Genomic DNA, 57,671 nt, shown 5'->3' on the forward strand with positions numbered 1-57,671 from the left:
CAGATTGCGATTTTTGCGTTTGTCGGGGTGGAACTGGTCGGTACAACCGCTGCGGAAACTAAAGATCCTGAAAAGAATTTGCCTAAGGCAGTCAACTCAATTCCAGTCCGTATCATTATCTTCTATGTATTGGCACTGCTGATCGTGATGTCTGTTACGCCATGGAATAAAATTGATCCAAATATCAGTCCCTTTGTAAATCTGTTCAGTCAGGCAGGTATTGCAGCAGCAGCAATCATCATGAATCTGGTGGTGCTGTCTTCGGTGATGTCATCCATGAACAGTGGTGTATTCTCTACCAGCCGTATGCTGTTTGGTCTGTCCCGTGAAGAACAGGCACCAAAATCTTTTGGTCATCTGAACCGTCGTGCAGTACCGGCAAATGCACTGTATTTCTCAGCGGTCTGTCTGCTGTTAGGTGCTGCATTACAGTATTTTGTACCCGATACAGTAAAGGCATTTACGCTGGCAACCACATTATCCACGATTCTGTTTATTCTGGTCTGGATTATTATTCTGTGGAGTTACCTGGTCTACTATAAAACCCGTCCAGAACTGCATGCAAAATCAACATTTAAGCTGCCTGGTGGACCATTGACCTGTTATGTTGTGATTACATTCTTTATTGGTGTGATTTATGTGCTGTCACTTCAGGAAGACACAATGCAGGCATTAATGGTGAGTCCATTATGGTTACTGATACTGGCGATAGGTTATGTCTGCTTTTATAAGAAAAAATAATCATAAGCATCAGTATTAATTCCAATATAAAACGCCAGCTGTAGTCTGGCGTTTTTTGTATTCCCACGATAAGCTAATACTGCGTTTAGCACTTTGGTCAGACGACCGATCAGGTTATACTTCCTGAAAATTAACTAATAGGTGGTCAGATGCGTTCAGTTATTGGCTGTATGAGTCTTATTACTGTGATTTCAGCCCTGGCAGGTTGTGGTCAGACAGGTGCATTACAACTGCCTTCAGATCCTGATTATGATAAGCGGGCAAAATACCTGCTGCATTCAGACTCAGCAGAAAAGGCTCCTCAAAACAGTGAGTCTGCCGGTCAGGCTGACGTTGTTGCTGCATCTGAAGCAGTGACTGAATAATTCGCTTTAAATTTTTATTGAAAGGATACATTCATGAGTTTCTCCCGCATTAATGGGGTATTGCATGCAGAGCAGTGTTCACTGGATCAGCTCGCACAGCAATTTGGTACACCGCTATACGTTTATTCGAAAGCTAAATTTGAACAGCATTATTCAGATATGGATAAGGCATTTGAATTTATTGATCATCAGATCTGTTTTGCGGTGAAATCCAACTCCAATATTGCGGTACTGAATGTTCTTGCAAAAATGGGCTCTGGTTTTGATATTGTGACCGGAGGTGAGCTTGCACGTGTGTTGGCTGCCGGTGGTGATGCGTCGAAAATTGTATTTTCAGGTCTTGGGAAAACAGAAGCAGATATTCAGAAAGCACTGGAAGTTGGTATTGCCTGTTTTAACGTTGAGTCCTATGCAGAGCTTGACCGGATTCAGAAAGTTGCTGCGCAGATGAATAAAAAAGCGCCAGTTTCTCTGCGTGTCAATCCAGACGTCGATGCAAAAACACATCCGTATATTTCAACAGGTCTGAAAGAAAACAAATTTGGTATCCCTTCCGATGCTGTATTTGAGACTTATCAGTATGCGGCATCACTGGCAAATCTGGATGTAGTCGGTATTGACTGCCACATAGGATCTCAGCTGACTGAAACTCAGCCTTTTGTGGATGCACTTGACCGTGTGATCAGCATGATTGACCGTCTCAAAGAGATGGGTATTCAGCTGAAACATATTGATATCGGTGGTGGTTTAGGTGTGACCTATAAAGATGAAACTCCACCGAGTGTCGTTGAATATGCAAATGCCATGCGTCCTGCACTGGAAAAACTGGGTTTAAAAGTTTATATGGAACCTGGTCGCAGCATTTCTGCAAACGCAGGTGTACTGGTCACTAAAGTGGATTTACTGAAACCGACCAGTCACCGTAACTTTGCCATTATTGATGCTGCAATGAATGACCTGATCCGCCCATCTTTATATCAGGCATGGATGGATATCCAGGTTGTTGCACCAAAAGCAGATGTACAGACTGAAACCTGGGATATTGTGGGCGCGATCTGTGAAACAGGTGACTTCCTGGGTAAAGAGCGCGAGCTTGCACTTCAGGTCAATGATCACCTTGCTGTACTAGGTGCAGGTGCTTACGGATTTGTTATGAGTTCAAACTACAACAGCCGTGGTCGTGCTGCTGAAGTTATGGTGGATGGTGAAAAGGCACATCTGATCCGTCAGCGTGAGACGATTGAATCACTGTGGGAAAAAGAAAGTTTATTGCCTGAGGAGTAATACAGATGCTGCTTGAATTTACCAAAATGCATGGTCTGGGCAATGACTTTATGGTTGTCGATCTGATCAGCCAGCGGGCTTACTTTGATGCAATGACTATCCGTCGGCTGGCGGACCGTCATTTTGGAATCGGGTTTGATCAGTTGCTGATTGTTGAACCACCTGATTTTCCAAATGTGGACTTTAAATACCGTATTTTTAATGCAGATGGTTCTGAAGTTCAGCAGTGTGGGAATGGTGTCCGCTGTTTCGCACGTTTTGTTTATGAACATCAGCTGACAACCAAAACAAAACTGCGGGTTCAGACCTGTTCAGGCATTGTTGAACCAGAACTGGGTGCAAATGGCTGGGTGCGTGTAAATATGGGCTACCCGAAATTTCTGCCCGAAGAAATTCCATTTACAGCCGATGAACCTGAGTCTCTGTATGACATTGATCTTCAGGACAATGAAAAACTGACGATTGATGTTGTTAACATGGGTAATCCTCATGCAGTGACTATCGTATCAGATGTACTGACAGCGGATGTCGCAAAAATTGGTCCTCAGGTTGAATCGCATGTCCGGTTTCCAGAACGTGTAAACGCTGGTTTTATGCAGATTGTGGATGACAAACATGCCCGACTTCGTGTGTTCGAGCGTGGCGTCGGTGAAACAATGGCGTGTGGTACTGGTGCATGTGCTGCAGCTGTTTCAGGTATGCGCCGTGGCTTGCTGGCTTCCAGTGTTGAGATTGAGCTGGCAGGTGGCAAACTTCAGATTGAATGGAAAGAGGGTGATGTGGTCTGGATGACTGGACCAACAGCAACCGTTTACGAAGGTCGTCTTGATCTGCGTTATTTCCAGAGCTGATTTTTAATGTGCTCTAAAAGCCCTGACTGTTCAGGGCTTTTTTAATTTTGATGACAGTGAATAAGTGGATAATGAAAAATAATCAGCTGATACAGAACAGATAAAATGCCAGTTTCAGGCATGCATATCTGTATTCGTGATTTGATCAGTACTGCGTTATGATAAAGACAGAAATATCTTTTTAAATACCAGAATATGCAGATCAATCCATCTGAACTTTTAACAATGTGGCTGAAAGAGCGGGAGGTACAGAACCAGTCGCCTCATACTCGGCACGCCTATACCCGTGATGTCTCAGATTTTCTGAAATTCTGCGATGAGCGGAAACTTCAGCTTGCTGATGTTGAAAGTACGGATTTACGTGAGTATCTTGCGCACAAAGTAGAGTATCAGCAACTCAGTCCAGGCAGTCTGCAAAGACTGTTGTCTGCCATCCGTCAGTTTATGAAATGGGCTGAAGAAGGTGGGTATCTGGCATTTAATCCGGCGGATGATTTCAAACTGAAAAGGCAGTCCCGTCCATTACCCGGCATGATTGATATTGAAACGGTGAATCAGATACTGGATCAGGCTGAGCCTGAAGCCGATATCCCGAAACAGATGTGGTATCGCGATAAAGCGATTCTGGAGCTGTTGTACTCTAGTGGTTTACGTCTGGCAGAAGTGCAGGGGCTTAAAATTGGTGATATTGACTTTAACCGACAGTTGCTGCGTATCACAGGTAAAGGAAACAAGACCCGTATTGTTCCGTTTGGCAGCAAGGCCAAAGATGCAGTGATGCACTGGCTGAAAGTCTATCCATTATGGAATGGTGATTTTGTTAAAACGGCACATGTTTTCATCACACAAAAAGGAAATCCACTGGGTGCGAGGCAGATTGAAAACCGTGTGAAATATCAGGCACTCAGAGCCGGTGTCAATGTAGACCTGCATCCACACCTTTTAAGGCACTGTTTTGCCAGTCATATGCTGTCGGGCAGTCGTGATCTGCGGGCTGTTCAGGAAATGCTGGGACACAGTAACCTGAGTACGACACAAATCTATACTCATGTCGATTTTGACCATCTTGCACAGGTCTATGATCAGGCACATCCTCGAGCACAGCTGCACAAAAAAACATAACAAATATCCGTCAGCAAAAATTGCTTGTTTTAGAATTTTTGTGTAAAAAGGACATAATTCAAGCAATTTTTTGTTTAAATGACTTGGAAAATGATTAAATCAGATGGCTTTTTGAACTATTGTAGAATAAGACAAACAGCATTTTTAGGGTATAAACAATAAACATAAACAGGGTGTGATGAGTTCAGAACGGAGTATCAGTCACGACGTTCAACCCGTCAGCCCCGCTGTAATAGAATGAAGATTGCGCAGGCAGAAAATGATTTCAGATATTCAGGAAAAATACGATCAGCTTACTCAGGCACAAAAAGACATTTTTGCCGGTTATGGTCTCAGACAGATTAAACACTTCGTTGAAATCAGTTTGCCGAAGGTTAAATCGGTATTGCCTGAACATACTCAGGTACAGGGTGTAAATGCTGAAGGAAAACTTCAGGCTGTCAATGCAGGTACACAACAGAACTACATCTGGATTTCGGACTTACAGTGGCAGTTGCGTAAGGTTGCTGTCATGCATATTGATACCAAAGAAGATTTTCAGAAAGTCTGGGAAATTTTTAACCTTGCACAATACGAACTGATTGATTTAAGCCATATTCACCGTGATTTTCTTGAAACGCTTCACGTGTAATTTTATACAGTAAGTGTTTTCTTAATGGATGATCCTGCTGTAATGCAGGATGATCAAAATCCTGAACATAATCCATTCCTAAACGGTGCATGACAGCCAGAGAAGGCTTATTCTGGCTGGCGGTAAAAGCCACCATTTCTGTTTTTTTCAGAATTTCAAATGCAAAATGCAAAGACGCTATTGCAGCTTCTGTTGCAAAACCTTGTCCCCAGCAGTCTGCACTTAAGCGCCAGCCTGTTTCCGTACATGGAGAAAATGAAAACTGTTCAGGCTGATCATACAAACCGGTAAACCCAATAAACTGTCGACTGGCTTTTAACTCGATTGCCCAGAACCCCCAGCCCTGTGTATCTATGATGGTTCTGAATTTATCCGCCAGCGCTTTGCTTTGCTCATTGCTCAATAAGCCTGGGAAATATTTCATCACATCTGTGCACTGTCCCATTCTGTAAAAATGAGCATAATCGCACTCCTTCCACTGACGTAAAATAAGTCGTGGGGTTTCAATACTGTAATTCATGGTGTCTTTTACCGTTATCAATTGCGTAATAATGCCCTGAAAAGGGATAGAAATTAAGATATAAATGACTGGATCATGATAAGAAATAAAGTCGGTGGTGAGTAACTGATAAGTGCTTCATGTGCTTAAAAAAGTAATTTGTTACAGAATCGAGGAATGAATAGTTATTTTTTGTGAGTAAAACATCCTGAAAAGGGTAAAGAGCTATCTCAAATGACAGTTCGTAAATACCATGTTGACACATACTGGTCTTAGGAAAGAGTGTATTTACTTATTGGAAACAAATCTTAAAAACAGCCTTTTTTTGTTTTAAATCTGAATGAAAAACAATATAAATCAATGTTTAATAATTTAATGAATCATGCTTTAATTCTTATCAGTACAACACGAATTAAAAAGTGTGAACGCATCGTTCAGGGAAAATTACGCATTTTTACAGCGTATTCGATAATTGTGACTTGACCGAAATGCCATACACATTGCAAGATAGGACACCTAAAAAATTTTAAGTGAAGAGTTATTATAACTTTTCTCAACATTTACATTTGCTAAAACAGCCGAGGATTACATGAAGGCTCTTGTTGCTGTAAAACGTGTGGTTGATGCCAACGTTAAAGTTCGCGTTAAACCGGACAATAGTGGGGTAGACCTTACTAACGTTAAGATGTCAATTAACCCATTCGATGAAATCGCAGTGGAAGAAGCGGTTCGCTTAAAAGAAAAAGGAACTGTTTCAGAAATCGTTGTTGTTTCTATTGGTCCTAAAGAAGCGCAGGAACAGATCCGTTCTGCTATGGCGCTTGGTGCTGACAGCGGTATTCTGGTTGAAGCTGATGACAGCCAGCTGGGTGCGCTTGAAATTGCTAAAATCCTGAAAGGAATCGTTGAAGCTGAACAGCCTCAGCTGGTTCTTCTGGGTAAACAGGCAATTGATGACGACTCAAACCAGGTTGGTCAGATGCTTGGTGCTTTACTTGGCGCAGGTCAGGGTACATTCGCTTCAGTTGTGACTGTAAATGGCGATAAAGTACAGGTTACACGTGAAGTTGACGGTGGTTTACAGACTGTAGAGCTGAACACTCCTGCGATCATCACGACTGACTTACGTTTGAACGAGCCACGTTATGCGGCACTTCCAAACATTATGAAAGCGCGTAAAAAACCGCTTGATACTAAAACACCTGCAGATTACGGCGTGACTGCAACTTCTAAACTGAAAACAGTTAAAGTTGAACCACCTGCTGAGCGTAAAGCGGGCGTACAGGTGAAGTCTGTAGACGAGCTTGTTGAAAAACTTAAAAATGAAGCGAAAGTGATCTAATACAGAAGGATAAAATCATGAGTATTTTAGTTATCGCTGAGCACGACAATAAAGCACTGAACGGTGCAACATTAAACGTTGTAGCGGCTGCTCAGAAAATCGGTGGTGATATCACTGTATTGGTTGCAGGTTCTGGTGCTCAGGCAGTTGCTGATGCTGCTGCTAAAGTTGCTGGTGTAAGAAAAGTGTTACTTGCTGATGATGCTGCTTATGCAAATCAGCTGGCTGAAAACGTTGCAAAATTAGTTGCTTCTATCGGTGCGGGTTATTCTCACATCCTTGCTGCTTCTACAACGACAGGTAAAAACATTTTACCTCGTGCTGCTGCACTTTTAGACGTAAGCATGATCACTGACATCATCGCTGTTGACGGTCCTAAGACTTTCAAACGTCCAATCTATGCAGGTAACGCGATTGCAACTGTAGAATCTGGCGAATCAGTTGTTGTTGCAACTGTTCGTGGTACTGCATTTGATGCGGTTGCTGCTGAAGGTGGTTCTGCTGCGGTTGAAGCTGCGGCTTCTACAGGTGATACTGGTATTTCCAAGTTCATTTCTGAAGAAATCGTGAAATCTGAACGTCCAGAATTAACTGCTGCGCGTATCGTTGTATCTGGTGGTCGTGGTGTGGCTTCTGGTGAAAACTACCACAAAGTACTTGATCCACTTGCTGATAAGCTTGGTGCTGCTCAAGGTGCTTCACGTGCTGCGGTAGATGCTGGCTTCGTTCCAAACGATATGCAGGTTGGTCAGACTGGTAAAATCGTTGCACCTGACCTATACATCGCTGTAGGTATCTCTGGTGCGATTCAGCATCTGGCGGGTATGAAAGATTCTAAAGTGATTGTTGCGATCAACAAAGATGAAGAAGCACCAATCAATGCTGTTGCTGACTACTGGTTAGTTGGCGATCTGAATACTGTTGTTCCAGAACTGGTTTCTAAACTGTAATTCTGTAATAACGTTTCAAAAAAACGTCTCAGAGATTGATCTGAGGCGTTTTTTTGTTGGAAAATTTAAGGGAATGGTCTGTACAGTGATAAATATGAAACGGAGTGTTTCATTGTTGAGATGATTCTTTAAATATCTGAAAAATGCATGAAATATGCATCAAAATACTTATTTAAAATGAAAATATTCAGTTAAAAAACTGTTACTCATCATGGGTTAAGTTGAGATTTTATTAATAAAAGTCTGATAAAAAACAAGAAAAGTGATGAGATTGTCAATTATTATTAACAAAAATGCTAATCTTATGCATTTGATTTATTTGTGATATTATCCGCGAAGTTTTTTTGGCTTTACTCATCAGGCATGCCCTGTTCTACGGGTAAGGAGTTCGCTGTGCTGGTTGATACCCGACTGTCCTGGCCTGTAGTGGTCATTATTGTCTTTTGCTTTATATTTCCATTTCTTGCTGATTGGCATATTCCATTATTTGATGGCATGCTTGTACGTTCTGTGGAAGATATACAGGCAATCCTGCTGTTGTTTTTTGCAGGATTCAGTTTTTTTTATATGAAGCCATTTGCTTTAGCCGAAGGTAAAAAACAGTTCTGGCTTTGGGCAGTGCTGTGGTGGGTTTTACTTTTTGGCCGCAGTACAAGCTGGGGGCGTGATTATTTCCCAGAAGTGCCGCGGATTTATTTCCATATACTTTCGGTTCTGTTTATTGCACCTGTTGTGTTTATGCTCTTTTCAAGCGCATTACGCTCAGAAATAGCCATCAAATTCAGAACATCGGCTGTTCCAGTGTGGGCATTTATGCTGGCAGTTGCGGGATTGATCATTTCTGATGGTGTGGAGCATGGCAGATTCTTTCATTCTGTTTTTCTGCATGATCTGAGTTATAAAGATCTGATTGAGGAACTCTATGAGTTTCCTCTCATCCTTGGGTTATTCATGGTGACCTTTCAGCTGATGAAAAATGAGGTGCAGGTTGCTCATTCTGTTGTGAATGAACAGCAGCAGGAAATAAAACCTGCGGGCGAAGCTTAAAAAATTATTCTGTGCAGCAACGTAAAATTCAGTTTTTCTTTAACCTCTCAACAGAGAGGTTTTTTATGTGTCCAATCTATTGTTCTGGTCGAAATAAACACAAAAATCATGGTTATAGTTGGGACTTCTTCTCACAAAAAACCGCTGTTCCATGCTATACTGTGCGACTGTATTTTTGATTTTGGCTCTCAGATTTAAGAGCTGAATTTTCACTGAATTTACGATATAAAATGCGGGCAGAATTCTGCTTGTATAACAAGGAGTATGCATGAGCGTATCGGAAATTAGACCGATTGCCATTGAGGATGAACTCAAGCACTCGTATCTGGATTATGCAATGAGCGTGATCGTATCACGTGCATTGCCAGATGTTCGGGACGGTCTAAAACCTGTTCATCGTCGTGTGCTTTTCGCAATGCACGAACTGGGCAATGACTACAACAAAGCGTACAAAAAGTCTGCCCGTGTTGTCGGTGATGTCATCGGTAAATATCACCCTCATGGTGATTTTGCTGTTTACGAAACCATCGTCCGTATGGCGCAGGACTTCAGCTTGCGTTACCAGCTGGTGGATGGTCAGGGGAACTTCGGTTCTGTCGATGGCGACAGTGCAGCAGCAATGCGTTATACCGAAGTCCGGATGCGCAAACTGACGCATGAAATGCTTGCAGATCTTGAAAAAGATACCGTTGAGTGGGAAGACAACTATGACGGTTCAGAGCGCATTCCTCAGGTTATGCCGACCCGTATTCCCAACCTGCTGGTCAATGGTGTAACAGGTATTGCAGTGGGTATGGCGACCAATATGGCGCCGCACAACATGACTGAAGTCATTCATGCCTGCCTTGCATATGCTGAAAACCCAAATATTGCCATCGAAGGTCTGATGGAACATATTTCGGGTCCGGATTTCCCGACTGGCGGTATTATTTACGGTAAATCGGGTATTGTCGATGCATACCGTACCGGTAAAGGTCGTCTGCATATCCGTGGTAAATACCATATTGAAGAAGATCAGAAGTCTGGTCGCAGCACGATTGTCTTTACTGAAATTCCTTATCAGGTCAACAAAGCTAAAACCATTGAGCGTATCGCTGAACTGGTGAAAGAAAAGAAACTTGAAGGTATCTCTGAGCTTCGTGATGAATCTGATAAAGAAGGAATGCGTATTGCGATTGATCTGAAGCGTGGTGAAAACGCTGAAGTCATTGTCAATAATCTGTTCCTGAATACTCAGCTTGAAAACTCATTCAGCATTAACATGGTCTGCCTGGATAATGGTCAGCCTAAATTAATGAATCTGAAGGATATTATTGCTGCATTTATCCGTCACCGTCAGGAAGTTGTGACCCGTCGTACCATGTTTGAGCTGCGTAAAGCACGTGAGCGTGGACATATTTTAGAAGGTCTGACGGTTGCTTTAGCAAATATTGATGCAATTATTGAAACCATTAAAACTTCTGCAAACCCTCAGGAAGCGCGTGAACGCTTACAGGCGGGTGAATGGGCAGGCGGTGGAGTGGTTGCTTTGCTTGCTGCGGCAGGTTCTGTTTCAGTTCGTCCTGATGAAATTGAGGGTGAAGATCCGTCTAAACCATTTGGTCTGGATGGCGATATTTACCGTTTGTCTCCAGCACAGGTTGGTGCAATTTTAGAATTGCGTTTACACCGTTTAACAGGTCTGGAACAGGATAAATTACACGCAGAATATACTGAAATCTTAGGTCAGATTGCGGAACTGACAGCAATCCTGAATGATTTCAATTTATTGATGGGTGTGATTAAAGAAGAACTTTCACTGATTCTGCAACAGTATGGCGATGCCCGTAAAACTGAAATTGTTGAATCGCGTATTGATTTCTCTCGTGAAGATTTAATTCCAGAAGAGCAGATGGTACTGACCGTATCTAAAACCGGTTATGCTAAAACTCAGCCATTGTCTGACTATGCCGCACAGCGTCGTGGTGGTCGTGGTAAATCTGCAACTTCAATGAAAGAAGATGATTACATTCAGCATCTGATCGTAACTTCAAGCCATGCAACCGTACTTTGCTTTACCAATGTCGGTAAAGTCTACCGTTTACGTGTCTTTGAAGTACCTCAGGCTTCCCGCGGTGCTAAAGGCCGTCCGATGGTGAATCTGTTGCCACTGGATGCAGAAGAAACCATCACTGCGATTCTGCCGATGATTGAAGCGCCGAAGAAATTCACTGAGCGCCTGGTTGAATTCCGTAGTTTCGTCCGTACCAACGTTGAAAAACTGCGTGAAAATGCCATCATTGATGGACATTATGAAGCACTGAAATCTGCATTTGCAGAACTGGGTGAAAATCCGGATGATCTTTCTCCAGCTTTACGTACCCAGCTGAAAGAACTCAGTGCTGAACTGACAGCTTCTGACAGTGATGACAGTCTGGTTGCTGAGTTTGCAGAACGTGCTGAAAATGTCCGTAAAAACTTCTATGTCTTTATGGCAACTGAATTCGGTACGATTAAGCGTGTTGAACTGGAACAGTTCAGTAATGTCCGCTCAAACGGTTTACGTGCAATTGAGCTGAACGAAGGCGATACCTTGATTGGTGTAGCGATCACAGACGGTGAACAGCAGATCATGCTGTTCTCAAATGAAGGCAAAGCAATCCGCTTTGCTGAAACTGATGTCCGTGCGATGGGTCGTTCTGCAAAAGGTGTCCGTGGTATGCGGGTAACGGTGGGTGCAGCTCAGGTCGAAGAGGCTGACGACACTGAATCAGATGATGAAGATACTTCTGATTCTGCATTTATCAGTCGTATTGTTTCCCTGGTTGTTGTTCCAGAAACAGGTGAAGTACTGTGTGCTTCTGAAAATGGTTACGGTAAACGTACTCCTGTAGACAACTTCCCAACCAAGAAACGTGGCGGTAAAGGCGTTATTGCAATTAAAACATCAGAACGTAACGGTGCGCTTGTTGGTGCTGTTGCAATTGATGCAAGCAAAGAGCTGATGCTGATTTCTGACGGTGGAACACTGGTTCGTACACGTGCTTCAGAAGTCGCTGAAACGGGGCGTAATGCACAGGGTGTCCGTCTGATCCGTCTAGGTCAGGACGAAATACTGGTTGGCGTGGAAGCAATTGAAGCGGTGGAAGAAGAAGATATTATTGTAGATGAAAATACAGAAGTATCTGAACATATCGTGGATGATGAGACCATTGTCGATACAACAGAAAATGAGTCAGATCTGAGAGAGTCAGAAGAAGACTGATTTTCAGAGATATAAAAAAAGAGCGCTTCGGTGCTCTTTTTTTATGCAGATGGTTTTGAAATACCTGTTCGGATCTCAGACCATGATTATTTATGTCGCAATCTATAGTTTGCCCACATCAGACAAAAGGCTGTAAAGCACAGTAAATAAATCAGTTTGGGAATCACGGTGCTGGTGGACACACCCATCTGATTTAGCTGGATAAACATCTGTATGCCCTGTGTGGATGGCAGAATATTGCCCAACCATTGCATCCACTGGGGCATGGCAGCATGGGGCCACGCGGTGCCTGACAGTAAAAACAGTGGAATGGAGCTGAAGACAATGACATGACCTGCACGTTCGGGCATATCCAGAAAAGAAGCTATGAGCAGGGTCAGGGCTATAATACAACTGATAAAGACAGGCACAGCAAGCAGCATACCCCAGAAGTTTCCACCATGCGGATAATCATAAAACCAGAATGTAAATCCAAATAAATAGAAGCATCCCAGACAGCCGATGGTGAGTATTGCTGTAAAAATACCTATAAGTTCAGTGTGTGACGGTCGCCATTTTTTTTCACGGTAACCTGCGATCAGCATGCTTAAGCCAAGCACAATCGTCTGATGGATAATCAGAGGAGCAATTGCAGGAAAAATATAGCTGCCATAGCCTGAAAGCACATTGAATAATGGAATCTGATGGATGGACAGAGCGGGTGAAAAGTGGGAAATATTTCCAAATTTTGCAGCCTGTTCTGCAACTGCATTTTCAATTGAACCTGCCAGTCCGAGACCAATCTGCTTGGTTTTTAAAAAATAGGCGGCACTCAGATAAAGTCCTATTCCTCCGGTTTCTCCACGATAAATACTGTTGGACAGGTTATGTGGCAGCAGCAGTATGCCATCGGCTTTCTGCTCACGGATCAGCTGCTCAGCAGCAGCAAAGTTTCCTGTAATGGACTGAATACGGACATTGGGACTTTTTGAGACTTCCTGAATAATCGTGGAGGTCATCAGGCTTTGTTCTTCATCAACAATCACGATCGGCAGTGATTCTGCATGTTCTGCTTTATAGGCGGTGGGATAAAAAAAACTGTAGAAAAAAACTGAAAGAATAAGAGTCGTCAGAATGGAACTGTTGGCGGCTATGTCTTTAAATGTTCTGATATAAAAGTGTAAGAAAGAGGTTGTTTTTTTCATTGCTTACACCTCAGTTTTCTTTTTCAGAACCAAGCTTGCGACTGCAAAATAAAACAGGCAGTAAAACAGTAAAACAGTAAAAGGAATGACAGAGATATTCAGCGGACTGCCAATCACCCATTGTTCAGTCTGCAGTTTTGCATAAGGGGTATAAGGAATAATATTCGCCCAGAATTTTGTGAATAAGGGTGCATTATTTAAGGGAAGGGTAACACCTGCAAAACTGAGGGAAGAACCACCATAAACCGCAATAAAGCCGAAAGTTTTGGCTAAATTTCCTGTTACCAGTACAACAGTCGCACTGATAAAGGCGTAAGCACTGTAAAACAGAATCTGAGCCAGCATGATCAGCCATAAGCTACCTGCGGTGAACCACCCACGAAACTCAATCAGCCAGAGCATCCATAACCAGGTCCATAGTGTAAAGATCACCACATAGGTCATACATTTGGAAAATAAAGCCCCCCAGTGGGGTTGACCTGCTGTCCACTGATGCTGAGTGGAAAATTTGAATTCCTGTCCTACAGCAAAAGCAACACAGCAGCAGAGCAACAGATGTAAGATGGCTGGAATCATAAAAGGTTCAAGATAAAACTCATAACTTAAACCTGGGTTATACAGTGCTGAAATTTTGACATGCGGGGTAGGGGCTTCAATAAAAGGAATTTTCTGTTCAAGAAAACTGCTTCCCATAAAATCTGATGTTGCCTGTAATGTACTGACCAGCATGGCAGATGAAATAGTGTTGCCCACACTGAAATAACTCTGATTGAATGCAATTGCAATCTCAGCATCTTTTGCCTGAACAAGACGCTGTTCCGCACCAGGTGGAATCAGGACATAGCCCCAGATTCGGGTCTGATTCAGTAACTGTTCAGCTTCTTTTAAATTATCAGTCTGTATATAGATACTCAGTGTGTTGTTATGACTGATATATTTCTGAACAGTCTGACTTAAGGCACTGTGATCCTGATCAATCAGTGCAATGGGCAAGTGATCAGGTTTTCCCTGATAAAACATACAGCTGAATAAAACAATAATGAATGCAGGTACAACTGTGACCAGGCTGAGATCCCATTTATGACTGCGCAAATATTTTAATTCACGCAGAATTCCTGACCACAGTGCAGCAAACACTAGCGGGACTCCTGCACTTTGAAGAGTACACTCATGCCGACTTTCAGATCTGGAACAGCTTGGACAGGTTCAAGATGGATTTTAAAACTGCGGATATCGTAACCCCCAGTCTGTCTGGTGGTTTTGATGGTGGCAAATTCACCTTCAGCTTCGATATGCTTAATTTTAAAACTGACGTTTTTCTTCAGGGCAGGAATATAACCTTCCATTGTCTTTGTTTTATACACCTGAGCATACTGATCTTCACGGACATTCAGACTGACCCATAAATCATCGTCAAGCAGAATACTGACCACAGGTACGGCAGTAGCGACCAGTTCAGATACTTTGCCATACGTTTTGGATACAGTTCCATTCACAGGTGAAAGTAACCGTGTTTCTGCTTCCAGAGCATTTGCTTCTGCAACGGCTGCATTGGCTATGGCAACCTGAGCATCTGCTCCTGACTGCTGTTCAGGAGTGCTTCCACGTTTAGCGCGGGCATACTGCTGATAGGATGCTTCGGTCAACTGAGCTGCAGACTGAGCAGCTGCCTGCATTTCATCTTTACGTTGCCGTGAAATGACACCTTCCTTAAACAGTTTTTCTCCACGCTGGAAGGTTGTGACAGCCAGATGTTCCTGCGCTTTCATGCTTTGCCAGTTGGCATACAGTGTATCTATATTTTCCTGTTGTGAGCCACGTTCTGCGGTGGATTGAAGGGCGAGCGCAGACTGAAGCGCAGCAAGTGCCTGTTGTTTTTTTGCATCAACTTCAGGACTGAACAGACGTACAAGAGGCTGGTTCTTAGTCACTTTCTGACCGTCATGTACATAAAGTTCTTCAATACGGCTGGGTATTTTTGTGCTGACATGAACTGTTTCAGCTTCCACCCGACCCTGTAATTCTACGGTTTTAGGCTGATAGCTTTTCCACAGTCCAAAGGCAATCAGTCCCAGCAAGGCAATAATGATGATTGCAATGACAACTTTTTTCAGCGGGAACCCTGGATTGTCTTCGGTTGTTTCTGAAACTGCCTGTTCATTTTCTGTTGAAGGTGGTTCATTCACAGTTTCAGTATTTTCAGTTTCTGAATTTTCATTCGGTTGATCTGAAGTGGAGGAAGTGTTGTCCAGATCAGATGATGCTGAGTCATTTGTCATGATGTTTCTTCTCCAGGTCAGCGAATATAAATCGTATTGGTCTGATTCACATAGCTCTGAAACTGATCTATGGAACCATGGCTCTGTAAAAGCGCAGCGAGCGAAAGAATGTATTTATAGGCATTTAAAGCCTGTTCAGACTGAAGAACTGTCAGTGAATTCTGCGCATCAACCACCTGTGTTGCTGTTCCCATATCTTCTTTAAATGACAGCTCCTGAATTTTTAAATTTTCCTGAGCCGCTTTTATATTTTGTTGAATCAAAAGGTTACTTTGCTGTGCTGTAGTGATTTCAGTATAGGATTTAAAAATAATGTTTTCGGTTTCCTGTCGGGTGCGTGCTGTCAGTAACTGAGAGGCATAGCGTTGCAGCTCGGCAGCCTGAATATTTTTGTTTTTATCAACACCCGAGAACAGGTTATAACGTGCAACAACGCCTACAATCCAGTTCTGTTTTTCATCGAGGCTGTATTCACCAAATGCGAACAGATTCGGTTTTTTGGCTGCACTCTGGGCTTTGACATTGGCACTGGCAAGTTCAGTATCCAGCTGCATTTTACGGATCAGTGAAGATTGATCCTGATAGGTTTTCAGTAAAGTGCTTAAAGACTGATTCTGAGTTGAATTAATGAATAAAGGGGTGTTCAGATCGGTGATCTGACTGCTTTGCATTAAGTTATTCAGCTGAAACAGGCTGGCTTTCAGATCAGCCTGGGTATTTTGTAGATTTCGTTCTGCATTGTTTTTTGCAACTTCAAACTGCATCCGCTGTCCTTTACTGATGAAACCCTGATTTTCCAGTTTTAAAGCATTGTTATAATGTTTCTGCATTGCATTCATATTGAACTGAGCTGAATGCAGCAACTGTTTTTTCAGCTGTACACCAAAATATACCTGAATCAGTTCAAATCGCTGAACATCCTGTTGCTGTTTCGTGGTCAGCTGACTTCTCTGGGCTTTAATTCCAGCAATTTCTTTGGCGGATGTGGTCAGTCCTCCTGTATAAAGGGGCATCAGTACAGAAACAGTGGGACGGATCACTTCGTCTTCAAGTACGACATTTGCTGAATCAGGAAATAAACCCATACCACTGTGGATGGTCTGGTTCAGTCCCTGTTTAAGTGGATCAGCAATACCTGAAGGTAAATTCTGTTCAGTCTGCCATTGATTGACTTTGTCATTGACCCCTTGTGAGAGCGTATGTTCCAGATTGTTTTTAAATGAATCGAGTGGAATATCGACTTCGTTATGAAAAGCATAAGCACGGACATTTAAGTCTACACGGGGCAGTCCCAGTCCTTTGACTGCATCAGCCTCGAGTTCGGAAGCTTTCTGCAAAGCCTGATTTGCCTGACTGGTATAGGAGTCCTGTAGAATCTGTTGTTCTGCCTGAACATAACTCAGACTTTCAGCATGCAGGGAACTGCTGAGCAACAGGCAGGGAATGATTCCAAGACAGGAGCAGAACTGTGTGGCAGTTGATAAGACTTTTTTATGATTTGCTCTTTTTATCTTCATCGGAAAGCTGTCGGCATCTGATTAAATTTAAAATTATTTTACCTTTAAAAATGTAGTGCAAATAATCTAAAGGTTCGGACTGAAATGTATATATTTTGTAGTATGCCATGCTTTTAGCATCGAAAAATTCAGATTGTCATATTTTTCTGTGCTTGAAGCTATGAAACGTCATGAAGTTTTATTCTGAAAACTCAGATTTTCAGTGCAGGATACATAAATCATCAGTTCATAATATTCTAAAAATACAGAGAAAAATCTTCTTTGGTTCAGTTTTTCTTATTGAAATATCAGCTCTATTTCAGCATTCATATTGAAAATATTGACTGACAAAGCTACTGCAAGAATAGCTGATTTGTGGTTAAATGCGCCTATTTCATTCGTTTCACTTCACAAAAGGGAAAAATCATGCGCGCGTACAATTTCTGTGCTGGTCCTGCTGCATTACCTACTGCCGTTTTAGAAAAAGCTCAGGCTGAAATGCTGGATTGGCAGGGTAAAGGCTTATCCATCATGGAAATGAGCCACCGTAGCAAAGACTATGTGGCTGTCGCTGAAAAGGCAGAAGCTGATCTTCGTAAACTGATGAACATTCCTGAAAACTACAAAGTTCTGTTTTTACAGGGTGGTGCGTCCTTACAGTTTTCTGCTATTCCTTTAAACCTGCTGGGTAAAAATCCTAAAGCGGATTATATCCATACGGGTATCTGGTCTGAAAAAGCAACCAAAGAAGCTCAGCGTTATGGTGATATCAATATCATTGAAGCAGGTACAAGCATCGATGGTAAATTAGCGATCAGCGATCAAAGTAACTGGAACCTGTCGAATGATGCTGCTTATGTGCATTATGCTGATAATGAAACTATTGGTGGCATTCAGTTTGCCGGTATCCCTGAAACAGATAAACCTTTAGTTTCAGATTTTTCTTCAAGCATTTTATCTGCGCCACTGGATGTATCAAAATTTGGTCTGATTTATGCAGGTGCGCAGAAAAATATCGGTCCTGCTGGCTTAACTTTAGTGATTGTCCGTGACGATTTACTTGATCAGGCAAAACCTGAAATTCCAAGTTTATTGAAATATGGTTCGCAGGCTAAAAATGATTCCATGGTCAATACACCAGCAACTTATGCATGGTATTTATCTGGTCTGGTATTTGAATGGTTACTGGAAAATGGTGGTGTGGATGCAATGCACAAAACCAATCTTCAGAAATCAGATCTGCTTTATGGTTATATTGATGGAAGCGATTTCTATAATAACCCAATTGCTGTACAGAACCGTTCGATTATGAATGTACCGTTTACCCTGGCTGATGAAGCGCTGGATAAACTGTTCCTGAAAGAAGCGGAAGAAAATCATCTGTTAAATCTTGCTGGTCACCGTTCAGTTGGTGGTATGCGTGCAAGTATTTATAATGCTGTTCCACTTGAAGGTGTGCAGGCACTTGTGAACTTTATGGATGACTTTGCAAAACGCAAGGGTTAATTCAGACAGTCAAAAAAGCCCATCCATAGATGGGCTTTTTTTATTGGTTATATTCAGAAAATAAAATGATGAGCAATAAAGCCTGAGATCATCATGCCTAATATAAAAAACAGACAGGAGTGTAGGTCAAGCGGATAACGCTTGATTAAATGATGTTCAACCTGTTGCATGTTTTCTTCTTGTACGATTTTCATAGATATCTCTTTTCCGATCTATTTATCGTTAAATCCTATTTCTTGAACATATTATATGCATAAAAAATTGATTAAATAAAGTACTAATGCAATTAAATATAATAAAACATACATTTTTATTCTGGTCATTTTATTTATTTTATAAGCTATTGAAAATATATAATTTTATTTATTTATATTGAAAATGATCTGGTTTAACAGGCAGTGGATAAAGATTATAAAATCCTGACTGTTTTGAATTTAAACTGTGGATAAGTGTAGCTTATTATGAATTTAATAAATTTGAATAATCGTATTTCTGTGGATAACTTAATGGCGAGGTGAGGGAACTGCTGGAAAAATAATAAAAAAACAGCTCAGAGTTAAAATAAATCTGAGCTGTGAAATGGATTCTTTTAAATTTAAATCAGGATTTTTTAGCGTAGATATAAGCCTGAATCCAGATATTACCTCGAATGAACTGACCAATCTCAAAGTCTGCATAAGCAGGGTCGCGTGTTGCTATACGGATCAGCACAGCTTCCTGATCGTGTTCATGAATCAGGGCGACATCATACAGCGTGTATTGCTCATTCATAAACTGCATGGATGTTTTACCCACGATATTGCCCTGAAACCAGGCTTCATCTTCCTGTCCGAGGGTTTCTCCATAAAGGTAAGCAACCATTTTTGAAAAATCGACGGTTACAGGTGCTTTGTCATCTTCAGATGTCGGTTCCCATGCATCAATCTGTTCCTGAAGGTTTTCAGGCGCAATACCATTGTTGGCAGCGAGAATATCATTGAGTGCCCGATGGTGTTTAATGGAAGCCGGATCATCCACAACCAGCTGTTCATGTTCTGCGACTGTTTCAAGCTCATAAGCCCATGCATTCAGATGAACTGTATACTGCTGATTTTTTTCATAGTGATCGTGATTGACGCTGTATAAGCTGTCAAATGCATAAACCACTGTATTTGAGCCGAGATTCAGCTGTAGCACAGCCTGGGTGTTGGTGTGACAGGTAATGATACGATCTATACTTGCAACGGTTTTATAAGGGCTTTCAAAGCACGGAAATGCAGTTTTTACTGATTTTGGACGGTTGTTCTCAACAGCAATGACCTGTGAGAGCTGGACAGGAGATTTGCCTGGTCCCTGAATAAACCAACTGCTTTCATCCATATCGCATTCTTCAGAGCATAACCCCATTGGCATGACGGGTTCATCCAGTGCCAGACTTAACCATTTGGGAACATCCTGTGTGGGTTGATCTGTTAGAAGGCTCCAGTGCTCTACATGACTGCCAAAGTGCTGATCTTCAATGGTGATAACTTCTGGTCTGTTCTGGTTTTTCATATGCACAATTGATGTTGGGTTATATGTATATATTAAATCGAGGGTTAATGTCAGATTTCAAGTCCCTGTACGTAAATTTCATGACTTAGATATGAAAACAGAGGCTGAAAAAGGGACAGGAAGTCTGACTTTATCATTTAGTCATACAGACTGATGGCTGGATTTGATAGAATAGGCACATATTGAAACAGGATATCAGACTCAGGTGCTGCCATTTAAATTATGGGTGGATGCTGACGCACTGCCCAGAATTCTCCGTGATGTGATTTTACGTGCTTCTGACCGTTATCAGCTGGAAGTGACTTTTGTGGCAAATCAGAATGTGGGTGTCACCCCATCGGTCAGAATCAATTCCATTCAGGTAATGCATGGTGCGGATGCTGCGGATCAGGAAATCGTGAACCGCATGCAGGAACATGACATCGTGATTACTCAGGATATTCCACTGGCGGCTCAGGTCATCGAAAAAGGCGGAATAGCAATTCATCCCCGTGGTGAAATTTATACGGATGCAAATATCAAAGCCCGCCTGCATTTGCGTGATTTTATGGAAACATTAAGAGGTGCAGGCGTGCAGACAGGTGGACCTCCTCCAATTTCTGAACGTGATAAACGCGAGTTTTCAGGTTCTCTTGATCAGACTATTCAGAAACAGAAACGTAAAACAGCTTAATTCATCAGGTCAGTCATGCCATCCAGATCGAACATTCTGTTCACATATATCCTGTTAATATTTATATGGGCGACTACACCACTTGCCATTGTATGGAGTGTTTCAGACCTGCATCTGATGTGGGCACTGGTATTGCGTTTTTTTATTGCATTGCCGATTGCTGCTGTACTTCTGGTTATTTTAAAAATACATTTTCCTGTCGATAAAGTTTCATTACACAGTTATCTGGCAGGTTCTTTCAGTCTGATCGGTTCGCAGATTTTTACTTATATTGCGACGGATTATCTCAGTTCAGGCATTATTGCTCTGATGTTTGGTCTGGCACCGATTATGGCAGGCTTAATCGGTCGTTTGGGATTTCAGCAACATCTGAGCCGAATGCAGTGGACAGGGATGCTGATTGCAGTTGCCGGTCTGAGCATTATCTGTTTTGGTGGGGAAAATCAGCATATTCAGCCCTTTGGTATTGGGTTGATGCTGATGAGTGTTTTTACTTATTCACTGTCTATCTTCTGGGTCAAAAAGGTCAATGCAGATGTTGAGCCCATGGCACAGGCAACAGGTTCAATTTTAGTCTCGACAGTGGCTGCAATCTGTCTGCTGCCGTTTATCTGGCAGCATATTCCAGACCATATTCCATCTGCTAAATCTTTAATGGCACTGTTCTATGCTGTGATCATGGCGTCACTGATTGCAATGTTCTGTTATTTCAAACTGGTACAGAATATTCAGGCAACCACACTTTCGCTGACAACGGTCATGACTCCCATGATTGCACTGTTTATTGGTGCTGTGCTGAATAATGAGCAGTTATCAGTCATGGTGTTTGCTGGTGCGTTTGTGCTGTTGTTCGGTCTGTTTGTTTATTTTTACCGTGATCTGAAAGCCAGCAGAGAACTGGCACGCAGAACTGCCCGGAAATAAACAGCACTGTTACTGTTTATTCTGAGTCAGTTCTACACATTCACCTAATTTTGAACGGTCCTGCGGATGCAGTGTGATGAAATATGCACCGGTTCGGTATTTTCCGTTTTCTTCCTCACGGCTGTAAACAACCTGAGCTGTTGCAGCGATGTGGAAAAAGTTTTCAGGATGGCTGAGGGTGAGGTGAATATAGGTTCCTTCAGCAATCAGACGGTCGCTGTAAAAGCTTAAACCGCTCTCAGAAAAGTTGACCTGTTCAGGGACTGGTAACATGGATTGTACAATTGCATCGTATAAAGACCCAGTGATAAGGTTTAATTTCTGGTTGAATAAGGATAAGATTCGAGCAATTTGTTGATCTTTTTCAGTTAATTGTTCTAATTCGTAGTTTAGTGCATGATCAAATTGATCTAATTCTGCGAGTAGTAGAAAATAACGTGGTAAAACAAAGTTAGGATCGTAAGGATCATTCAGAGCAACTTCATCAGAGATAATCTGATAGTTGATTCTTAAGGCAGCATCGATTCTGGACATCACACGTCGTTCAGTCGCCGCGTTTTGATGCTGTAAATTTTCCATAATGTATTACCTCGGACTAGATGGTATGTTTAAACCAATCTCGCTTTACATAGGGTTGAGATATACTCGCGCTCGGCGCAGTAACCACTTTATTTCTTTTATTGCTCTCGTTTCCATGATCGGCCTCACCCTTGGTGTCGCTGTATTGATTACAGTCCTTTCTGTTATGAATGGATTTGACCGGGAGCTGAAAAACCGTGTATTGGGAATGATACCTCAAGCCACTGTTTCTTCAACACAAATTTTAACAGATTGGCCGCAACTTGCAAAAAAAGTTGAACAGCACGAACACGTGACAGGTGCAGCACCTTTTACCCAGCTTCAGGGAATGCTGACGGCACAGGGGCAGGTGGCTGGAATCATGGTCACGGGGATTGAACCAGAATATGAAAAAAAGGTTTCAATTATCCAGAATCATATGGTTGAAGGCAGTATCGACAATCTGAAAAAAGGTGAGTTTGGTATTGTGCTGGGCAAGCAGATGGCAGAATCAATGGGTTTAGGGCTGAATGACAACATTACCCTGGTCCTTCCTGAGGCGACGCCATCTCCAGCAGGTGTTGTACCCCGTTTCAAGCGTTTTAAAATTGTCGGTATTTTCAGTATTGGTGCTGAAGTTGATTCCATGATGGGCTATATTGCGCTGAATGATGCTTCGACATTGCTGCGTCTTCCGGACGGTGCGCAAGGTGTGCGGATGAAACTGGATGATATTTTTGCTGCACCTCAGGTTGCTAACGATATTGTGAAAGACCTGCCTGGAAACTTTTATGCATCTGACTGGACGTTTACTCACGGTAATCTGTTCAGTGCCATTCAGATGGAAAAAGCGATGGTCAGCCTGTTACTGTTCCTGATCGTACTTGTCGCTGCATTTAATATTGTTTCATCATTGGTGATGGTGGTGACAGATAAAAAATCCGATATCGCAATTTTACGGACTTTGGGTGCTTCACCAGCCACGATCACCCGTATTTTTATGGTTCAGGGTACCGTCATTGGCGTGATTGGGACTGTCTCAGGTGCAATTCTTGGAATTATCTTTGCCTCAAGTATCAGCACGATTATTGACGGGTTGAACACGGCACTTGGGCTGAATCTGTTTGATGCTTACTTTATCAACTATTTACCTTCGTATTTAAGATGGCAGGATGTCACACTGATCGTGACAGTTTCTCTGGTATTGAGCTTCCTGGCAACTGTGTATCCGGCATTACGTGCTGCAAAAATTCAGCCGGCGGAGGCACTGCGTTATGAGTAAATATGTACTTGAAGCCAAAAATGTTTCAAAGCATTTTACCGATGGAAAAACAACTGTTGAGGTCATTCGTGGTCTGAATTTAGAGGTGGAAGCAGGGCAGTTTGTATCCATTGTCGGATCAAGTGGTTCGGGAAAAAGTACCCTGTTGCATGTATTGGGGGGACTCGATCGTCCAACTGAAGGTCAGGTTTTTTTAAACGGACAGCGCTTTGATAATCTGAGTGAAGCAGAACGGGGTTATCAGCGTAATCAGCATCTTGGATTTGTGTATCAGTTCCATCATCTGCTGCCTGAGTTTACGGCACTTGAAAATGTCGCCATGCCTCTGATGTTAAGAGAGGGCACGCATTATAAACAGGTCAGGGAGCAGGCAGAGTTTTTACTGGATCGTGTAGGATTGTCTCATCGTCTGACTCATAAGCCTGGTGAGCTGTCAGGTGGTGAACGTCAGCGTGTTGCACTTGCACGTGCGCTTGTTGCGAAACCGGCATTGATGCTGGCAGATGAGCCGACAGGGAATCTGGACCGTAAAACTGCTGTCAAAATTTATGAGCTGCTCGCTGAACTGCGTAAAGAATTCAATATGGCAATGCTGATCGTGACGCATGATGAACAGCTTGCGCAGGCAGCCGATGTTATTAAACACATGCAGGACGGTATCTGGATTGATGACTGAGATGCTGATGCATTGATAGTGGATAAGTAATCCTTGATTGAAGCTCACCTCGGTGGGCTTTATTATTGCGCAAAATAAAAATGATAATAATGATATGGTTCAGCTTATCTGTATCGGATGGATACTGGGAATTGCTTTCATGGGGACATCCATGACAGATTTTGGTCTGTCTGCCTTACCTGTATCTGCGTCTTTGACCATGCTGGTATTGTTCCTGGTGATTGTACATCGCTACAAAGCAAATCTCGGACTGAAATATGTCTGCTCGTGCATGATACTGGTCAGCAGTCTGCTGGCAGGATATCAGTATGCTGAAAACAGACTGGCAGAAAGACTGAAATTTAAAGAAGAAAAGTCTGAACAGACAGATGTGATTGTCTATGTAAACCGCTTGAATGAATTGAAAGAAAAATCAGTCAGTCAGAAAATTACAGTACTTGGGCGACACCCTCAGCCTGTGCAGTGGATTTCTTTCAGAAAGCAGGAAGTCTCAGAAGGACAGGATTCTGTCTCACTGCACCCTGGCAGGTATTATCATCTGACAGGAACTGTCAGACCGGCACACAGTTTTGCCGTGCCTGGCGCATTTGATGTAGAAAAATGGTATCTGCAACAGAACATCATGTCGGGATTCAGTATCCATGCCGTTCAGGAGCTGACAGAGCAGGATGTTTACATGGCAGGTCATGCAGATTTTCTGCATCAGCAACGCTCAGTACCTTCCCGTGTGCTGTTATGGTTTGAACTGAAGCGACTGGAAATACGTGAATTTATTCTGGAGCATTCATTTGGCAACAAGGGATTATTACTTGCACTGCTGACTGGTGATGAAAGCCTGCTGGATGATAGTACCAAAATTCAGTTTCAGCGCTTTGGTATGAGCCATCTGCTTGCGATCTCGGGACCTCATGTGCTGATCCTGGCAAGTATGGTCTGCTGGTGTCTGATCTGGCTGATCAACCGTTATAAAGTGACTGTCTATCTTCGTATTCCTAGACCCTATTTTGTGATTGTTCCTTTTCTCAGTTGTGTAGTGCTGTACTGTGCTTTAGTCGGTTTTGAAATACCGGCACTCAGGACATTATTCAGCAGCTTGATTATTGGGGTGGTACTGTTGCTCAGGCAGAAGCTGAAACCACTGAGTATTCTGTTGTTCAGTGCGTCTGTTCTGTTATTGATGGATCCATTCAGTATTCTGTCAGCAGCATTCTGGTTGTCCTATGGCGCATGTTTTGTACTGTTGAGAATTTATCAGATGGTACAGCGTTCAGAAAAAATACAGCATGAAGCACCGGATAGTGGACTGTCAAAGATCAGGCGGATGTTGGGCATTCTGTTTATATCGCAATGGAAAATATTTTTTGCCTTGCTGCCGTTTATGATTATTTTCTTTAAGCAGATTGCGTGGATTACACCGTTCAGTAATCTGTTTGCTATTCCATGGATTGGGCTGGTGATTGTACCGCTTGATGTCATTGCAGGTCTGAGTTTCTTTATCTGTGAGCCTTTGAGCAGTGCGGTTTTCTGGCTGAATGATCAATGCATTGCATTGTTAATCTGGTGTCTGAACCTGCTGGATATGCTGTTCCGTCCCTCCCTGATCCCCATTGCCATGGATACTTCGGTGTTGTTCTGTCTGATCCTGGGGCTGATTCTACTTTTCCTGCCTTTGGGTGTTTTACCTAAAACCTGGGCAGCTTTGTGCTTTCTGGCTGTGTTTTTGAATGATGATACACGGCATGGTTTTGAACTCAGTATTCTGGATGTAGGGCAGGGGCAGTCGGTATTTATCCGTAATCAGAATCAGAGTCTTATGGTGGATACTGGGGGGAGTATAGACGAAACTCAGTTCAGTATAGGTGAGCAGATTATTCTGCCGTTTCTGTCTGTAAAAGGGATTCGTACTTTGGATTATATGGTGCTGACTCATCTTGATAAGGATCACAGTGGTGCCTATGAACATATTAAAGACAGGCTTCTGGTGACAAAACTGCTCTCCAGTGAGCAACTTTCCGTTCCTGTAAAGACACAGTTTGAATATTGCAGTCAGGGACAGCAGTGGCAAATGGGTGAGGGGGTGACCGTACAGGTTTTATTGCCCTTAGGTGAACAGCTGGCTCAGGCTGCACAGGAACGTAATGAAACTTCATGTGTGTTGTATGTACAGTTCAGACAGGCAACAGGGATACAGAATTTTCTGCTGATGGGCGATGCTGGCTGGCCTACTGAATTTCAGCTTTTACAGCAGTATCCTGAACTGAAAGTGGATGTACTGGTACTTGGGCATCATGGCAGTCGGCACAGTTCTGCCTATGCTTTTTTAAAGCATTACCAGCCTGCTGTGGCAATTGTTTCAGCAGGAAAGGATAACCGCTATGGTCATCCGACCCGGGAAGTGATACAGCGTCTGAAAGCTTTGAATATTCCCTTATACAGTACAGTGGAAAAGGGGACAGTCAGTTTTAGTGCAGTCCCAGGAAAAGCCATGCAGATGAGTTTTTACAGAGATAGCTTGCCCTGGATGATCAGTCAGAATGATCCTGAGCCGCATTCCTGACCTGATTGACCTGTGCAAGTGCAGTATCACGGTCAATATCATAAATTTTTCTTAAGTCAGGATGTGCTCTGAAGCGTTTGTAGCTCCAGTGATAATGTTCAGGAAAACGCTGAATCAGCTTTTCAATTGCCTGATGTATCACCAGTGTTCCGTCATTTGCTGTTCCCTGATAGATGCTTTCATCCATGGGTTCAATAAACATATCAAAGCCATGGTTGTCATTTCTCAGTGCATACAGGAACAGGGCACGGGCTTTGGTTTTCTGAATCAGTTTGGCACTTAAATTACTCGATTCGAGTGGAATACCGAAATACGGCACGGGTTCACCGCCATGATGAGGAGTATGGTCAGGAAGAATGACCGTTGTACCTCCCTGTTTCAGTGCTTTAAAAATCTGGCGGACGCCTGATTCATCGGTAGGAACCAGGGTTGCATTTTCACGGCTGCGGGCATTGCGTACAAACTGATCGGCATCAGCATTTTTGACAGGTTTATACATGATCGTCATATTGGTATGCTGGGCAATGACAGAATTCATAACTTCCCAGGTTCCAAAATGAGGAACAATCAGTACCAGTCCTTTTTTTTCAGCCAGTGCATCGTGCACCAGCTGTTCACCTGTAATGCTGTGAACACGTGAAATATTTTTCTCGTTGGATGATCCCCAGATGCTGAAAAACTCGAAGTACGAGGTCAGTTCATTACGGATGGTCTGCGCTGTGATCCGTTCATGTTCAGACTCTGTCAGATCAGGCAGGGCAATTCTTAAATTCAGACGGATGATCTCAGAAGTTTTTGTAATTCTGAGAACATTGACCAAACCCGCAAGGTTGCGGGCAATAAAACGGCAAATCTGAATAGGCTGGCGACTGATGAAATTCAGTACATGATAGATTAAGCTCTGTTGGTTTTTATCTGTCATTATGCTGTGTCGAAGTAAAAAAATTGCAAAAAAGAGAAAATATTATAGGTGAAAATATTCTGTTTAAACAGTTTGGGCAATTCCTGTGTATATAATGAGAGCAAATTTACTGATTAATGGATTGTTTTTATGTCCGACTGGCCACCAAAACCACAAAATGAAATGCCATCTGCCCAGAACCATGGACAGCAACCTACAGGCAAAGAATGGCAGATTCTTGAAAAAGCTGTACTCGCTTCGGTTGAGGAACAGCGTAGAGCGCGCCGCTGGGGAATCTTTTTTAAACTGCTGACCTTTGCTTATGTGCTTTTTGTACTGGTGATGCTGGGGAAAGGTTGCAGTACAGCAACTACAGATGCGACTTCAACCGCAGGTTCACATATTGCGGTCGTGGATATTATTGGGACAATTGCTGCCGACAAGCAGAGTGTAAACAGTAGAGACACAATTAAATCGCTGAAAAAAGCGTATGAAAACAGCAACAGTAAAGCTGTGGTGCTGAATATTAATTCACCTGGAGGTTCACCGGTTCAGTCTGATGAAATATGGCAGGAAATTCAGTATCTGAAACAGCAGCATAAAGATAAAAAACTGTATGCCATTATTGGTGATACAGGGGCTTCGGGTGCATATTATATCGCTTCTGCAGCGGATGAAATTATTGTTAATCCATCAAGTCTTGTGGGTTCAATCGGTGTCATTATGCCAAATTATGGGGTAAATGGACTGATGCAGAAACTGGGTGTTGAAGACAGAACCATGACTTCTGGTGAAAATAAAGCATTACTGTCCATGACTCAGCCGGTCGATCCAGCTCAGAAAGCACATGTGCAGGGTGTGCTGGATAATGTCCATGAGCATTTTATCAATGCTGTGAAAAAAGGTCGTGGCAGTAAACTGAAATCTACAGATCCAGCTATTTTCTCAGGTCTGTTCTGGACTGGTGAACAGGCTGTAAAACTGGGTATAGCAGACCGTACCGGTAGTTTACAGACGCTGAAACGTGAGCTGAAAACAGACAAAGCCCTCAACTATACTATTGAATATAATCCGCTGGATTCTGTACTTGGACGTATGGGAAGCAGCATAGGTCAGGGTTTTGCAACATCAGTTTCACAGCAGATCAAGTCTGAGCAGGCAACAGAGTTACGATGAAACCATTAATTCATTTTGCCCATGCCAATGGTGTGCCATCAAAAGTTTATCAGAAGCTGTTTGATCTGCTGAGTGATGATTATGATGTGATTGATGTGCCATTACTTGGACCTGATAAAAGCTACCCAGTGAATAATCACTGGGAAAGCCTGACCAGACAGGTCATTGACAGTATTGTTCGGCAGGCTCAGGGACGTAAAGTGATTGGGCTTGGACATTCACTGGGAGCTGTGCTGTCATTTAAAGCGGCACAACAGCGTCCAGAGCTGTTTTCTCAGGTCATCATGCTCGATCCACCTATGATTATGGGTAAGGATTCAGTTGCCTTGCATATCGCAAAACTGCTGAAACTGAAAATGGTCGATACCATGTCTCCTGCAGCACTTTCGCTTCGTCGCCGTGATCACTGGGACAGCCGGGAACAGGCAGCAGAATTACTGCGCCTAAAGGGCTTTTATCAGGATTTTGATGCGGACTGTTTCCAGGCTTATATTGATTTTGCACTGACAGATGATTATGCGCGTGGTGGTGTGGAACTGACCATTCCTAAAATGGATGAAGTCAGTATTTTCAGAACCAATCCATCCCTGTGGTGGTTGCCTCAGTCTGAACTGAAAGTTCCGGTTCATCTGGTTGCAGCTGAAAAAGGTCCTTTTATCGGGCGTCGCTATCCGCAGCAGATGAAGAAAAAGTTTAATGTTCCTTATACTGTCGTTCCAGGCAGCCATATGTTCCCGCTGGAACATCCTGTGGAAACAGTAGCTTTGATCAAAAGTCTGATTCAGTCTTAACTGATCTGAGTTTCATCTGATACTTATAAAAATGCATCTCAGGATGCATTTTTTATGGTTTGTTTTTTTACAGATATTCAGGTTTTCAATCGACAGTAGCTCGGTGGATTGCCTGAAAATAAAAAACGCATCCGAGGATGCGTTTTAAATCTTGCTTTTAAGTGGCTGAATCAGAAGTTACAGAACTGAACAGGGCGGGTTAAAGGCTGTCCTTTATAGAGCACCTGACCGTTGTTCAGATGCTGAATGGTTCCATTACAGATCCATTCAACAGCCTGAGGGTAAATCAGATGTTCAAGTACATGAACACGTTCTGCCAGGGTCTCAGCAGTATCTTTATGACTGACGCTGAGTACACCCTGAGTCAGTGCCTGTCCTGCATCAAGTTCAGCTGTGACGAAATGAACCGTACAGCCATGCAGTGTATCACCTGTTTTCAGCACACGCAGATGAGTGTGCATGCCTTTGTATGCAGGCAGCAGTGAAGGGTGAATGTTGACCATTTTCCCTTCCCATGCCTGAACAAACTCAGGGCTTAAAATCCGCATGAAACCAGCGAGAATCACCAGGTCTACATTCCATTCAAGCAATTGCTGATGCATGACATCATCAAAAGCCTGACGGCTTGGATACTGCTTATGTTCAATAACGGTGGTCTGAATGCCAGCCTGTTCAGCACGCTGAAGTGCATAGGCTTCAGGTCTGTTGGAAATAACTCCGACGATTTCACCAGAAAGATTTGCATCAATCAGTGCCTGCAGGTTACTTCCACTGCCTGAAACTAGTACCGCAATTTTGATCATCAGGTTTTACGCAAAAATCACACGGATTTTTTCGTCAGCACCTTCAACGGATTCAGCATTGTCTGCAATGTGACCCATTGTGAAAGCTTTTTCACCCAGGCTGTTCAGCAGTTCAACTGTTTTATCAGCATCTGCTGCATCAACCACAAGAACCATACCTACGCCACAGTTAAATGTGCGGTACATTTCAAACTGTTCAACACCACCTTCACGTTGAAGCAGTTTGAACAGTTCTGGCCATTCCCATGATGCTTCATTAACAACAGCTTGAGCACCGTTTGGAAGTACGCGAGGCAGGTTGCCCGGTAAGCCACCACCTGTGATGTGAGCCATTGCGTGAACATCAACTTCTTTCAGTAACTGAAGAATAGGTTTGACATAAATACGTGTCGGTTCCATCGCAACATCTGCAAGTGGGCGACCGTCAACGATCTGAGTCAGATCAACGTTTTTCACGTCTAAAATCTTACGAAGAAGAGAGTAACCGTTTGAGTGTGCGCCTGAAGAAGCAACACCAACCAGTACGTCACCAGCTTTCACTTTAGAGCCATCAATAATTTTACTTTGCTCAACAACACCGACACAGAAGCCAGCAAGATCGTAGTCTTCGCCTTCGTACATGCCAGGCATTTCAGCAGTTTCACCACCGACCAGTGCACAGTTGGCAAGTTCACAACCAGCGCCGATGCCAGTAACTACATTGGCAGCAACATCAACATTTAAGTGACCGGTTGCATAGTAGTCCAGAAAGAACAATGGTTCTGCGCCACAGACCAAAAGATCGTTCACACACATTGCAACCAGATCCTGACCAATGGTGTCATGACGGTTCAGATTCAGTGCCAGACGTAATTTAGTACCAACACCATCTGTGCCAGATACGAGAACAGGTTCTTCATAACCTTTAGGAATTTTACAAAGTGCGCCGAAGCCGCCTAATCCACCCATCACTTCAGGACGGGAAGTACGTTTCGCTACAGATTTGATTCGATCGACAAGTGCGTCGCCCGCTTCAATATCGACACCAGCGTCTTTATAGCTTAAACCAGTGTTTGGGGAAGAAGTTGAGTTGCTCATAATGAAGTCTCCGCATTTGCGCGGGGATTATAACCCGAATATACGAAACTCTTATGTTATTTATGCGCTAAAATGCTATCTTTACTAAAATATTTTATGTTCCATAACGATTACACTTAAAAAAGGCGGATTCTTATGGTTGACCGCAGTTTACAGCGCGTTTTCATCCTGGCAGGCATTGCTCTGATTCTGTGGATTTTATATTTACTTAAGCCTGTAGTTATTCCTTTTATAGGGGCTTTCCTGCTTGCCTATCTGTTCAGCCCCCTGGTACAGAAACTGAGTAAGCTCTTACCACGCTGGCTGGCTATTTCTACTGTTTTTGTTGCCATTGGTGTTGTACTGACCTGGGCAGTATGGTTTGTTGTACCGCTGGTATGGAAACAGCTGATGTATGCACGTGACAGTATTCCTGCCGGTATTCACTGGATCAACTATACTTTTTTACCGTGGGCATCGAATACATTTAATCTGCAACCTATGGAAATTGATGTAGATCAGATTTCCAAAGTTGTTATGGATTATGTTCAGACCAACTACAGTGCGGACAGTATTCAGACCATGGCACTGAAAATTGCACAGTCTGGTCTGAATTTCATTCAGATTGGCGGTGTGGTTGTGCTGATTCCTGTGATTGCGTTTTACTTCCTGCTGGACTGGGAGCGTATGCTGGACAGTATGCGTCGCCTGATTCCCCGTCGTTATGAAAAAAATACTTTAAATATTGTAGGTGAATGCCACAGCGTACTGGGGGCTTTTGTAAAAGGTCAGCTTCTGGTGATGTTTCTGCTTGGTGTGGTATATGCAGTGGGTTTACAGCTGATCGGTCTGGAAGTCGGTTTGATTATCGGCATGGTGGCGGGTCTGTGCAGTATCATTCCTTATCTGGGATTTGGTGTCGGTATTATTGCTGCTGTCATTGCTACACTGTTTCAGTTCGGTATTGACTGGATGCAGCTGGTACTGGTCGGCGTGGTATTTATGATTGGTCAGGCAGTTGAAGGCTATATTCTTCAGCCATTTCTGCTGGGGGATAAAATTGGTCTGTCACCTGTCGCAGTCGTATTTGCTGTCCTTGCCGGTGCGCAGCTTGCAGGTTTCCTTGGTATGCTGATTGCACTTCCTGTTGCAGCGGTGATCGTAGTCCTGCTCAGACACGCCCGTGACTGTTATGAACAGAGTCGTCTCTACTCAGTGCCTTTACTTGCTGTGTCTCAGGATGCTGAAACAGGAAGTATCAGTGTGGAAACTGAAAAGGTGAATGTGGATATTGAAATTACACCTGAACCTGTAAAAAGTCTGAAAGATACTGAAAAATCGAGTAAGATTGACCCATTGGATGAAAAAGATAAATAGGGCTACTCAGAATATATGCGTCAACTGCAGCTTGATATTGAACCACAACTTGATGCCCGGATCAGTGATTTCTCAGGTCCAGGATGGGGACATGTCATCGATGCAATCCGCCAGTTACATGCCGGATTAATGAACAGGTTCTACGTTTATGGTGGGGCAGGTACAGGAAAAAGTCATCTGCTTTCAGCAATCTGTGATTCCTATCTGGAAATCGGTAAATCAGCAATTCAGGTTTCATTACTTGAGTTGCTTGATGCTCCGACGGAAGCCATTACTTCACTTGAGCGTTATGACCTTGTTGCACTGGACGATATAGAAGCAATCAGTGGTGTTCCACATTGGCAAAAGGCAGTTTTTCATCTCATTAACTATAACAATGAAGAAGGTGGACAGCTTGTGTTTTCGTCACGGGTTGCACCGATTGAGCTGAAACTGGAACTTCCGGATCTTCAGTCACGTCTGACTCAGGCTGTCAGTGTTAAGGTTCCGAACGGTAGCCTGTATGCAGACAGACATGCGCTGGTGACTTCAGTTCTGACCCGTAGAGGGATTCACATTGATCAGCAGATTACTGATTATCTGCTGTTACATGGTCCACATCAGGCATCTGTTCTGTTGCAGTCTTTAGAACAGCTGATACAGTTATTAAAAGGTGAAAAAACAAAGCTGAGTACAGCCACAATCCGCCAGATTTATGCCTTGATTGATGAATATCATTAAAACATAAAAAATCTTGAGTAATTACTCAAGCTATGACAAAGTACACGGAAAATTGTTCCATGTTGCACGGACTTTGCAACTGAAGAAAAAAAAGAACATTAAAAATTCAAGGAGAAGGAGATGCTCAAACGGAGCATAGCTATCGGTTCGCTTTTTATAGCGGGACATGCTTACAGTGCCAATATCACAGTAACCTCAACTGAAGATGTCGTTAAGGATGATAAAGAGTGCTCTTTACGCGAAGCGATTGAATATATTAATCAGGGAATGAAAGAGGAAGGCTACTATGGCTGTGGCGGAAAAGACGCTGCAAATATCATTGAACTTAAAAGCAAAACAGTTTACAGACTGAACAGCCAGATTCGGATTTCAAAAAGTCTGAGCATACGGACAGTGTATTCCTCCACGACTGAAAATGGTGAAGAAGCGGTTAAAGGCTTGCTGAATGCGACACTTCAGATGGTGGGGACAGACCGTATTTTTCAGATTGAAGACACTAAAAAAGCAGAAGACAAAGAAGGCAACGAAATTGATTACGACAATATTCTGTCGGTCAATTTAACTGAAGTTAATCTGCAGGGCTGTGGTGACAGCAAGTGTAAGCAGGATAAAGGTGGTCTGATTTATAATGATGAAGTGCTTACACTTGAATATGTCAAACTCAGTGGTGGACAGGCGGCTAAAGGTGGTGCGATTTATAATGTAGCTGTACCTTATAAAGAGGGCGGCACTCTCAGTCGGGTTTTTATCAATGATAGCCTTTTTGAAAAAAACACAGCAGACCAGGGGGCAGTTCTTTACTCCATGGTGCCTCAGTTTACTATGCAGCGTGCATTGGTCATTGATAATGAAACGACCAGCTCTGCGAGTGCGGCAATTGAAACTGAAAAATCAGCTGCTGATGATAAAACTGAAGATTTCCCTAAAATGAAATATTACGTGCTAAACACAACGTTTATGCGCAATAAAGGAAATCTGATCCGTCTCCGTGATGAAATGGGACTGAACAATCTGACAGTTGTCGCTAATACCGGGGGGATTTTACTGGATGCTCCATTCGGTAAAGCATACATGGCAAACAGTATTGTTGTGGGCAATCCTTATCCTGTCAAACAGTCTATGGACTGTACAGTTGTCTCCGGCGATAAAAGCATTCTTCAGAACAACCTTGCAGGTGCAAGCTGTGGAACAGGCAGTTCAAAATATCCAAATGAAATCTGGTCAGGGACTAAGCTGATCGCTGGTGATGAACTGGAAGGCAGCTGTAATCCTGTCTATACAGATAAAGAAAGCCTGTTATGTCCTTTAGTGCGTAATGACAAAATGTTTCTTGGCTACTTACGTCCACGGATTCCTTTAATTTATAAAACACTTGCTGAATCCGTCATTATTGATAAAGGAAAAGCTCAGATTGGTACGGATTCGCTTATCACCTGCATGGGAACTGATCAGCGTTCAGTCAACAGACAGGCTGATTATATGTTATGTGACCGTGGTGCCATCGAAGTTGTTGTTCCTGAAAGTCTCGGCACGTTGGGCGATGAGTTTTTACCTGGACAGACCATTAAGCTGAGTATTGCAGAAGCTTTGGGTGATATAGATCTGCTACCAGCGGATCAATGCGATGCACTGGTTGGGAAAAGACCAGATGGCGAAGCATGGCAGGCGGGCTGTATGCAGGTTGAGCAAACTCATACAGCATCTAAAGGCCGAGTCAGTATTGATAATGATGGCAATATCACTTATGTCCCAAATTCTGCATGGAAAGGTGCAGATACCTTCAAAATTAAAGTTATTACCACGGCAACCCGATTTAACCTGACAGATAAATATGTACCCGTAAATGTCAATATTCTGGTTGAGCCGGATAATGTAATGGAAAGCAGCAAAGTAAAAACTTCCGGTGGCTCTTTTGGGTGGCTGGGTGTGATAGGGATGTTTGCTTTGGCAGGATTGCGCCGCTTTAAGAAATAAGCAGGGAAAGATCATGAAAAATTATAAAAAAGGAATATTATGTCTGGCGGTACTGGCAGCAATGCCATTGATTGCAGCCCAGGATAAGACTATTTATGTCAATACTTTTGCTGATGAAAATGGTGAAAACCCAGCAAACTGTTCTTTGCGTGAGGCAATACAGACAGCAAAAGACAATAAATCTTTTGGTGGCTGTACTCCTGGTAATACAGCGAATGGACAAACTGACATTATTCAGCTGGAAGCTGGAACGTATCTGCTGACTGAAGAGCTGAAACCTCAGTCTACAATCAGAATATGGGGTAAAGCGCCCGTTGACTTTACGCGTAAAGATCCTATTACCCACGAATATCCAGCTTTTACGGAAACAAAAACAACCATCAGTGGTGGTGGAAAAAATCGTATATTCAATACAGCGAACTCTGGTGCAAGCGTTGAGCTTACACATATCACCCTTACGGATGGCTACTCAGCTGACTATGGTGGTGCTGTCTTTGCTGCAGGACCATTTTCTGTCATAGATGGTGCAATCCTGAACTCCCGTGCAAAAAATGGCGGTGCAGTTTATGCATTTGCAAGACAGACTGAAAAAGAAATCAGTATTTCAGGTTCACGTCTGGAAGGGAATAAGGCAGATCAGGCGGGTAGCGTACTTGCCATGGAGTGCGGTGCTGATTTAATGAATACTCAGTCAGCAATTACTATTTCAGCCAGCAGTATTATACGCAACGGCTCGGCTGCAGATCCAAGTATTATGGATATCTGTGGACAGGCGACTGTTAGAATCAGCTCCAGTACAATTGCTGAAAATACAGCCAACCCTCAGTCTGGGAGTATCATTAAAGCAATTTCCACAGTTGAGCATACTTTAAGTTCATCATCAAAAATGGAGTTACTGAGTAATACCATTGTCAGCAATAAAGCATTCAGCACATTGTTGTATGATGATAATGGGTCTAAAGCCCTGGGATATAATGTACTGGCATTCAATACAGGGAAATCCTGTCGCTATGCACTGAATGGTGGGGATGTTGCAGAAATTACCACTGCAGGTATAAGCGCGGTTAAGAATGCATTTCAGACTGATGGTGTTGAAGGTGCCTGTGATTTACCTGATGCACAGCTTTACGATACAGATACTGCAACGAAAGAGAAGAAATTCAGGCACATTAAGCTGAATGGAATGTCGTTGAGTGATGTACTGACTCCAATGCTTGTTCCAAATGAATACAATGCATATCTTCCTATGTACTATCCAGTGAATCATTCAACAGAAACGGATCTGGTGGATGTTGGTGGAGATACCTGTGGTATTGATCAGCGTGGCCTTGAGCGTGTGACTAACGGTACTTTAACGCTTAATCCAGATGATAAGAATACCTGTGATATCGGTTCAATCGAAAATATGCGTCTGACAGCTGCAGACTTAAAAAGTCTTAAGAATACTTCTTATGTGACTTTACTGGATTATTATCAGGCTGAAATTGACTATGCGACTCAGATTTTAAAATATCCTGTAGAAAATAAGGATCTGATAGCAGCATATACTGAAATTCTTAAGGAAAATACAGAATTACTTGCTGCTACAAAAGCAAATGCCAAATACAGAGCGATTTATCTGGACCCATTTGCGCAGGCACTGCCAAATGCAGTTCTGAGTACCGACAGTCAGGGAAATGTGATTGCAAAACCTGAAGAACTGAATGCTGATAATTATACAATTACTGCTGAAGCGATTGGTGTTGGCAATATTTCGGGAGAAGGGAAAGAGTTTAAGTTTACAGGAACCAAAGATCCAAACATGAAGTGTGAGTGGGTTCCAGCGGTTAAACGGATTATGATTTATAGACTGGACGATGAACTCACAGGCGGTCTGGGCTCTTCATACTGTAAATACACCATTACCTCAAAAGTGGGTCATCAGACTTCGACGGGTATATTAAAGGCAGACTTTGTCAATATTGCGCCCATAGCGAAAGATGATTCCTATGTCATAAAATATGGTTCTGATCTTGCTGTAAGTGTAAATCCTCTGGAAAATGACAGTGATGATGGTGATGGTCCGGTTTCCGCGCTGTTGAATCCAGATAAGCCACCCTTTTTCAAAGGTGCAGATGGTAAAGATCTTGCGATCCGAATTGTGAATCAGCCATCCAGTATTGTGATTAAGGCTGATCGTAGTGGTCCATGTCCAACGGACTATATACGTGATACCTGTTATGGTGGAAATCTGAATATTCAGGTTAAAAATAATTTCAGTCCATTCAGTTATGCAATTGAATATGATATTTTTGATTCTGAAGGATTACAGTCAACCAAGACGGCGAAGATTTATCTGAACAATACCTCTGTTGACTCAAATGCCAAAGCTGATGGTGGCGGTGGAGGCAGTGTTGGGGTGCTGGGTGTGTTCGGTTTGATCGGAATGGCAGCATTCAGGACATTCCGGCGTAAACAGAAGTAACTGACAATAAAAAGCCTCCAGTCTGGAGGCTTTTTATTTGAGATCATGCTGGTATGCAGTAGCTGATTTGACTGTTACATCATGACTTTCAGTGGCTTGCAGTACCTGGCTGTATATATTTGTTGATATATTCTTCGCGGATTGCTGCACGGTCTTCTGGGGCTGCTTTGAGCATACGGGTACGTAAATCTTTACGTTCCATACTGCTCATTTTCTGCCAGGTTTCACGCATTTTCTGTTTTTCCTGATCAGGCAGTTGAGTAAACCAATCCATACGTTGCTGTAAGGCACTGCTTTGCTCATCGGGTATTTCTTTTAAAGACTGATAGCGTTTAATCAGAGCAGCCTGTTCCGCATCCGAAAGAGAGTCCCATGTTTCAGAGATCTGAGTATCGGCATCTTTGGAAAAAATCCAGAAACGTTCAAAACCAGCAAAACTGGTCTGTAAAAAGCCCAAAGCACAAAAAGCGAGTGCTAATCTTTTAGCTGCCATGTGGATTTTTGTCCTCACCCAAAACCATCAGCATTTCCATGTCTTCCACCATCTGAGGTGAAAGTTTTGGTGTTAATGTGACCTGATTCTGTGGTTTAACCGTCATTTCTGCAGAATTTGGCAGTACAACAAAACCTGCAATCGCAGCAGCCAGTGCAAATCCAGGCATTTTCCATAGACCATAGCGTGAAGTCTGTCGGTCCTGGATTTTGTCCAGAACGTGGTTCATCACGACAGGCTTGCCTTTATGACTGTGTGCCAGTCCGTCAAGTCTGGAAGTAACCTGTTTCAAGAAATCATCCTGTTTCATTCTGATGACCCTCCCAAATATGGGTTTAAATGTGCTAAATAAGTTCGAAGACCCTGAATGGCGCGGTGATAATGTGTTTTTACGCTGCCTTCAGTACAGTTCATAATCTGTGCCGTGGTCTGTGTATCAAAACCTTCCCATGCTCTCAGCATAAATGCCTGCTGCTGTCGGACAGGGAGCTTTGCAATCGCTTCCTGTATTTCTTCTGCGGTTACAGCCTGATCCAGGAAGGAAGATGGATCAGGTGTGGATTCATCAATAACATCATTCAGTTCAATGTCATCGTCATCAAGACTGACTTTTCGGAAAAATGACAGAGGTTGAGCTCTGCGGACTTCCTTTCTGCGCCAGTCCTGCAGTTTGTTGTTCAGTATGGTGTAGAAAAGGGGGTACCATTCTTCAGTGGTTTTATCTGAGTAGGATTTGTGCAGGGAAATAAAGGCTTCCTGCACCAGATCCATGGAAATACCCTGTTGACCCTGGGTTGCACTTTCCATCATCACCAGGGCACGTCCAGTCACATCCTGCATGAAATTTTTCAGGCGTTGTTCAGCCGTACTCTTAAGAGCACTCAAATCTTCTGATTTTGACTGTTTTGGCGCTAAATCCATAGAGATGGAAAATCCTGTCATCGGATACCCACCATTATTTCCATTTTCATACACATATAACGTTGAAAATAATGGTTGGGTTGACAATATTTGTGATTATTTTTCTAGTGTAATCTATTTTTTAGGCAAGGCGAGCCTGTTTAAAATAAAATAACGATTTAAAGACGTTGTCTGACCATTTCAAAGAAACAGATTGAACCTGCAACGGCTACATTGAGTGATTCCTGTCCACCTGGTTGAGGAATACAGACCGCATCGGCGTGTTTCAGTGCAAAGTCGGATACGCCTTGACCTTCATTCCCTAAAATCCATACGCATTGTTTACGTAAATTTTTAGAGTACAGGCTTTCGGCTTCGTGGGAGCTGGTTACATAGACCGGTATTTTGAACTGTTTCAGAAAGTCTTCAAGCTCAATGTTTTCATAGGTATGCAGTGAAAAATGCGCACCCATTGCAGCACGAAGAACACGAGGTGACCATAGTGATGCGGAACCTTTGGTACAGACAACCTGTTCAATTCCAGCCGCAGCGGCAGAGCGTAGCAGTGTTCCAACATTTCCTGGGTCCTGAATACTTTCCAGAATTAGCGTATCTTCAGTGAAGTTCAGGGCAGGTGTATTGGTTGGCAGGTCTACAATAGCAAGGCAGGCGAGTGATGTACCCAGTGTACTTAAGTCTTTGTAAAGTGATTCACTCAGTACAAAAACAGTCCCTGGATAACGAGAGAAAATTTCCTCAAAATCAGGATGTGCAAGAGCATGCTCAGTTGTAAATATAGAATTGATTTTACGGTCTTTTTCAAGCCATGCCATCACCAGGTGAGTACCTTCAAGAACGGTCTGTCCCTGTTTTTTACGGTAAGTGTTCTGCTCAATCAAGCCTCGCAGATGCTTAATTTTAGGGTTATCACGTGATTCTAAAAAAATCGTGGGCATGGGAATGGTATCCATCTTAAGTAAGTCGGGGCTGTGCATGACACAACCCCGAATATGAACATTGCAGAAAATGCCGTGTTCAGTGTATTGGTGACTCAGCGTCAGAGTCTGATTCAATGATGGTATGAAGTGACCAGTTCGACTTCATTTTTTGAACCGATTACAACAGGTACACGCTGGTGTAATTCAGTAGGCTGAATGTCCATGATACGGACACGACCTGTGGTGGATGAACCGCCAGCCTGTTCCATCAGCATACTCATAGGATTTGCTTCGTACATTAAACGCAGACGACCTGCTTTCTGTGGATCTTTTGTGTCATATGGGTACATGAAAATACCGCTGCGACAAAGAATACGGTGAATATCGCCCACCATACATGCCACCCAGCGCATATTGAAATCTTTTTCACGAGGACCTGTTTTACCCGCTTCAAGTTCATCAATATAACGTTTAACCGGTGCTTCCCAGTGACGTGCGTTAGATGCATTGATGGCATATTCTTTCGTGTCAGTGGCTACCTGAATGTTTTCAGTTGTCAGAAGGAACTGCTGAGTTTCAGGATCGAAGGTGAAAAACACTGTGCCGACACCCACTGTCAGCGCCATCATGGTTGATGGACCATACAGTACATAACCTGCAGCAACCTGTTGAGTGCCTGCCTGCATGAAGTCATCTGCCTGAGTAACTGCATTTTTAGCAGGTAAAACAGAGAAAATCGTACCTACACACATGTTGATGTCGATGTTGCTTGAACCATCAAGTGGATCAAACAGAACCAGATACTGACCATTTTCCTGAGCAGGGGTAAAATCATCGAGCTCTTCAGAAGCAAGACCACCGACGTGTGGATGTACTTTCAGCGCATCAATCAGATAATCGTTGGAGATGACATCGAGCTTTTTCTGGGTTTCACCCTGAACATTTTCGTGTTCAGCACTTCCCAGTACGCCTGCCAGCGCGCCTTTTTGCAGAGCCTGATCAATCGTCTTGCAAGTATCTGCAATTGTTTCAATTACTTGAGAAAGTTCAGGCGTTAAGTTCCCGCTTTGTTGTTGTAGAAACTGGGAAAGGCTGAGGTTAGACATAACTGGATGGCTCCGAGGTCAAAACGAATCAAAATGAATAAAAAATCAATGCGCTCTATTTTAGATGAGAACGAGCTAAAAGAAAAATTAAACTGGACTATTTGTCGTGATTTTACCCTTGCAAGTCCTGTGGAAAATGCTATGTTGATGGAAAGGATTTAATTTTCAGTCAGGAGCACAGAAATGACCACGAAGAAATTTGATGCGACTCCAACCCCGAGTGAAGGGATCAACTTTGATGAAATTTCTGATGATAAGGTGAGAGAAGCCTGGAAAGGGTACGAATCCAAAGCAGAATACAAAGATTTCAACAAACATGATCTGATTGAGTCTTTACAGACTCAACCGGTAGAATCAGAAAAAGTCTGATAAAAAAAGCACCCTGAAGTGGGTGCTTTTTTTATCTCAACCCTTTAATCAGAGTGGAGAGAATGCCTGTGAATTATTTCAACAGTGGCGGAACAGCTTCATAGTTGATTTCTACGCGACGGTTCTCTTTCCATGCACTTTCATTATGACCGGCATTGATCGGCATTTCTTTACCATAACTGACAGCTTCGAGCTGTTGTGGTTTCACACCGTTGGTCACAAGGAAGCTTTCAACGGCTTTAGCACGACGCTCACCTAAAGCCATGTTGTATTCACGGGTACCACGTTCGTCTGTGTGACCAGTCAGAGCAACTTTAGAGTTGGCGTTTGCAATCAGGAATTGAGCATGTGCCTGTAAAGTCTGATAGTCGTCATTGGACAGATCACTGCTGTCATAATCAAAATGAACAACACGTTTAGCAAGAAATGCTTTATTTGCAGCAGTTACACCCTTGGATGAAGCACCCGCAAGATTCTGTGCGCTGATTGCGGCATCTTCGCTCAGACCTTCAGTGTTGACTGTGCCTGAACCTGATGGGTTCTGAGCGGCTTCAACAACACCAGCAGGTTTACGGCTGGCACAACCGGTCATTACCAGTGCAGTCGCCAGAACGGGTAGTACAAACAGTTTGATTGCTTTCATTATTATCTCCATGAAAGTTAATTATTGATTGATCTGTTGAAATTATTTTGGTGCCCATGCCGGTTCACGGACTTCACCCTGTTCACTCGGAAGATTCATACGGAAACGACCATCCAGTGACATGATGGACAACAGTCCACGGTTTCCTTCACGTGTTGCATAAACCACCATCTGTCCATTTGGAGAGAAACTTGGAGATTCGTCCAGACTGGTTGGGGTCAGAATATTGGTAATACCTGTGTTGATGTCCTGGATGGCAACTTTATAGTTGCTGCCACTCGGACGATGAACCAGTGCAATCTTTTTACCATCTGCACTGAGTGCTCCACGGGCATTGAATGCTCCACGGAAAGTCAGTCGCTTTACACTGCCATCAGCAAAGCTGTAAGTATAAATCTGTGGAGAACCACCACGGTCAGAAGTGAAGATAAAGGATTTACCATTTGGGGCATAACGGGCTTCAGTGTCAATTGAACTGTCATTGGTCATGCGCTCCAGTTTACGGGTTTCCAGATCCATTTCATATATTTCTGGGTTGCCGTGTATGGAAGCCGTAAACAGCATTTTTTTGCCATCAGGAGAGAAACCTGGTGCGCCATTCAGACCACGGAAACTGGCTACTTTTTCACGACTGCCACTGGCAAGATCCTGGATGTAAATTGCTGGGCGTTTGGTTTCGAAAGAAACATAGGCAATTTTTTTGGCATCAGGTGTCCATGCAGGGGACAGGATAGGGTCACGTGAGGTCAGAATGGTTTTAGGCTGTTCACCATCTGTGTCTGCAATCTGAAGGGTATAGCGTTGTTCGGGGGTAGCAGGGTTACGCAGTACATATGCAATACGACCACTGAAATCACCTTTGATCCCCGTCAGAGCTTCAAAAATAGCATCACTGATCATATGTCCTGCCTGGCGGACACGGGATGCTGGAACAGTCAGCAGTTCATTCAGTAAATACTGCTGTTTTTGCACATCGTACAGCTGATAATGAACTTCAAAACCACCACCGGCTGCCGGTTTTACATTACCTGTAACAACGTAAGGAACTCCCGCAGCTTGCCATGCAGCAGCATTTGGATTGTTCATATCGGCAGTTGCTGGCAGGTTTTTTGATGAACTTGTAAATTTACCAGAACGGTTCAAGTCATTTTCTACAATTGGATAAATGTTCTGATCACCACTGAAAGGCAAAATTGCAATTTTAGGCGCTTCTTCTGGCGCTTTGGTGATTTCCAGGTACAGATGAGCATATGACTGAGTGATCAGTACTGGGCTCAGTGCAGTTAAAATGGTTAAACAAAGTAGATGTTTGCGCGTCATTTCCATCATTCGCTGTTCACTCTGAAGCTGTGAGTTATTGTCTGTGTCATTGGGTCACATAATGGCATGATTATGGATTATTTAAAGCACCAAAATATGACTGAACTGTTATAACACTGTGAAAAAGTGAATAAATAAGCTGATTGTACCGAAAATTTATTTAAATTCTGAATTCTTAAATAAAGAACCACAGCAAATGGATTAACTGTGGTTCAAAAAATTACTTCGCAGCATTCATTACAGATGTATAGGAACGTGCCTCGCGTCGCGCATCCGGATCTGAAGGCATTGGGTACGGCGCAGCAGCTCGGACAGCCGCCTCTATACTAGCTTTCAGGTCAGGATCATTTGATGTAGCTACAACGGATAATACAGCACCACTGTCACTTAAAGTAACACGTACGGTAGCCTGTTGACCGCGTGAAGCTGGAGGAACTTCCCAGACGCTGTAAATACGTTTTTGAAAATCACGCTTTGCAGAGGATGCAATTTTTTTAGCTTCAGCCTTTTTGTTGGCTGCTTCCTCAGCAGCTTTTTTAGCAGAAGATGCACGGGCTTCTTCTTCTGCAGCAGCTTTTGCTTTTTCAGCTGCATCTGCTTTACGTTTTGCTTCTGCCTCACTACGGGCTTTAGCCTGAGCGTCTGCTTTAGCTTTGGCATCTGCCTTCGCTTTTTCAGCTGCATCTGCTTTACGTTTTGCTTCTGCCTCACTACGGGCTTTAGCCTGAGCGTCTGCTTTGGCATCTGCCTTCGCTTTTTCAGCAGCTTCAGCTTTACGTTTAGCATCCGCTTCCGCACGGGCTTTGGCCTGAGCGTCTGCTTTGGCTTTTTCAGCAGCTTCCGCTTTACGTTTAGCATCTGCTTCAGCACGGGCTTTGGCCTGAGCGTCCGCTTTTGTTTTGGCATCTGTTTTGGCTTTTTCTGCAGCTTCCGCTTTACGTTTTGAATCTGCTTCAGCACGGGCTTTAGCCTGAGCGTCTGCTTTAGCTTTGGCATCCATCTTGGCTTTTTCAGCTGTTTCTGCTTTACGTTTTTCATCTGCTTCTATACGGGCTTTGGCCTGAGCATCCGCTTTTGCTTTGGCATCTGCCTTCGCTTTTTCTGCAGCACTTGCTTGAGCACGCTGTTTAGCCTGTTCTGCTGCAAGTTTCTCCGCTTTTTCCTGAGCTTCAGCAGCAGTTTTTGCAGCCAGTGCCGCTTTTTGTGCATTCAGTGCCGCAGCTGTTACAGCAGGAGTGGTGACTGGAATCTGAGGTGCAGGTGTTTCTACAGGTTCGGCTGTCTGAGTAATTTCAGGAGCTGTATTGGTATGTGTTGTTTCCGCAGAGTCAGTCTGTTCCAGTACTTTGGGTTCAGGTGGCGGTAAATCTTCAGGTTTAACCAGCACAGTTTTGATCTGTTTGGGTGGAACTGGGGGTTTACTCATGCCGAGATACAGAAAACCCACGACTGCAATCAGATGTACCCCGAGGGTAAATCCGATGGCAACGGCATTTTGTTTAAACGGCGGTTTTTTGGAATATTTCATATTACTTTTCTGACTTGGTCAGTAAACCTACCTGGCCTAAACCAGCATCCTGTAATGCAGACATGAGTTGCATGACTTCACCGTATGGGCGTGATTCACTTCCGTTAATCAGTACAGTCAGCTGCTTTTTACTCGCTTGAGCCTGTTCCTGACTTTCGGACAGAACTGTTTTCAGTTCATCCAGTGTCATGACGTCATTTGGGTGGTTTTTATCTTCAAGAAGAAGCGTGCCATCGTCTTTTAAAGTGACTATAGCAGGGCGGTCTTCAGACTGAATCGGATTGTTGTTTGCCTGAGGCAAGTCAACTTTGACCCCAGTGGTAATCATTGGGGCTGTCACCATGAAAATGACGAGCAGAACCAGCATAACGTCAATATAGGGTACGACGTTCATATCACTTTTCAGTGGTTTTTTTATACGCTCAAAGCGTCCTGAACGCTGAATAGCCATCAGTCCTGTTCCTTTGTACTGTCCAGGGACTGACGTTGCAGCAGTGCAACCATTTCTTCGGCAAACAGGGCACGGTCAGAATAAACACCTTCACCTTTGGATGTGAAATGGTTAAATGCCAGTACGGCAGGAATAGCAGCAAACAGACCAATTGCTGTGGCAATCAGCGCTTCTGCAATACCTGGGGCTACAGTTGCAAGGGTAACCTGTTCTACATCTGCCAGACCAATAAACGCATTCATAATCCCCCAGACAGTACCGAACAGACCGATATAAGGAGCAACTGAACCGATACTTGCAAGTGCTCCAAGACCCTGTTCCAGACCGGACTGATCACGGCTGAGCCCCACACGTAAAATACGCTCAGTTCCCTCAATGGTCTGAGTCTGTGGTGCATTACGTTTTTTCAGTTTAAGAAACTCACCCAGTCCCTGATAGAAAATATCTTCCAGTCCACGACGTTTTGAATTGAGTTGAGCATTGTTGTAAAGAGTATTCAGTTCAGCGCCAGACCAGAACATTTTCTGAAAATGATCATCATCGGCCTGGGCTTTTTTATAGCTCATATGTAACCTGGCAATCAGATACCAGCTGTAGAGTGATGCCAGAAGTAAAATCAGCATAACCAGCTGAACCACAGGACTTGCCTGTAAAATAAGATCTGAAATGTGAAGCGTGGATTCTATTTGAGTTGCCATAGTTACATGTGCCAGTAGTAATTTTTATTCGTGATCGAGTTCTCGCTGAATCAGATCACGGATTTCATCAGGAATTCGGCTCGGTCTCATTTCATTGCTGATGCAAGCCAGTTCAACCTCGCCAGAAGCTAGCATGATTTCACCACGATAAATATTTTGTTGCAATACAAATGACGTAGCTTTACATGAAACTACACGTGCAGTAACAGTGATGAGGTCATCCATCAATATAGGGCGTGAATATTTCACATTTATTTTATGCACGACAAAATTATAATCTTTCTGGTGCCAGTAATGGTCAATACCTGATGCTCTCAGCCATTCGGTACGGGTACGTTCCATAAAGCGAATATGGTTGGCGTGATAGACAATACCACCTGCATCGGTATCTTCAATATATACACGGATCTGAAATTCAAACTTATTCGCCATGATGCTGTTCCACTGTGTTTCTGTTTTGAAGTTTTGAGTCCTGTTTCATACTGAAAGAGGTCATGACTATGACTCAGAATTCAGTGGAAGGTCAGGTTTCTGCAAGTGTGCAGTTTACCATAACGCCTTTTGACGCCTATGGCACAACAGATCAATACTCAGGATCTTATTCGGACGGGGGTTGTAATATTGTGTGAAAAATCAATGGATGTTTCTGGTGTGAATGGGTGAGGGGAAGTTCAACAGAATGATATTTTCAGACAGATTCTGAAGGATAAAGAAAGAATATTGTTTTATGGATAAAAAATCACTGTAATTTAAGGTTGAATTACAGTGAAATATATAACAAATATCAGTGTCTCAAAGATAAAGACATCAGGATTTAAAAATAATAACCGGCAGATACAAAGAACAGTTGGCTGGCTTTGTTGTGATCTCCTTGCCCAAGTGACAGACTGCTGCCTCCTGTCATAGGGTCATTTTTACTGCGTATATATTCTGCCTGTATGCCTAAATTTTTATAAAAAAAGTAAAAACCGGCATTCAGACGATCTGAATCAATAAAACCAGACTGTTGCTTGTTGTAGGTACTGTAAGTCAGATAAGGCTTAATTTCACTGATATTTTTAAAAGGTTCTTTGATGGAGTAACTGATTTCAGTTGCGGCAAAACGGGCTTTGTTTGCCACCTGATAAGGGTAGTCAAAAGCACCGATGGTTGAGTCAAAAGGATGATTGAGATCATTGGTCTGAATATCCTGTTCCCCAACACTCAGCATCCATTGCCAGTTCTGATAGTCTGTAACAGCAAAGGCATTCCAGGTTTTACGGTGTCCATCCTGAGGACCGATCTGATTTTCAAGTTCTGAATACCAGTAGGAAGCCCCTATTTCTGTTTTAAAATTCTGTTCAGAATTGATGGAAATATTCCTTGAAATACGTCCAATCCACATATTCTTTTCTTCTATGTCAGTGCCTGTGGACAGATCATCTGCCTGAACAAAATTGCCTGAATAGCGGCTGGAATCTTTGGTTGGACCTTTATAATTTCCGCCATCCCGAGGATAAAACCCCAGTGTAATATGATTTTTATCATCGTTGTACTGATATTTTATACCGGTGTTCTGGATGTCTTCGATACCTACAGTATTGAGAATAGTTTCATAATAACTGTTGCCCCATAGTCTGGCATAACCAAAATCTACAGACTGTAACCCTACATTCACTCGGTGCTGATCAGAAAATTTATAACCCAGCCAGGCATCTTTCAGAAAGATTGCATCACACAGACGTTCATACTGGTAGCAGCGGGTGTCCATTGAGGCAATCCAGTCTGGATTTTCATAAGCAACCACCAGTTTGATATCGGCAAGTTTCCAGTCCCCATTGGCAGAGCCTTCGTTTGCAGAATCTGCATAATCTTTATAGAGATAACGTGTCCGTACAGCACCGGAAATGTCCAGTTTTCCTGTTGCTGTGTCTGCATTTCCGATATGGAGAGTTCCAGCGGGTGTAAGTGTGCTGATCAGTGCCGTGCTAAGTCCAATCAATGCAATAATTTTTCTCATCCTGAGCTTCCTTGTTGTCTGAGCCTGGAAAATGACCTGGATGAGGTGGGGCGATCAATATCCTAAGCAGAAATACACTGTTTACGATTGATGGAAAATGCAGTATTGCAAGGCATCAGCGGGCTGAACTTAATGAAATATCAGATGAAATGCAGAGAGTTATGCTTCAGCGTTGTACTGATTTTTAAGGAATGGGGGTGCCAGGTTTTATACCGGTTAATGGTTCAAGGCGGTTTTGCAGTTGCTCACGGATAAATTCTATACAGACCTGCAGGCGGGAGGAGCTTTGCAGGCGTGATGGATAGACTGCCCAGATATCTGCATCCTGCCAGTAATCCGTTAAAATATGCTGTAGTTTTCCCGTTTTAAGATCTTCTGCGACATCCCAGATGGAACGTAAAATAATACCTTTTCCATCCAGTGCGAGCTGACGGATGATTTCGCCGTTATTGGAAATAAAGTGCGGCTCAATGTGTGTGATGCTTTCATCTGTGCGTGATTTTAATTTCAGAACCACTGAAGCCTGATCACGTTCACTGATCCCAAGATAGTGATAATTTTTCAGATCATGAATGGATTCAGGTTGACCGTAATGTTGTAGATAGGCAGGGGATGCACACAGTATTCTGAAGTTGGACATCAGCTTACGTGCAATCATGTTATGTGCAATGTCATTACCAATGCGGATATCCAGATCAATACTGTGTTCAATCAGATTTCGGGTGTTGTCGAGCAGATCAAAATTTACTGACAGTCCAGGGTGAATCTGTAACAGTTCAGAAAGAATGGGAGCAATATGTTTTCTGCCAAACCCAAAGCTGCAGACGATATCCAGGTGTCCGGACGGATGTTCAGCTGTACTGGTCAGCAGATCACTGATGTCATCATAACATCCTAATAACTCAGCCACTTTATCCAGAATCAGTTTGCCGTTGTCAGTCAGACTGACATGCCGTGTATTGCGGTGAAACAGTTTGCAGTTGAGGGTCTGTTCCAGAATATGAATACGTTTACTGATATAGGCAGGTGAAGTGCCCAGTTCTTCAGCTGATTTACCGAAACTTCGGTTCAGAGCAACTTCATAAAAAACTTTTAAATCCGCAAGATTAGGTAGATTCTTCACACTCTGTGTCCAATGGCTTGATAGTTTGCTGGTTGATCAACCGTGTCGGGAAAAGCATCTTAAACAGGTTAGGGAAAAACAACTGGATGCGTAGATACAAGTGATGACACAGAAATTTAAGATTGCGACAATTGCAGGCGATGGCATTGGTTTAGAGGTTTTACCACAAGGCATTCGGGTAGTAAAGGCTGCAGCCGAAAAGCATGGTATTGATCTTCAGTTCGATGCTTTTGACTGGGCGAGCTGTGATTATTATCTCGAGCATGGAAAAATGATGCCGGATGACTGGTTTGAAACCTTACAGCAGTACGATGCCATTTATTTTGGTGCTGTTGGTTGGCCTGACAAAGTACCTGACCATATTTCTTTATGGGGTTCACTGTTACAGTTCCGTCGCCGTTTTGATCAGTATGTCAATCTGCGACCTGTACGTCTGATGCCAGGGGTAAAGTCACCACTTGCAGACAAACAGCCTGGGGATATTGATTTTTACGTAGTCCGTGAAAACAGTGAAGGTGAGTATTCTGCTATTGGAGGGAAAGCTTTTGAGGGGACTGAGCGTGAATTTGTATTGCAGGAAGCGGTATTTACCCGTCATGGCGTAGACCGCATTCTGAAATATGCTTTTGAGCTTGCCCGTGAGCGTGATGCTAAAAAAATTACTGCTGCCACCAAATCCAATGGTCTGGCTGTCAGTATGCCGTACTGGGATGACCGCGTAGATGCTATGGCAAAGCAGTATCCTGACATTCAGGCGGATAAACAGCATGTGGATATTCTGGCAGCACGTTTTGTGCTTCAGCCTGAGCGTTTTGATGTTGTTGTGGCATCCAATCTTTTTGGTGACATTCTGTCCGATCTTGGTCCGGCATGTACCGGTACGATTGGACTGGCAGCATCTGCCAACCTGAATCCTGAGCGTAAATTTCCATCACTGTTTGAACCTGTACATGGTTCAGCACCGGATATTTATGGGAAAAATATTGCAAATCCTGTGGCAGCAATATGGTCAGGCGCCATGATGCTTGATTTCCTGGGGGATGGAAATCCGCAGTTTGAAGCAGCCAGTCAGGACATTATGCAGGCTATTGAACACGTACTTGTTCATGGTCCGAAAACGGCTGATGTAGGTGGAAGCGCGGGAACAACCGAAATGGGTGAGGCAATCGCAACATTGATTACTCAACTTTGACAATCAAGGGGTACTTCATGGAGAAGTATCCCTTTTCTATATGGATTTGTGGATATGGATAGCAAAACAACAAAAATCTATACAGACAAGGTGCTGGCAGTCACGAGTCTCTCGTTTGTCTTTATCCTTGTTGCTGGACTGGCGATGTTTCCATCGGCATCGATTGAATTTGCTGCAAAACTGATGCACTGGACGACATCAGTTTTTACAACGCCTGTGCTGTTATTTACCTTTCTGTCCATTATTTTTACGATTGCACTGGCATTCAGTAAATATGGAAAAATCAGACTCGGTGAAGGTAAACCTGAATACAGCACCATGAGCTGGATCTTTATGTTTATCCTCTCAGGTATTGGCTCATCCAGTCTTTACTGGGGATTTCTGGACTGGGCTTATTATTATCAGACACCGGGACTTGGACTTGCACCTGAATCTCAGGATGCACTGAAATACAGTGTTGCATACTCATTCTTTCACTCAGGTGTCAGCGCATGGTCCATCTATGCACTTGCCTCCATTTCATTGTGCTACAGCTTTCATGTCCGGAAAAATAAAGGTCTGAGCCTGGCTGCCATTGTGGAAGCTGTGACAGGCTATAAAGCAACCGGAGTGGTCGGTCGTGTTGTTGATGTACTGTTCCTGTTATGTATGTTTGGTGCACTGACAATTTCACTGGTACTGACCGCCGTCACATTCACCAATATTCTGTCTTTGCTGACGGGTATTCCAAATACCTTTATGACCAAGGTCATTATTATTCTGGCTGTTTCAGTAGTTTTTGCGCTGAGTTCTTATGTTGGTATGGAAAACGGTATGAAGCGTCTGAGCCATATGGTCTGCCTTGGCGTGATGCTGTTTGCTGTATATGTGCTGTGTTTTGGTCCAACCGAATTTATTTTAAACAATACCATGATGAGTCTGGGGCTGATGGCTTCACATTTCGTGGAAATGAGCCTGTTTACAGATCCTATGGGCGATGGAAAATTCACTCGTGAATGGACTGTTTTCTACTGGTTGTGGTGGATTTCTTATGCACCTGGTGTTGCCTTGTTCGTTACACGGGTTTCTAAAGGCAGAACCATTAAAGAAGTTATTTTTGCTATGGTGCTGGGTGGAAGCGCAGGTTTATGGTTCATTTTCGGTGTGTTTGAAAATTACAGTGTTTACAGTTTTATTCACGGACTGGTCAATGTGCCGAATATTCTCAGTACTCAGGGCGGAGAAGTTGCGATTGGACAGCTGCTCAATCTGTTGCCAATGGGTAAACTGGTCATGTGGTTCTTCCTGATCGTGATGGTTATTTTCCTTGCAGCCCATATGGATGCTGTTGGTTATGCTGTTACAGCAACCTGTACACGTGGACTGGAAGAAGGGCAGGATCCGTCACCGAATGCACGTCTGTTCTGGTGTGTCATGCTGACACTGGTGCCGATTGCGATGATTTTCTCTCATGCACCGCTGGATACCATGAAAACAGCGACCATTGTGACGGCACTGCCTTTTATTGTGATCATTCTGGTTCAGACCTATGGACTGATTAAGTGGTTAAAAGAAGACTATTCCAATATACCTGCACATCTGATTGAACAGCAGAATGCTGATCCTGTGGAGATGTCTGACAGTATGCAGGCGTTACAGCACAGGACTGAAAGCTCTCAGCCTGCCAATGAACAGGTCTTTGAATCGGTTGCACCATCTGTAAAAGGAGATGCTTCATGAACATGAAATCTTATGAACTGAGTCCAGCAATGCAGAATCTGGTTTACTGGAGTGGAGTTTATACTCCTGCCAGTCAGGATATTGAGTCTGTACGTGCTGCCTACGATGCAATGTGTGAATACTACACGCCTGAGCGGGATGAGCTGGTGAACATTCAGGATCATGTTGTACATACAGCAGAATATGATGTTCCGGTACGTCTGTATTTCCCTGAACAGCAGAGCGTTCCTGAGCAGGGATGGCCCTGTATTCTGTATATGCATGGCGGTGGGTATGTTGTGGGTGGACTGGATTCACATGAGTTTTTTATCCGCCATTTGTGTGCAGACCTGAAAGTTTCAGTGGTCAGTGTGGACTACAGACTGGCACCTGAACATGTTTTTCCTACTGCATACAATGACTGCATGGCAGTCTATCAGTGGATCAAAACTCAGTCCACGCAGTGGCAGATTAACCCTGAAAAAGTGATCCTTGCCGGTGACAGTGCAGGTGGGAATCTGTCCACCGCTCTGGCGGTCAACCTGCAGCATACAGGTCAGCAGGCTCAGGGACTGGCACTGATTTATCCAGGTCTGAACACAGGGTGTGATCTTCCTTCTTATGTCGAGCATGCACATGCGCCATTGCTCAGTACTGAAGATGTTTATTTTTATCTGAAAACGTATGCACCGGATGAAAAGGACTGGAAGGACACCCGGCTTGCACCGCTGAATGCAGCAGACTTTTCAGATATGCCTGCCAGTTTTATCTCTGTCGCAGAATATGACCCCCTGCGTGATGATGGCAAAGTACTGGCGGAACATCTGCAGCAGGCTGGCATCGAATACAGCTATTTTGAAGCAAAAGGACTTTTGCATGGCGGATTAAGGTCACTGACTGAGTGTCCTGAAGTTCAGACCTTATACCAAAAGATGGTACAGGCAATTGGTAAAATGCTTGATTAACATCAGGATAAAAGTAAAAATTTAAAAATTGGAGAAAACAGTTGTGAGACAGATGGAAAAAGTACCTGAAAACTTTTGTACAGACCCGGAAAATGCATGGACCTTGCCAAAAGTTTTTTATACCTCCGGCAGTGTATTTGAACGTGAGAAAGAAGAAATTTTTTCTAAAAGCTGGATCTGTGTAGGTCATTACAGCGAAGCTGCCAGTGCCAATCAGTATTTTACCCGCAAGGTGATTGGTGAAAATATTATTGTCATCCGTGGTAAGGATAATGTTCTTCGGGCATTTTACAATGTATGTCCACACCGTGGTCATGAGTTGCTGACAGGAGCAGGGAAGTCCAAAAATGTAATTACCTGCCCATACCATGCATGGACATTCAAACTTGATGGTAGTCTGGCACTTGCACGTAACTGTGAAAATGTTGCAAATTTCGATAAAGAAAACTCAAACCTGGCAGCACTGAAAGTTGAAGAGCATGGAGGTTTTATCTTTATCAATATGGAACCAGAGGCGACCTGTGTTGCAGATCAGCTTCCAGGTTTTGCAGAAAAACTCGGTGAAGCGTGTAAGGTGGTTAAAGACCTGAAACTGGCAGCCCGTTTTATCACGGAAACGCCTGCCAACTGGAAAGTCATTGTTGATAACTATATGGAATGTTATCACTGTGGACCTGCTCATCCAGGTTTTTCAGACTCCGTGCAGGTGGATAAATACTGGCATACATTGCATGAAAACTGGACTTTACAGTTTGGTTATGCGCGTTCTTCTGAGAAATCCTTTAAGCTGGACCCTTCAGTGGTCGATCCATCTTTCAATGGTTTCTGGACCTGGCCAAGCACCATGTTTAATGTGCCACCAGGTGCAGATTTCATGACGGTGATTTATGAGTTCCCTGTAGATGAAGAAACTACACTGCAACATTATGATATTTACTTCTTAAATGAAGAACTGACTCAGGAACAGAAAGATCTGATCGAATGGTACCGCCATGTTTTCCGCCCGGAAGATCTTAATCTTGTGGAAAGTGTACAGCGTGGTCTGAAATCACGGGGATACCGTGGTCAGGGACGTATCATGACTGACAAGCAGCGTTCGGGTATTTCTGAACACGGTATTGCATATTTCCAGAGTCTGGTGGCAAAGCATTTTCAGTAAGGTTTTTCAGACTTTAAGATAGATCATACAGATGTAAAAAGAGCATGGAATTTTATATTCCATGCTCTTTTTTTTGAGTGTTCCTGTTTCAGGCTTTAGGTTCGGGTGGAGTCATACCAAACTGTAAATAGGCTTGATTGGTTGCAATACGTCCACGGGCAGTCCGCATGGCATAACCCTGCTGGATCAGATAAGGCTCAATCACATCTTCCAGTGTACCTGAATCTTCTGCCATTGCAGCAGCTAAAGCCTCTACGCCCGCAGGACCACCATCAAAGCGTTCAAGTAACATACTCAGATAACGGCGGTCTAAAGTATCGAGTCCGTCTTTATCAACATTGAGCATATCCAGCGCACGCTGAGCCATTTCCTGGGTGACTTCACCAGTCCCTTTGACCTGAGCATAGTCACGTACACGACGTAATAAACGGTTGGCAATACGCGGTGTCCCACGGGCACGACGGGCAATTTCCAAAGCACCATCCGGTGTGGTTGGAACATCCATGAGTGACGCTGAACGCGCTACGATATGCGTCAGGTCTTCAACTGAATAAAACTCAAGACGCTGTACAATCCCAAAACGGTCACGTAAAGGTGAAGTCAGCAGACCAGCACGTGTGGTCGCTGCAACCAGTGTAAATGGTGGTAAATCCAGCTTGATGGAGCGAGCAGCAGGACCTTCACCGATCATAATATCCAGCTGGTAATCTTCCATAGCAGGATAGAGAATTTCTTCAATTACCGGTGAAAGACGATGAATTTCATCAATGAACAGTACATCGCCTTCCTCAAGGTTGGTCAGCATAGCTGCCAGATCGCCTGCACGTTCAAGTACTGGACCTGAAGTGGATTTGAGATTTCCACCCATTTCACGGGCAATAATATTGGCGAGTGTGGTTTTACCTAAACCTGGTGGTCCAAAGATAAGAGTATGATCCAGTGCTTCAGCACGACCACGGGCTGCACCAATGAAGATTTCCATCTGTTCACGGACGACCGGCTGACCGATATAGTCATCGAGTGAGGTAGGACGGATGGCACGATCAAAGTGATCTTCGGGTTTTTCAGAACCACTGATTAAACGGTCTTGCATAGCGTTTATAAATCTAATTTCCGAAATTGTTTTGATAATAATGCCATTATGAATTTTGATAATGGTCATTACTGAGGAGTCTTATCGATAAAGTTTAAATTTTAGGTTAAACCTGCGGCTCGCCTTACCTTGCGAAATATATTTCTCATTCGCCAAAAGTAAGAAAAAACATTGTCATCCGCAAAACTCGTCAACTACCGAACTGTTTCAAATATATCGCAGAAACATGTTATTTCAAAACTTGCGCCTTTACTGGCTCATGCCTCAGACAGTTGCAGATGACTTTTACGCGTATCAAATATTTACTGGAACTTCATAATTAAAACTATTTATTCATTGATTTAAGTGCTGCACGGATAATATCACTGGCTTCAGTAAAATCACCTTTGGCAGCATTGACCAGTTTCTGAGCTTCCAAAGGTTTGTAACCTAATGACTGTAGTGCTGCTTCAGCTTCAGCAACCGCAGAGTTCCCAGTAAACTGGATCTGTGATGCAGTTGAAGTAGATGATGTTCCCGCAGAAAATGCCTTAAAACGATCACGCAGTTCAATCATCAGGCGTTCAGCAGTTTTTGCACCGACACCCGGAACTTTGACCAATGTTTTAACATCACCATTTTCAACAGTATGAATCAGCATTTCCACGCTTAAAGTGGAAAGAATACCTAAAGCCATTTTAGGACCGACACCGTTCACTTTGAGTAAGGTACGGAAAATGATTTTTTCCTGCTGATTTAAGAAACCGTACAGAAGCTGAGCATCTTCACGAACGGCTAAATGCGTCCATAGCGTGATTTTCTGACCTTTTTGCAGCTGGCAGAAGGTTGAAAGCGGGGTGTCAATTTCATAGCCCACGCCATTTACATTTAAAAGTACAGTCGGTGCTTCCAAAGCTAAGACTTCACCAATCAGACATCCGATCATTATGTATATTCACTTCTATGCAGTTAGTTCTTTATGCTTTGATTTCGCATGGATACAAAGCAGGGTCTTTATATGTTCAAATGGGTTGAGAGTATAACGAAGCCTGAAAAATTACCAATCATTCAGGACTTGATCGTTTTAAAAAAATCCAGCTTTATTGCCCTGTAACTCCTGAGCAAGCTGATACGCCTGATGATCTGAAAATTTACTGACAATATCCAGAACCTGCATAATATTGTCATAGTGATCATGGCTGAATCGTGCGCCAAAACGCTCCAGTATGGATAACAGACGCCCATCTTTGAAGCTCAGGGTTTTATGGGGTGTGGTCAGTGGAATGAAGGCATCCAGAATATGTTGGAGGCTTTGATGCGCAATAATTTCCAGACCAGACTTTTGCGGATGTTCAAATATTTTTTCACGCGCCAGGTTTTTTGCACGGTTGATACCATTTTCAATATCTTCGGAGCAGTACTGAAGTAAAGAGCCTTTGAGCTGACCGGATAAAATCTGAAAATGCTGTCTGGCAAATGCTGTGGTTACCTCATCCACCAGGCGTTTCATTACACGACCACGCAGGGCTGCAATTTTTTGCTGCCAGGTGGTGTAAGGCATATTGAGTTCAGCAGGAACACCAAAATCGCCCAGCAGATCAAGGAATATCGGTTCCACTTCCTCATAGGACAGCATGTTTAGAATAATGCCATCTTCAAGGTCAATCAGCGCATAACAGATGTCATCAGCCGCTTCGAGCAGATAGGTCAGTGGATGGCGACACCAGTGGAAGTCCCCCAGCTGTATCAGCCCCAGCTGCTGGGCAATCTGTTCAAGAATGTCTTTTTCAGCCTGGTAACAGCCAAATTTGGCGCGTTTGCTTGCAGGGGTATTACCCTGAGATTCAATGGTTCTGGATAACCATGGGTACTTTAAGTAAGCCCCTAAGGTTGCGTAAGTCAGACGCATACCACCATCATTGGGATGGTAATCAATCTTAGTCAGCAGTCTTAATCCCTGGGCATTGCCTTCAAACTGACGGACATCAGCCTGTTGTTCAGAGCTTAAGTC

Annotated in this window: 55 protein-coding genes and 1 pseudogene (2 of these 56 running past the window's edge); 28 read left to right on the forward strand and 28 right to left on the reverse strand. The window is 43.3% G+C overall.

The genetic code is table 11. From position 1 onward, the window contains the following. Positions 1–741, forward strand: the 3' portion of a protein-coding gene (locus CDG61_RS06080; RefSeq protein ID WP_087550774.1) for an amino acid permease. 657 nt of this gene lie to the left of the window's left edge; 741 of the gene's 1,398 nt are visible here — the last part of the coding sequence; its start codon lies beyond the left edge, outside the window; the stop codon is at positions 739–741. Between the two features lie 149 nt (positions 742–890). Then, complete coding sequence (gene lptM, locus CDG61_RS06085; RefSeq protein WP_087550775.1) at positions 891–1,106, forward strand: LPS translocon maturation chaperone LptM; 216 nt, start codon at positions 891–893, stop codon at positions 1,104–1,106. A gap of 14 nt (positions 1,107–1,120) precedes the next feature. Here lptM and CDG61_RS17795 read toward each other — a convergent pair. Continuing rightward, positions 1,121–1,171, reverse strand: a pseudogene (locus tag CDG61_RS17795) (hypothetical protein); the annotation flags it as partial. Between CDG61_RS17795 and lysA the strand changes: the two are divergent. The 4 genes from lysA to CDG61_RS06105 all read left to right on the forward strand — a co-directional run bounded on the left by lysA (position 1,167) and on the right by CDG61_RS06105 (position 4,994). Continuing rightward, on the forward strand, positions 1,167–2,390 hold the full coding sequence (gene lysA / locus CDG61_RS06090; protein ID WP_394357258.1) for a diaminopimelate decarboxylase: 1,224 nt from the start codon (positions 1,167–1,169) through the stop codon (positions 2,388–2,390). The pseudogene CDG61_RS17795 and the gene lysA overlap by 5 nt on opposite strands. A 5-nt stretch (positions 2,391–2,395) precedes the next feature. After that, on the forward strand, positions 2,396–3,241 hold the full coding sequence (gene dapF, locus CDG61_RS06095; protein WP_087550776.1) for a diaminopimelate epimerase: 846 nt from the start codon (positions 2,396–2,398) through the stop codon (positions 3,239–3,241). 195 nt (positions 3,242–3,436) lie between these two features. Further along, positions 3,437–4,363, forward strand: a complete 927-nt coding sequence (locus CDG61_RS06100) for a tyrosine recombinase XerC (protein ID WP_087550777.1) — start codon at positions 3,437–3,439, stop codon at positions 4,361–4,363. A 259-nt stretch (positions 4,364–4,622) separates the two neighbouring features. Continuing rightward, positions 4,623–4,994: a hypothetical protein gene (locus CDG61_RS06105; RefSeq protein WP_087550778.1), complete on the forward strand. Its 372-nt coding sequence runs from the start codon at positions 4,623–4,625 to the stop codon at positions 4,992–4,994. On the opposite strand, the gene CDG61_RS06110 is transcribed toward CDG61_RS06105, so the two are convergent. Continuing rightward, entirely contained in the window at positions 4,921–5,514 is a 594-nt protein-coding gene (locus CDG61_RS06110; RefSeq protein ID WP_087550779.1) for a GNAT family N-acetyltransferase, read from the reverse strand. The two genes, CDG61_RS06105 and CDG61_RS06110, sit on opposite strands and share 74 nt — an antisense overlap. A gap of 568 nt (positions 5,515–6,082) precedes the next feature. On the opposite strand from CDG61_RS06110, the gene CDG61_RS06115 reads away from it, so the two are divergent. From CDG61_RS06115 to gyrA, 4 genes are all read left to right on the forward strand, one after another. Further along, positions 6,083–6,835 carry an electron transfer flavoprotein subunit beta/FixA family protein gene (locus tag CDG61_RS06115; RefSeq protein WP_087550780.1) on the forward strand — a complete coding sequence of 251 codons (753 nt, stop codon included), beginning with the start codon at positions 6,083–6,085 and terminating at the stop codon, positions 6,833–6,835. A 17-nt stretch (positions 6,836–6,852) separates the two neighbouring features. Further along, positions 6,853–7,785, forward strand: coding sequence for an FAD-binding protein (locus tag CDG61_RS06120; protein ID WP_087550781.1), 933 nt, complete (start codon positions 6,853–6,855; stop codon positions 7,783–7,785). A gap of 393 nt (positions 7,786–8,178) precedes the next feature. Continuing rightward, a complete protein-coding gene (locus tag CDG61_RS06125) occupies positions 8,179–8,832 on the forward strand; it encodes a hypothetical protein (RefSeq protein ID WP_087550782.1) in 654 nt (217 codons plus the stop codon). Positions 8,833–9,100: 268 nt separating this feature from the next. Beyond that, positions 9,101–12,076 (forward strand): DNA gyrase subunit A, encoded by a 2,976-nt coding sequence (gene gyrA / locus CDG61_RS06135; RefSeq protein WP_087550783.1) that lies wholly within the window; start codon positions 9,101–9,103, stop codon positions 12,074–12,076. 86 nt (positions 12,077–12,162) lie between these two features. Here the strand turns inward: gyrA and CDG61_RS06140 are convergent, their stop codons facing one another. From CDG61_RS06140 to CDG61_RS06155, 4 genes are read right to left on the reverse strand one after another with little or no spacing between them, the layout of a single operon-like run. Further along, positions 12,163–13,260 carry an ABC transporter permease gene (locus CDG61_RS06140; protein ID WP_087550784.1) on the reverse strand — a complete coding sequence of 366 codons (1,098 nt, stop codon included), beginning with the start codon at positions 13,258–13,260 and terminating at the stop codon, positions 12,163–12,165. A gap of 3 nt (positions 13,261–13,263) precedes the next feature. Continuing rightward, a complete protein-coding gene (locus CDG61_RS06145) occupies positions 13,264–14,385 on the reverse strand; it encodes an ABC transporter permease (protein WP_087550870.1) in 1,122 nt (373 codons plus the stop codon). Between the two features lie 11 nt (positions 14,386–14,396). Next, positions 14,397–15,539, reverse strand: a complete 1,143-nt coding sequence (locus CDG61_RS06150) for an HlyD family secretion protein (RefSeq protein ID WP_087550785.1) — start codon at positions 15,537–15,539, stop codon at positions 14,397–14,399. Between the two features lie 17 nt (positions 15,540–15,556). Next, positions 15,557–17,056, reverse strand: coding sequence for a TolC family protein (locus tag CDG61_RS06155; protein WP_087550786.1), 1,500 nt, complete (start codon positions 17,054–17,056; stop codon positions 15,557–15,559). A gap of 405 nt (positions 17,057–17,461) precedes the next feature. Between CDG61_RS06155 and serC the strand changes: the two genes are divergently transcribed. Further along, positions 17,462–18,541: a 3-phosphoserine/phosphohydroxythreonine transaminase gene (gene serC, locus CDG61_RS06160; protein ID WP_087550787.1), complete on the forward strand. Its 1,080-nt coding sequence runs from the start codon at positions 17,462–17,464 to the stop codon at positions 18,539–18,541. Between the two features lie 53 nt (positions 18,542–18,594). Here serC and CDG61_RS17445 read toward each other — a convergent pair whose 3' ends face one another. Both CDG61_RS17445 and CDG61_RS06165 read right to left on the reverse strand, forming a co-directional pair. After that, complete coding sequence (locus CDG61_RS17445; protein ID WP_171405435.1) at positions 18,595–18,735, reverse strand: hypothetical protein; 141 nt, start codon at positions 18,733–18,735, stop codon at positions 18,595–18,597. Between the two features lie 406 nt (positions 18,736–19,141). Further along, positions 19,142–20,074 (reverse strand): hypothetical protein, encoded by a 933-nt coding sequence (locus tag CDG61_RS06165; RefSeq protein WP_087511198.1) that lies wholly within the window; start codon positions 20,072–20,074, stop codon positions 19,142–19,144. A 205-nt stretch (positions 20,075–20,279) separates the two neighbouring features. On the opposite strand from CDG61_RS06165, the gene CDG61_RS06170 reads away from it, so the two are divergent. Both CDG61_RS06170 and CDG61_RS06175 read left to right on the forward strand, forming a co-directional pair. Beyond that, entirely contained in the window at positions 20,280–20,747 is a 468-nt protein-coding gene (locus CDG61_RS06170; RefSeq protein WP_087511695.1) for a YaiI/YqxD family protein, read from the forward strand. A 15-nt stretch (positions 20,748–20,762) separates the two neighbouring features. Then, positions 20,763–21,671: a DMT family transporter gene (locus CDG61_RS06175; RefSeq protein ID WP_087550788.1), complete on the forward strand. Its 909-nt coding sequence runs from the start codon at positions 20,763–20,765 to the stop codon at positions 21,669–21,671. A 9-nt stretch (positions 21,672–21,680) separates the two neighbouring features. Here CDG61_RS06175 and CDG61_RS06180 read toward each other — a convergent pair whose 3' ends face one another. Continuing rightward, a complete protein-coding gene (locus CDG61_RS06180; protein ID WP_087511202.1) occupies positions 21,681–22,250 on the reverse strand; it encodes a PilZ domain-containing protein in 570 nt (189 codons plus the stop codon). 25 nt (positions 22,251–22,275) lie between these two features. Between CDG61_RS06180 and CDG61_RS06185 the strand changes: the two genes are divergently transcribed. The 3 genes from CDG61_RS06185 to CDG61_RS06195 all read left to right on the forward strand — a co-directional run bounded on the left by CDG61_RS06185 (position 22,276) and on the right by CDG61_RS06195 (position 26,744). Continuing rightward, positions 22,276–23,511 carry a lipoprotein-releasing ABC transporter permease subunit gene (locus CDG61_RS06185; RefSeq protein ID WP_087550871.1) on the forward strand — a complete coding sequence of 412 codons (1,236 nt, stop codon included), beginning with the start codon at positions 22,276–22,278 and terminating at the stop codon, positions 23,509–23,511. Further along, positions 23,504–24,187, forward strand: a complete 684-nt coding sequence (lolD, locus tag CDG61_RS06190; protein ID WP_087550789.1) for a lipoprotein-releasing ABC transporter ATP-binding protein LolD — start codon at positions 23,504–23,506, stop codon at positions 24,185–24,187. The genes CDG61_RS06185 and lolD overlap by 8 nt, the downstream gene beginning before the upstream one ends. Positions 24,188–24,281: 94 nt before the next feature. Further along, positions 24,282–26,744, forward strand: coding sequence for a DNA internalization-related competence protein ComEC/Rec2 (locus tag CDG61_RS06195; protein ID WP_087550872.1), 2,463 nt, complete (start codon positions 24,282–24,284; stop codon positions 26,742–26,744). On the opposite strand, the gene CDG61_RS06200 is transcribed toward CDG61_RS06195, so the two are convergent. After that, positions 26,713–27,666, reverse strand: a complete 954-nt coding sequence (locus CDG61_RS06200; protein ID WP_087550790.1) for a lysophospholipid acyltransferase family protein — start codon at positions 27,664–27,666, stop codon at positions 26,713–26,715. The two genes, CDG61_RS06195 and CDG61_RS06200, sit on opposite strands and share 32 nt — an antisense overlap. Before the next feature lie 129 nt (positions 27,667–27,795). On the opposite strand from CDG61_RS06200, the gene sppA reads away from it, so the two are divergent. Then, positions 27,796–28,821: a signal peptide peptidase SppA gene (sppA, locus tag CDG61_RS06205; protein ID WP_087550791.1), complete on the forward strand. Its 1,026-nt coding sequence runs from the start codon at positions 27,796–27,798 to the stop codon at positions 28,819–28,821. Next, positions 28,818–29,612, forward strand: coding sequence for an alpha/beta fold hydrolase (locus CDG61_RS06210; RefSeq protein WP_087550792.1), 795 nt, complete (start codon positions 28,818–28,820; stop codon positions 29,610–29,612). The genes sppA and CDG61_RS06210 overlap by 4 nt, the downstream gene beginning before the upstream one ends. Positions 29,613–29,782: 170 nt before the next feature. On the opposite strand, the gene purN is transcribed toward CDG61_RS06210, so the two are convergent. After that, complete coding sequence (gene purN, locus CDG61_RS06215; protein WP_087550793.1) at positions 29,783–30,415, reverse strand: phosphoribosylglycinamide formyltransferase; 633 nt, start codon at positions 30,413–30,415, stop codon at positions 29,783–29,785. A gap of 6 nt (positions 30,416–30,421) precedes the next feature. Next, entirely contained in the window at positions 30,422–31,492 is a 1,071-nt protein-coding gene (gene purM, locus CDG61_RS06220) for a phosphoribosylformylglycinamidine cyclo-ligase (protein WP_087511214.1), read from the reverse strand. Positions 31,493–31,627: 135 nt separating this feature from the next. On the opposite strand from purM, the gene cxpE reads away from it, so the two are divergent. The 4 genes from cxpE (at position 31,628) to CDG61_RS06240 (ending at position 38,006) form a co-directional block, all read left to right on the forward strand. Beyond that, complete coding sequence (cxpE, locus tag CDG61_RS06225; protein WP_087550794.1) at positions 31,628–32,848, forward strand: chloramphenicol efflux transporter CxpE; 1,221 nt, start codon at positions 31,628–31,630, stop codon at positions 32,846–32,848. A 15-nt stretch (positions 32,849–32,863) separates the two neighbouring features. Further along, on the forward strand, positions 32,864–33,568 hold the full coding sequence (gene hda / locus CDG61_RS06230) for a DnaA regulatory inactivator Hda (protein ID WP_087550795.1): 705 nt from the start codon (positions 32,864–32,866) through the stop codon (positions 33,566–33,568). Between the two features lie 120 nt (positions 33,569–33,688). Continuing rightward, positions 33,689–35,542, forward strand: a complete 1,854-nt coding sequence (rbtA, locus tag CDG61_RS06235) for a rhombotarget A (protein ID WP_087550796.1) — start codon at positions 33,689–33,691, stop codon at positions 35,540–35,542. 13 nt (positions 35,543–35,555) lie between these two features. After that, positions 35,556–38,006 carry a CSLREA domain-containing protein gene (locus CDG61_RS06240; RefSeq protein WP_087550797.1) on the forward strand — a complete coding sequence of 817 codons (2,451 nt, stop codon included), beginning with the start codon at positions 35,556–35,558 and terminating at the stop codon, positions 38,004–38,006. Between the two features lie 88 nt (positions 38,007–38,094). Here the strand turns inward: CDG61_RS06240 and CDG61_RS06245 are convergent, their stop codons facing one another. The 5 genes from CDG61_RS06245 to CDG61_RS06265 form a co-directional block, all read right to left on the reverse strand. After that, positions 38,095–38,499: a DUF3106 domain-containing protein gene (locus CDG61_RS06245; protein ID WP_087511223.1), complete on the reverse strand. Its 405-nt coding sequence runs from the start codon at positions 38,497–38,499 to the stop codon at positions 38,095–38,097. Continuing rightward, positions 38,489–38,809, reverse strand: coding sequence for a hypothetical protein (locus CDG61_RS06250; RefSeq protein WP_087550798.1), 321 nt, complete (start codon positions 38,807–38,809; stop codon positions 38,489–38,491). Before CDG61_RS06250 ends, CDG61_RS06245 begins: the two co-directional genes overlap by 11 nt. Continuing rightward, positions 38,806–39,420, reverse strand: coding sequence for an RNA polymerase sigma factor (locus CDG61_RS06255; RefSeq protein ID WP_087511226.1), 615 nt, complete (start codon positions 39,418–39,420; stop codon positions 38,806–38,808). The genes CDG61_RS06250 and CDG61_RS06255 overlap by 4 nt, the downstream gene beginning before the upstream one ends. A 158-nt stretch (positions 39,421–39,578) precedes the next feature. Beyond that, positions 39,579–40,355: a TrmH family RNA methyltransferase gene (locus CDG61_RS06260; protein WP_087550873.1), complete on the reverse strand. Its 777-nt coding sequence runs from the start codon at positions 40,353–40,355 to the stop codon at positions 39,579–39,581. A 113-nt stretch (positions 40,356–40,468) separates the two neighbouring features. Next, the gene (locus CDG61_RS06265) at positions 40,469–41,443 is read right to left on the reverse strand and encodes a class 1 fructose-bisphosphatase (RefSeq protein ID WP_087550799.1); all 975 of its coding nucleotides are present in this window, start codon (positions 41,441–41,443) and stop codon (positions 40,469–40,471) included. 183 nt (positions 41,444–41,626) lie between these two features. Here CDG61_RS06265 and CDG61_RS06270 point away from each other — a divergent pair, with 183 nt between their 5' ends. Beyond that, entirely contained in the window at positions 41,627–41,812 is a 186-nt protein-coding gene (locus CDG61_RS06270; RefSeq protein ID WP_087550800.1) for an NF038105 family protein, read from the forward strand. A 73-nt stretch (positions 41,813–41,885) separates the two neighbouring features. Here CDG61_RS06270 and pal read toward each other — a convergent pair whose 3' ends face one another. The 6 genes from pal to ybgC all read right to left on the reverse strand — a co-directional run bounded on the left by pal (position 41,886) and on the right by ybgC (position 46,884). Next, positions 41,886–42,455 (reverse strand): peptidoglycan-associated lipoprotein Pal, encoded by a 570-nt coding sequence (gene pal, locus CDG61_RS06275; protein WP_087550801.1) that lies wholly within the window; start codon positions 42,453–42,455, stop codon positions 41,886–41,888. Positions 42,456–42,497: 42 nt separating this feature from the next. Further along, positions 42,498–43,781, reverse strand: coding sequence for a Tol-Pal system beta propeller repeat protein TolB (tolB, locus tag CDG61_RS06280; RefSeq protein WP_171405628.1), 1,284 nt, complete (start codon positions 43,779–43,781; stop codon positions 42,498–42,500). A 214-nt stretch (positions 43,782–43,995) separates the two neighbouring features. Next, positions 43,996–45,303, reverse strand: a complete 1,308-nt coding sequence (gene tolA, locus CDG61_RS06285) for a cell envelope integrity protein TolA (protein WP_087550803.1) — start codon at positions 45,301–45,303, stop codon at positions 43,996–43,998. A 1-nt stretch (position 45,304) separates the two neighbouring features. Continuing rightward, complete coding sequence (gene tolR, locus CDG61_RS06290) at positions 45,305–45,754, reverse strand: protein TolR (protein WP_087511236.1); 450 nt, start codon at positions 45,752–45,754, stop codon at positions 45,305–45,307. After that, positions 45,754–46,452 (reverse strand): protein TolQ, encoded by a 699-nt coding sequence (gene tolQ / locus CDG61_RS06295; protein ID WP_087550804.1) that lies wholly within the window; start codon positions 46,450–46,452, stop codon positions 45,754–45,756. Before tolQ ends, tolR begins: the two co-directional genes overlap by 1 nt. A 24-nt stretch (positions 46,453–46,476) precedes the next feature. Then, positions 46,477–46,884, reverse strand: a complete 408-nt coding sequence (ybgC, locus tag CDG61_RS06300; RefSeq protein WP_087511239.1) for a tol-pal system-associated acyl-CoA thioesterase — start codon at positions 46,882–46,884, stop codon at positions 46,477–46,479. Positions 46,885–46,952: 68 nt separating this feature from the next. On the opposite strand from ybgC, the gene CDG61_RS17725 reads away from it, so the two are divergent. After that, positions 46,953–47,081, forward strand: a complete 129-nt coding sequence (locus CDG61_RS17725) for a hypothetical protein (protein WP_265936249.1) — start codon at positions 46,953–46,955, stop codon at positions 47,079–47,081. Between the two features lie 185 nt (positions 47,082–47,266). Here the strand turns inward: CDG61_RS17725 and CDG61_RS06305 are convergent, their stop codons facing one another. Beyond that, on the reverse strand, positions 47,267–48,451 hold the full coding sequence (locus CDG61_RS06305) for a porin (protein ID WP_087550805.1): 1,185 nt from the start codon (positions 48,449–48,451) through the stop codon (positions 47,267–47,269). Between the two features lie 184 nt (positions 48,452–48,635). Then, positions 48,636–49,574: a LysR family transcriptional regulator gene (locus CDG61_RS06310; RefSeq protein ID WP_087550806.1), complete on the reverse strand. Its 939-nt coding sequence runs from the start codon at positions 49,572–49,574 to the stop codon at positions 48,636–48,638. A gap of 103 nt (positions 49,575–49,677) precedes the next feature. Here CDG61_RS06310 and CDG61_RS06315 point away from each other — a divergent pair, with 103 nt between their 5' ends. The 4 genes from CDG61_RS06315 to cntA are packed head-to-tail and all read left to right on the forward strand — an operon-like array spanning position 49,678 to position 54,588. Further along, complete coding sequence (locus tag CDG61_RS06315; protein WP_087550807.1) at positions 49,678–50,766, forward strand: tartrate dehydrogenase; 1,089 nt, start codon at positions 49,678–49,680, stop codon at positions 50,764–50,766. A gap of 48 nt (positions 50,767–50,814) precedes the next feature. Then, on the forward strand, positions 50,815–52,485 hold the full coding sequence (locus tag CDG61_RS06320; protein ID WP_147387774.1) for a BCCT family transporter: 1,671 nt from the start codon (positions 50,815–50,817) through the stop codon (positions 52,483–52,485). Next, the gene (locus CDG61_RS06325) at positions 52,482–53,429 is read left to right on the forward strand and encodes an alpha/beta hydrolase (protein WP_416240699.1); all 948 of its coding nucleotides are present in this window, start codon (positions 52,482–52,484) and stop codon (positions 53,427–53,429) included. The genes CDG61_RS06320 and CDG61_RS06325 overlap by 4 nt, the downstream gene beginning before the upstream one ends. A gap of 52 nt (positions 53,430–53,481) precedes the next feature. Further along, a complete protein-coding gene (cntA, locus tag CDG61_RS06330; RefSeq protein WP_416240706.1) occupies positions 53,482–54,588 on the forward strand; it encodes a carnitine monooxygenase subunit alpha in 1,107 nt (368 codons plus the stop codon). An 88-nt stretch (positions 54,589–54,676) separates the two neighbouring features. Here the strand turns inward: cntA and ruvB are convergent, their stop codons facing one another. From ruvB to CDG61_RS06345, 3 genes are all read right to left on the reverse strand, one after another. Further along, positions 54,677–55,681 (reverse strand): Holliday junction branch migration DNA helicase RuvB, encoded by a 1,005-nt coding sequence (ruvB, locus tag CDG61_RS06335; RefSeq protein ID WP_087511700.1) that lies wholly within the window; start codon positions 55,679–55,681, stop codon positions 54,677–54,679. A gap of 325 nt (positions 55,682–56,006) precedes the next feature. Beyond that, positions 56,007–56,606: a Holliday junction branch migration protein RuvA gene (gene ruvA, locus CDG61_RS06340; protein WP_087511249.1), complete on the reverse strand. Its 600-nt coding sequence runs from the start codon at positions 56,604–56,606 to the stop codon at positions 56,007–56,009. 138 nt (positions 56,607–56,744) lie between these two features. Continuing rightward, positions 56,745–57,671, reverse strand: the 3' portion of a protein-coding gene (locus CDG61_RS06345; RefSeq protein WP_087550809.1) for a deoxyguanosinetriphosphate triphosphohydrolase. Its footprint extends 414 nt past the window's final position; the window shows 927 of its 1,341 coding nt (coding positions 415–1,341); its start codon lies beyond the right edge, outside the window; its stop codon occupies positions 56,745–56,747.

It is taken from the genome of Acinetobacter sp. WCHAc010052, assembly GCF_002165295.2.
In the GTDB taxonomy this organism is placed as follows: domain Bacteria; phylum Pseudomonadota; class Gammaproteobacteria; order Pseudomonadales; family Moraxellaceae; genus Acinetobacter; species Acinetobacter chinensis.

What these genes read in the sequence shown, in the direction of transcription:
- lptM (WP_087550775.1), top strand. Translation starts at nt 891, where the DNA reads ATGCGTTCAGTTATTGGCTGTATGAGTCTTATTACTGTGATTTCAGCC.
- dapF (WP_087550776.1), top strand. Translation starts at nt 2,396, where the DNA reads ATGCTGCTTGAATTTACCAAAATGCATGGTCTGGGCAATGACTTTATG.
- CDG61_RS06100 (WP_087550777.1), top strand. Translation starts at nt 3,437, where the DNA reads ATGCAGATCAATCCATCTGAACTTTTAACAATGTGGCTGAAAGAGCGG.
- CDG61_RS06105 (WP_087550778.1), top strand. Translation starts at nt 4,623, where the DNA reads ATGATTTCAGATATTCAGGAAAAATACGATCAGCTTACTCAGGCACAA.
- CDG61_RS06110 (WP_087550779.1), bottom strand. Translation starts at nt 5,514, where the DNA reads ATGAATTACAGTATTGAAACCCCACGACTTATTTTACGTCAGTGGAAG.
- CDG61_RS06115 (WP_087550780.1), top strand. Translation starts at nt 6,083, where the DNA reads ATGAAGGCTCTTGTTGCTGTAAAACGTGTGGTTGATGCCAACGTTAAA.
- CDG61_RS06120 (WP_087550781.1), top strand. Translation starts at nt 6,853, where the DNA reads ATGAGTATTTTAGTTATCGCTGAGCACGACAATAAAGCACTGAACGGT.
- gyrA (WP_087550783.1), top strand. Translation starts at nt 9,101, where the DNA reads ATGAGCGTATCGGAAATTAGACCGATTGCCATTGAGGATGAACTCAAG.
- CDG61_RS06140 (WP_087550784.1), bottom strand. Translation starts at nt 13,260, where the DNA reads ATGAAAAAAACAACCTCTTTCTTACACTTTTATATCAGAACATTTAAA.
- CDG61_RS06150 (WP_087550785.1), bottom strand. Translation starts at nt 15,539, where the DNA reads ATGACAAATGACTCAGCATCATCTGATCTGGACAACACTTCCTCCACT.
- CDG61_RS06155 (WP_087550786.1), bottom strand. Translation starts at nt 17,056, where the DNA reads ATGAAGATAAAAAGAGCAAATCATAAAAAAGTCTTATCAACTGCCACA.
- serC (WP_087550787.1), top strand. Translation starts at nt 17,462, where the DNA reads ATGCGCGCGTACAATTTCTGTGCTGGTCCTGCTGCATTACCTACTGCC.
- CDG61_RS17445 (WP_171405435.1), bottom strand. Translation starts at nt 18,735, where the DNA reads ATGAAAATCGTACAAGAAGAAAACATGCAACAGGTTGAACATCATTTA.
- CDG61_RS06165 (WP_087511198.1), bottom strand. Translation starts at nt 20,074, where the DNA reads ATGAAAAACCAGAACAGACCAGAAGTTATCACCATTGAAGATCAGCAC.
- CDG61_RS06175 (WP_087550788.1), top strand. Translation starts at nt 20,763, where the DNA reads ATGCCATCCAGATCGAACATTCTGTTCACATATATCCTGTTAATATTT.
- CDG61_RS06180 (WP_087511202.1), bottom strand. Translation starts at nt 22,250, where the DNA reads ATGGAAAATTTACAGCATCAAAACGCGGCGACTGAACGACGTGTGATG.
- CDG61_RS06185 (WP_087550871.1), top strand. Translation starts at nt 22,276, where the DNA reads ATGTTTAAACCAATCTCGCTTTACATAGGGTTGAGATATACTCGCGCT.
- lolD (WP_087550789.1), top strand. Translation starts at nt 23,504, where the DNA reads ATGAGTAAATATGTACTTGAAGCCAAAAATGTTTCAAAGCATTTTACC.
- CDG61_RS06195 (WP_087550872.1), top strand. Translation starts at nt 24,282, where the DNA reads ATGGTTCAGCTTATCTGTATCGGATGGATACTGGGAATTGCTTTCATG.
- CDG61_RS06200 (WP_087550790.1), bottom strand. Translation starts at nt 27,666, where the DNA reads ATGACAGATAAAAACCAACAGAGCTTAATCTATCATGTACTGAATTTC.
- sppA (WP_087550791.1), top strand. Translation starts at nt 27,796, where the DNA reads ATGTCCGACTGGCCACCAAAACCACAAAATGAAATGCCATCTGCCCAG.
- CDG61_RS06210 (WP_087550792.1), top strand. Translation starts at nt 28,818, where the DNA reads ATGAAACCATTAATTCATTTTGCCCATGCCAATGGTGTGCCATCAAAA.
- purN (WP_087550793.1), bottom strand. Translation starts at nt 30,415, where the DNA reads ATGATCAAAATTGCGGTACTAGTTTCAGGCAGTGGAAGTAACCTGCAG.
- purM (WP_087511214.1), bottom strand. Translation starts at nt 31,492, where the DNA reads ATGAGCAACTCAACTTCTTCCCCAAACACTGGTTTAAGCTATAAAGAC.
- cxpE (WP_087550794.1), top strand. Translation starts at nt 31,628, where the DNA reads ATGGTTGACCGCAGTTTACAGCGCGTTTTCATCCTGGCAGGCATTGCT.
- hda (WP_087550795.1), top strand. Translation starts at nt 32,864, where the DNA reads ATGCGTCAACTGCAGCTTGATATTGAACCACAACTTGATGCCCGGATC.
- rbtA (WP_087550796.1), top strand. Translation starts at nt 33,689, where the DNA reads ATGCTCAAACGGAGCATAGCTATCGGTTCGCTTTTTATAGCGGGACAT.
- CDG61_RS06240 (WP_087550797.1), top strand. Translation starts at nt 35,556, where the DNA reads ATGAAAAATTATAAAAAAGGAATATTATGTCTGGCGGTACTGGCAGCA.
- CDG61_RS06245 (WP_087511223.1), bottom strand. Translation starts at nt 38,499, where the DNA reads ATGGCAGCTAAAAGATTAGCACTCGCTTTTTGTGCTTTGGGCTTTTTA.
- CDG61_RS06250 (WP_087550798.1), bottom strand. Translation starts at nt 38,809, where the DNA reads ATGAAACAGGATGATTTCTTGAAACAGGTTACTTCCAGACTTGACGGA.
- CDG61_RS06255 (WP_087511226.1), bottom strand. Translation starts at nt 39,420, where the DNA reads ATGGATTTAGCGCCAAAACAGTCAAAATCAGAAGATTTGAGTGCTCTT.
- CDG61_RS06260 (WP_087550873.1), bottom strand. Translation starts at nt 40,355, where the DNA reads ATGCCCACGATTTTTTTAGAATCACGTGATAACCCTAAAATTAAGCAT.
- CDG61_RS06265 (WP_087550799.1), bottom strand. Translation starts at nt 41,443, where the DNA reads ATGTCTAACCTCAGCCTTTCCCAGTTTCTACAACAACAAAGCGGGAAC.
- CDG61_RS06270 (WP_087550800.1), top strand. Translation starts at nt 41,627, where the DNA reads ATGACCACGAAGAAATTTGATGCGACTCCAACCCCGAGTGAAGGGATC.
- pal (WP_087550801.1), bottom strand. Translation starts at nt 42,455, where the DNA reads ATGAAAGCAATCAAACTGTTTGTACTACCCGTTCTGGCGACTGCACTG.
- tolB (WP_171405628.1), bottom strand. Translation starts at nt 43,781, where the DNA reads ATGGAAATGACGCGCAAACATCTACTTTGTTTAACCATTTTAACTGCA.
- tolA (WP_087550803.1), bottom strand. Translation starts at nt 45,303, where the DNA reads ATGAAATATTCCAAAAAACCGCCGTTTAAACAAAATGCCGTTGCCATC.
- tolR (WP_087511236.1), bottom strand. Translation starts at nt 45,754, where the DNA reads ATGGCTATTCAGCGTTCAGGACGCTTTGAGCGTATAAAAAAACCACTG.
- tolQ (WP_087550804.1), bottom strand. Translation starts at nt 46,452, where the DNA reads ATGGCAACTCAAATAGAATCCACGCTTCACATTTCAGATCTTATTTTA.
- ybgC (WP_087511239.1), bottom strand. Translation starts at nt 46,884, where the DNA reads ATGGCGAATAAGTTTGAATTTCAGATCCGTGTATATATTGAAGATACC.
- CDG61_RS17725 (WP_265936249.1), top strand. Translation starts at nt 46,953, where the DNA reads ATGACTCAGAATTCAGTGGAAGGTCAGGTTTCTGCAAGTGTGCAGTTT.
- CDG61_RS06305 (WP_087550805.1), bottom strand. Translation starts at nt 48,451, where the DNA reads ATGAGAAAAATTATTGCATTGATTGGACTTAGCACGGCACTGATCAGC.
- CDG61_RS06315 (WP_087550807.1), top strand. Translation starts at nt 49,678, where the DNA reads ATGACACAGAAATTTAAGATTGCGACAATTGCAGGCGATGGCATTGGT.
- CDG61_RS06325 (WP_416240699.1), top strand. Translation starts at nt 52,482, where the DNA reads ATGAACATGAAATCTTATGAACTGAGTCCAGCAATGCAGAATCTGGTT.
- cntA (WP_416240706.1), top strand. Translation starts at nt 53,482, where the DNA reads ATGGAAAAAGTACCTGAAAACTTTTGTACAGACCCGGAAAATGCATGG.
- ruvB (WP_087511700.1), bottom strand. Translation starts at nt 55,681, where the DNA reads ATGCAAGACCGTTTAATCAGTGGTTCTGAAAAACCCGAAGATCACTTT.
- ruvA (WP_087511249.1), bottom strand. Translation starts at nt 56,606, where the DNA reads ATGATCGGATGTCTGATTGGTGAAGTCTTAGCTTTGGAAGCACCGACT.